The sequence below is a fragment of the Rahnella bruchi genome (assembly GCF_003614975.1).
In the GTDB taxonomy this organism is placed as follows: Bacteria; Pseudomonadota; Gammaproteobacteria; order Enterobacterales; family Enterobacteriaceae; genus Rahnella; species Rahnella bruchi.
On record NZ_QZWI01000002.1, the window covers coordinates 1 to 56,194 of the forward strand.

The window sequence follows — 56,194 nt, forward strand, 5'->3', positions numbered from 1 at the left end:
CGCCCGCCCAGTGCAGCACGGCGTAAAACAGCAACAGGCCGAGCAGGCTCAGCCAGAATATCGGCACGGAATACCCGAGCAGCGAGACCATTCTCGCGACGTTATCCAGCCAGCTTCCCGGTTTCCATACCGCCAGCAGCGCCAGTAAAATACCCAGCGTCCCGCCGAGCAGAATGGCGCAGGTGGCCAGTTCGACGGTTGCCGGGAAGGTGCGCATTAAATCGCTGGCAACCGGCTGCGCGGTAATACGGGATATTCCCATATCGCCGTGCGCCAGGTGATCGAGATATCGTGCGAACTGTATCGGCACTGACTGATCGAGACCTAAATCGCGACGAACCTGCGCATAGGTGGCTTCACTGGCGTGATCGCCTGCCACCTGAAGTGTCGGGTCAATCGGAGCAAGGTGGGAAAGTGTAAAGGTGAACGCCAGCAGGCCGAGCAATGTCAGCGCCAGCGAAATCACGCCGGTCAGCAAACGGCCTGACCAGCGCCAACCCTGCCGGAGGAATCCGGCGGGCGTTGAACTGTCTGTCATTACTTGGTGACCTTGCTGTAGAAGACCATGTCAGGATTGATGCCCTGCACGTAGCCCTTGATGTTGTCACGCACGGCGATGAGGCTTTTGGCCTGTAAGCCGATGACAAACGGTGAGTTTTTCTGTACTTCCAGTTGCAGCTGACGGTAATCCGCCACGCGTTTGGCCTGATCCGGTTCGGCAATCGCCGCCAGCGTCAGTTTATTCAGCGCCGGAATAGACCAGTTAGCGCGCCATGCCAGGGTTTTGCTGCCGTCTTCCGGATTGAAAGCAAACGCGGAAGCATTGGTGTTCGGGTCAAAGTAATCCGGGCCCCATGAAGACATATACGCGTCGTATTCATGCGCCTTAATTTTGGTGGAAATCTGCGAGCTTAAACCCGGATCCAGTTTTACCGTCACGCCGCCCTGCGCGAAGCTGGCCTGCAACGCCTGCGCGATGTCCAGATACGGCGGCTGGTTGGCGGTAGACAGCGTGAAGCTGACGTTAGTCAGTCCGGCTTTCGCCAGAATCGCTTTGGCTTTCTCCGGATCATAGGTGTAAGGCGTGTCGTTTAGCGCGCCCAGATAGCCTTCAGGCAGGAATGCCTGATGCACCTGGAACTGATTTTTCATCAGGTCATGGGCGATATGGTTATAGTCGAACAGATAACGCGCCGCTTCCCAGAAGGCCGGATTCCCCAGCGCCGGAGAGGCTTTGGCGTTGAACTGCATGAAATACAACGAGGCATAAGGCACGGCCAGCGGTTTGACGCCTTTCTTGCCTTCTAGCGCAGCCATCTGATCCGAACCGAGGTTACGCGCCATATCCGCATCGCCCTGCTCAATCAGCAGACGGCGTGCAGCCGGATCCGGTACGTTTTTAATCAGAATGGTTTTCAGCTTCGGCGCGCCTTCCGGAGACGTCGGGTTCGCGGAAAGGATCACCACTTCATGCGGAATATAGTTACGGATCTGATACGGACCGGAACCGGCAGAATGGTTGCTCAGCCACTGATGTCCGAGGTCGTCGGCGGCCGCGTTCGTTTTCACCAGTTTGCTGTCAACAATCGAGGAAACCGGCGCAGACAGCAGGCTCAACACGAAGGACGGGCTGACATCAGCAGTCCAGCTGACTTTCACATGCTGGTCGTCGATTTTGGTCAGGAAAGTATCGACGTTTTTATCTGTCCAGCCCAGCTGGGTCAGAATGAACGAAGGCTCGAGATTCAGTTTCACCACGCGCGACAGCGAGAAGATCACGTCGTCGGCAGTCAGCGGGTTGCCGCTGGCAAAGGTCGCTTTTGGCGACAGCGTGAACGTCAGGCTGCGGTTATCTTTGCCTGCTTCCCAGGAGGTCGCCAGCGTCGGTTTTAAATCAATCGGATTATTAGGATCTGACTGCACCAGACGCTGGTAAATGTTGTTGAAAGCCTGCACCGTCGTCAGTTCAAAACCCTGTGCCGGGTCAAAGCTTGAGGTGTCATCAATGGACTGGGCGATGACCAGCGTGTCCGGCGGCGTGGCAGCCTGGACAGCGAAAGTAGCCGCAATAGCCGTAAACAGGACGGACGGTAATAAAGCTTTCATCAGGACAGACTCTCCAAAGTAGCGAAATTGCTAAAGTTTTGTTGAGTGTAAAGTTTCTTATTAAGAGCAGAAAGTCTGATAAATACTATCGTTATGCTAATTATGAATAACGTTATCTGATTGGTTATTAAAGCCGCAGGACGGGCGCTGGCAGCGAATTGTTACTGTACAAACAGGCGCGTGACCGGGCAAAGCAGCTAGGCACGGGCCGGGTATCATCCGCGCCTGATTCTAAAGGCATACCCTGCAATTTCAGCAGCCAAACCCTGCCTTTTTGGCATACACTTCATTCCTAAATTTCATACTGAGTTATGTGGCGCAGATCACATCTTAATTGTATGATGAATGCATCATTCAACTGGGTGAAACACCATGAGCATTGCAACTTCTCTGGCATTCCAATATATCCGGGCATTTATTCTGATTTATCTGTGTTTATTCGCCGGGAATGCGATTTCATCCCTTCTGCCGCTGACTATTCCCGGCAGCATTATCGGCATGCTGATTTTATTCGGGCTGCTTTCAACGCAAATTTTGCCGTTTAAATGGGTTAAACCCGGCTGCAACGTTCTGATCCGCTATATGGCGCTCCTGTTTGTGCCTATCGGCGTCGGCGTGATGAATTATTACGAGCAGCTGCGCACGCAGTTCGGCCCGCTGGTGGTGTCCTGTCTGGTTAGTACGATCATCGTATTGCTGGTGGTCGCCTATTGTTCTCACTATATCCACGGCGAGCGCGGTGCGGTGGTGGACAACGCGGAGAAAGAAAATGATTGATATTTTGTGGTCGCTGCCGCTGACCCTGCTGGTATTTTTCGCCACGCGTAAACTGGCGGTGAAACTAAAAATGCCGCTGCTGAATCCGTTACTGATGTCGATGGTGGTGATTATCCCGCTGCTGCTGGTGACCAATATTCCTTACGCACGCTATTTCGCCGGCAGTAAAATCCTCAATGATTTACTGCAACCGGCTGTGGTCGCGCTGGCGTTTCCGCTTTACGAACAGCTGCATCAGATCCGCGCCCGCTGGAAATCCATCATCAGCATCTGCTTTATCGGCAGCATCGTGGCGATGACCACCGGCACCGCAATTGCATTATGGATGGGCGCTACGCCACAGATTGCCGCTTCAGTCTTACCGAAATCCGTCACCACGCCGATTGCGATGGCGACCGCCCAGTCGATTAATGGTATTCCGGCCATCAGCGCCGTCTGCGTGATTTTCGTCGGGATCCTTGGCGCGGTTTTCGGTCACACCATTCTGAACATCCTGAAAATCACTACCAAAGCCTCACGCGGACTGGCGATGGGCACCGCATCTCACGCCCTCGGCACCGCCCGCTGCGCCGAAATGGATTATCAGGAAGGCGCCTTCAGCTCGCTGGCGCTAGTCATCTGTGGGATCATCACCTCCCTCCTCGCCCCGTTCCTGTTCCCCGTATTACTCGCCATGTTTGGTCATTAGTCGGGAAAAATAGAAGGCACGGCTTCCTCTAGCTGTTTCGGATTGTATCAAGGCGGCAAGTCTGTGAGTCCCGATGAGCTGACAATAAGTCAGTGATTCGGGCGAGCAGACGCAGCCAACGCAGAGATAATTCGAAGCAGGACGAGGAAAAAGATGTATGTCGCCAAACCTTAGAAAGACGACATACAAAACTGAGAGTACCCGGTTTAAGTACGGTCAGAAAAATGCCTGCCGGCCCGCATTATGCGGACTGGCAGCAGATAACGAAGAGGGTCAAACGGGCGCGCGATGCTGGCGCGCCGGAGGGATTACGAGTTCATCTGGAACAGCGACATACCTTGCATGGAGCTGTAGGTTTTATAGGACGCCTGGAGTGCAACCTGTTGCAGCGTGTAGGTCGAAATCGCCGAGGTCCATTCAGTATCGACCAGATTGCTAAGCTTGGTGGAGTTCGTCACGTCGCGGTTATCACCCAGCGTATCGAGGCTGTCGAGTTCACTCATTTGCGTACCGAGCTCAGAGCGCACTGACAATACGTTGTTCAGTGAGTTGCTCAGGCCACGGTTGGCTTTATCGATCGCGTCGGTGTATTCGGAGTCAGAGGTATAATCCGCTGAAGGCGTTTTAAGAGCAGTCAGCGCGCCGTCGATGGTCTTGAAGATGTCGGCTTCGCCAGTAGAACCGTTTGGCTCTTTCTTCGCATCACCGGTTAAGGAATCAAAAATCTGATTGCCGGTGTGGTTGATAGTCATGGTACGGCTGGCATCAACCTGCTGGGTGATTGCCGTGTCACCACCGGAATACGTCACTGCACCGGTAGTCGGATCCTGCGTATAAGGCGCGGTATCACTCTTATACCCGGCAAAAATATAGCGCCCGTTACCGTCGGTGCTGTTCGCCAGGTTGACCAGTTGTGATTTCAGGCTTTCCAGTTTGGTGGCCAAAGAAGAACGGTCATCATCACTTAACGTCCCGTTTCCCGCCTGAACGATCAGAGTCTGCGCATCCTGTATCGTGGATGTTACGCTGGAAAGAATCGATTCTTCCTGACTCATGTTTTGATTAGCAAAAGTACGCGCTACCGAATACTGACTGTTTTGCGCTGTAGCCTGGCGCACCAGTACGGCCTGAGAGGCAGCCAGCGGATCATCAGAAGGCTTATTTACTTTAGAGCCAGTGGATAGCTGCAAGCCGGTCGCCTGGAAACGGTTCTGACCATCCAGCACCGCATCCATGTTTTGTTGGTAAATTATATTGGTACTAAGGCGCATGGCATCAGTTCCTTATCAGTTCAGAGATCAGCGAAGATTGATGATGGCGTCAAAAATGGTGGATGCCGTCTGCACCACCTGCGCGTTAGCCAGATAATATTGCTGGTAGCGTTGCAGATCGCCGTATTCCTCATCGAGGTTAACGCCGGAAATGGACTGCTGTTGCGTTGTCAGCTGCGTCACGATATTGCTTTGCGCGGTGCTGGTGGTGGTCAGTGTCGCCACCTGGTTACCGACGTTACTCACCAGGCTGGCGTAGGCGCCGGACAGCGTTGACTTACCTTCCACCAGTTTAGCGGTCTGCAAATTCAGTAATTTTTGCGCGTTGGTGTTATCACTCACGCCGCTGTCAGCTGAGCTTGCAGCAGCAATCAGCGAAGAATCTGTGATAGCCACACCCATGCTTCCCGCCACGTTGCTGACGGTTTTGAGGGTAAAGCTGTCGTTGGTCGATGGCGTACCGGAAACAGAAACCGATAATCCGTCAAATTCCATGGTCGGATTACCGCTGCTGTCGGTGCCTGCCGTTGGCGTGATTTTAGCGCCATCGGAAACACGGGTGACATCCCAGCTGGTGCCGTTATAGGCCATGGTGTAATCGCTGGCTTTCACCGCTGTCGTGTCTTTGTACGCCACGCTGACATCGGCGGTGCCGGTGTTTTTGGTGTTACCCACGGTGGTTGCGCCGGTATAAGAGAAGAAATCTGTCCCTGCGTCACCGTTGAGATCAAATCCGGCTTTGTTGGTGCTGTTGAACGCGTCAGAGAACGTCAGTGCCAGTTGCCCGAGCTGGTTAATGGCAGGCTCGAGGTTGTCTTTACGAAACGCCAGCGTGCCGCCGAGAGATCCGGTGGTCAGACGACTTTCCTGAATTTCAGAAACGGTGCCATCAGGCTGAGTCATACCGACGGTCAGTTTGGAAGGATCAGCACTGGAAGCTACCGCCACGACCGTTTTAGAGTTGCCGCCGCTCACCAGTGGCGTGCCGTTAGCAAAGGAGACGTTATAGGTATCGCCATCCTGCTGAGTCACGGTCACACCGGTGATATCGTTGAGCTGGCTGACCAGCTGGTCACGCTGATCGAGCAGTGCGTTAGGTTCCTGACCGGTGCTGCCACGGGTTGCGGTGATCTGGGTATTCAGCTTGGCAATCTGCGCCGCATAAGTGTTGATCTGATCAACGTTTTGCGTAACCTGCTGATTCACCGCGGTGTTCATGTCATTAAGGTATTTCGCTGAGCTGTTGAACTGCGCAGTTAAGCCCTGTGCTTCGCCCAATACCGCCTGACGTGCCGAGCTGTCGCTGGCATTGCTGGTCAGCGTTTGCAGGCCTTTGAAGAAGGTCGACATAGTCGCATCGATACCGGTCGAGCTGTCGCCCAGCAGGTCATCAATCGAGCTTGCCTGATCCAACTGTGTGGATAGCGCACTGCCGGTGGCGCTTGCGCCAAGCAACTGGGTCACGACAAAGGAATTGTATTCACGGTTCACGCCGGTCACGGTCACACCGTTACCGATATACCCGGCGGAGGTGGAGTTACCGTTACTTTGAGTGATGATCGCCGTCTGACGGTTATAGCCCGCCACACTGACGTTAGCGATGTTGTTCCCGGTGGTACTGAGCGCTGCCTGCGCTGCGTTCAGTCCGCTCATTGCGGTATTAATTAAGCTACTGGACATGAGTGACCTTTTGTCTGCCGGTGACCTTTTTTACCACCGTGTAATTAAGGGAACTGAATCGGGGCTTTCCCCTTTTCCCATTCTGATCTGGTTATCGGCCTGTCACGCCAAAACTTGAGGAAAAAAACGAGGATTTGGCTATCTAAAAGATATCTTTCAAATCATGGCTATACGCCTTAACTGCCTGCTCGCCCGCACCTTTAATTTTCTGGATAACGCTCACCAGTTTGTCGGCATAATTCGGGTCGGTGGCATAGCCTGCGCGTTGCAATTCATGCGCGGCTTGTTCAGGGGTATTAGCAGAAGCCACCTGGGCGTAACGCGGGTTGCTGGTCAGCAGTTTGATGTAATCGCTGATCGCTTCCACGTAGGAGCCATAAACGCGGAAACTGGCCTGAACTTTTTTCGCCACGCCGTTGGTGTATTCGGTGGTGGTGATATTGGTGGTCGGGCCGTCCCAGCTGCTGCCCGCTTTAATACCAAACAGGTTGAAGCTGCGCTTGCCATCGGCAGTCGGGATCTCGCGTTGTCCCCAGCCGGATTCCAGTGCGGCCTGCGCCATGATCAGCTGATGTGAAATCCCGCTGTCTTTACTGGCCACCTGCGCCGGAATGCTCAGGTTGGACACGAACTGACCGCTGTCGGCAGGTAAAGGTGCGCCGCCGGTAGTGCGATCCGGTGCGGTCGGAATAACTTTACGCAAATACTGTTCCATCGCCTGCACCGGCATGGTTTTCAGCACTTCGTTATCCAGCGCCATCGGCACCGTACCGGACAGTTCGGACGGCTGTTTAGAGCCGCCGGTCAGCTGTTCTACCATCATATCGGCCATGCCCAACCCTTTGTCGGACATGTCCTGCGCAATTTGCTGATCGTACATCGAGGTATAAAGTTTGGTGGACTGGTTGTCGAGGATCCCCCCCTGCGGCAATGCCTGACGCATACTCTTCAGCATCATCTGGACAAACACGCCTTCAAACTGTTTCGCCACTTCTTTGAGATGCGCCTGCGGATTTTGCGACACATCCCGTTTCAGTTTGTTCAGGGAATTGGCATCGTACGCCGCCCCTTGCGGGTCAAAGGCGCCGGACATCGACAACAGATCGCTCATCAGATAATTTCCAAATCAGCACGCAGGCAGCCGGCTGTTTTCATGGCCTGCAGGATGGACATCAGGTCGATAGGCGTCGCGCCTAACGCGTTCAGGGTACGGACCACGTTGTTCAGGCTGGCGCTGGAGCGCACCTGCTGGATAGAGCCGCCGGACTGACGCACGGAAATATTGGTGTTTGGCGTCACCACGGTCTGACCGCCGCCGAACGGCGTGTTTGGCTGGCTGACATCGTTCTGACGATCTACCACCACAGAGAGGTTGCCCTGCGCAACTGCGCAACTGTCGAGCGTGACGTCACGGTTCATGACCACCGAGCCGGTACGGGAGTTGATGATGACTTTGGCATCCATCGGCCCGACATTGACTTCAATATTCTGAATTTGCGCCAGTATGCGCACCTGCGAAGTGTTGCCGCGCGGCACAATGATCTGAATATTGCGGGAATCCAGTGCTGACGCTGTGCCCATTCCCTGACGGTTGATGGCATCACTGACCTGCTGCGCCAGATTGAAATCTTCGTCGTTAAGTTGCAGGTTGATCACGCCCTCGGTACCAAAAGTGCTTGGCAGTTCACGTTCGATAGTGGCGCCGCCGGTAATACGACCGCCGGAAACCTGGTTGACCGTCACGCTGCTGCCACCGGCTGAAGCGCCCGCACCGCCGACCAGCACGTTACCCTGCGCCAGCGCGTAAACCTGATTATCCACGCCTTTCATCGGCGTCATCAGCAAGGTGCCGCCACGAATACTTTTGGCATTACCCATCGAGGAAACCACCACGTCAATCGCCTGTCCGGCACGCGAGAATGGCGGCATTTTGGCGGTCACCATCACCGCTGCCACGTTTTTCAGCTGCATATTGGTACCAGCCGGAACGGTTATTCCTAACTGGGATAACATGTTGGTGAGAGTCTGTGTGGTGAACGGTGTCTGAGTGGTCTGGTCACCGGTTCCGTCCAGGCCGACGACCAGGCCGTAACCGATCAGGGCGTTATCACGCACACCTTGTACCGTCGTCAGATCACGAATACGGTCGGCGGATGCGGGCAGTACCACCAGGGCGGACATCGCCAGACAGATAACACCGGAAAGTAGTTTTCGCATGATTGCCTCGTTATAACGGCGATAAGTTTAGGAAGAACCGCTGCAACCAGCCCATGTTCTGCGCTTCATTGATGTAGCCGTTACCCACGTATTCGATGCGCGCATCTGCCACCTGCGTGGAGATAACGGCGTTTGCACCGCTGATGGTGCGCGGGTTGACCACACCGGAGAACCGGATGAATTCGGTGCCCTGATTAATTTCGATTTGTTTTTCACCGACAACTTTCAGGTTGCCGTTTGCCAGCACTTCCGCGACCGTCACGGTCAGTGTGCCGCTGAAGGTGTTATTGGCCGCTGCGCCGCCTTTACCACCGAAGGTATTGGCACCGGACATATCCACGTCGGCGCGGGCATTGCCAAACAGCCCTTCCAGATAGCGCGGCGCGGTGGCGGCACCAAAGGTGGTTGACCCGTTACGGCTGGCGTTCGCCGAGGAGCTTTTGCTCGCACTGACGTTTTCCTGTAAGACGATGGTCAGAGTATCCCCGACGTTACGTGGACGGCGGTCTTCAAACAGAGGCTGATAACCATAGTTCATCGGCTGAACGGACTGGAAAATCGAGCCGTTAGGCACCGGCGGTGCGGCGGGCGCAGGGGTTGCTGTGGTGGTTCCGGGTACCAGCGGGGTATGCGGCATATACGCGCAGCCGTTCGCCAGTAACGTGATTAACAGCGGCAGCACCAGCTTGCCTGGTCGGTCTGTATAAGAAGTCATTTCCGACGTTATTTTTTTGCTCACCACAGTTATCGCCTTAAAAAAATCGACCTGGTAGGGATCTGAACCGGTTCAGAACTGACGCCGTCCGGCCCCAATCCTCTTGTTTTTTTGTGGCTGCCCGTTCCGGCGACAGCCACTTTGTTATGACGTACAAAAAACCTACAGCTGCGACAGTTTTTGCAACATTTCGTCCGACGTAGACACGGCTTTACTGTTGATTTCGTAAGCGCGCTGCGTCTGGATCATGTTGACCAGCTCTTCCGCCACGTTGACGTTAGAGGTTTCCACATAACCCTGATACAACAGGCCGGCACCGTTCAGGCCCGGCGTGCTTTCAGTCGGCGCGCCGGAGCTCTGGGTTTCCTGATAAAGGTTTTCACCCATCGATTCCAGGCCGCTGTTGTTGATGAAGGTGCTCAGCGTCAGTTGCCCGACTTGTTGTGCCGCCGTCTGCCCCTGCTGGGTCACGCTGACGATACCGTCACGACCGACCGTCATGCTCAGCGCATTGGCCGGAATGGTGATCGCAGGAATAACCTGATAACCGCTCGACGTCACCAGCTGACCGTTCTGATCCACCTGGAAAGAACCGTCGCGGGTATACGCGGTGGTGCCGTCCGGCAGCTGCACCTGGAAGAAACCCTCGCCTTTGACGGCGATGTCTTTACTGTTGCTGGTCTGCGACAGGTTGCCCTGCGAGAACAAACGTTCAGTAGAAACCGGACGCACACCGGTACCAATCTGCAAACCGGATGGCAGGTTGGTCTGCTCAGAAGATTGCGCACCGGGCTGGCGGACAGTCTGATAAAGCAGGTCTTCGAACACCGCACGCTGGCGTTTAAAACCGTTGGTGCTGACGTTCGCCAAGTTGTTGGCGATGACGTCCATGTTGGTCTGCTGGGCATCCAGACCGGTTTTCGCAATATACAGCGATGGGATCATGTCATTACTCCTCTGCCATCATCAGCTCATTGACAGCAGATTGTTGGCACTCTGTTCATTTTCATCGACGCTGTGGATGACTTTCATCTGCATCTCAAAGCGACGGGCGTTGGCAATCATGTCAACCATGGTCGATACCGGATCCGCGTTACTGCCTTCAAGTGTTCCTGGCATCACGTGGATTGTCGGGTCGGCCTGTAAAGCGGCACCGCGCGCCAGCGCCGTGGCCGGGGTCGGACGGAACATGCCGTCGTCGCCACGGGTCACTTCGCTGTTCGCGGCTTTGACCAGCTTGAGTTTGCCGAGCTGCCCCATGGTATTCGGGTCAGCGCCGGCTTCGAGCACGGCGATGGTGCCGTCCGCAGAAATCGTCAGTTGTGAGTTCGGCGGAACCTCGATCGGGCCGTTATCCCCCATCACCGGATGACCCTGAACGGTCAGCTGGTTAGTCGGTGACACCTGCATGTCGCCGTTACGGGTATAAGCTTCAGTGCCATCAGGCATCTGCACCGCAAGGAAACCGTCCTGCTGTAAAGCCACATCCAGCGGACGGCCAGTGTAGTTAAGTTTGCCTTGCGTCATGTCTGCGCCCGGCGTAGACGCCGTGACCAGCGTACGCGTAGGCAGGCTTTCACCTTCCACCGGCACCGCGCGCATAGCTAAAAGTTGCGAGCGAAAGCCGGGTGTATTGGCATTAGCAAGGTTGCTCGACGTGACCGACTGCTGAAGCAGGGTCTGGCTCGCTGCGCCGCTTGCGGTGTAGATAGCGTGATCCATAGTGCTGCCCTGTTCTCAAAGTAAAAAAGAGCGTCTTAGCGCAGGTTAACCAGCGTGTTCAGGATGGAGTCCTGAGTTTTGATGGTTTGCGCATTCGACTGATAGTTACGCTGAGCAACGATCATGTTCACCAGTTCGGCGCTCAGATCGACGTTGGACGATTCCAGCGCACCACTGGTCATGCTGGCGAAACCACCCGCGCCCGCCACGCCGTTCACGGCCTGACCGGAAGACGAGGTAGCTGTCCACACGTTGTTACCTTCAGATTGCAGACCTTCCGGGTTAGAGAAGGAACTCAGGACAATCTGGCCCAGCAGCTGCGTTTTCTGGTTGGAGTAAGTTCCGGTGATGGTGCCGTCATCGTTGATGGTGTAGCCGGTCATCTGGCCCGCGGCGTAACCATCCTGCGTCAGGGAACCGATGCTGTCGCTGCCGGTGCTTTGCTGGATACTGCCGGTGAAGTTCAGGCCAACAGACTGCGGAGTCACAGTGCCGTTGGTGGAAGTATTCATCACGATTGGCAGTGAACCGTTAGCGTTGACGGTGCCGTCAGCCTGAGTTGCGCTTTGCAGTGCGCCGCTGGTATCAAATTTCAGCGTACCCATTTTGGTGGCGGCAGAACCGGCCACGCTGCTGTCGAGGGAGTACAAATCCCAGGTGTTAGACGCGGTTTTCACGAAGTACACGTTGTTGTCGTGCGCGTTACCCTGTGAGTCATAGGTGGTAATGCTGTTGACGTAGTTGTACGTGGTGTCGTCGTTGGCGTTGAACGTCTTCGCCGTCGGGATAGCCGTGTCGGTGGAGTTCAGGTTAGCGACCATGGTGGCTGCGGTAGTGGCTTTCGCACTCATCATGGTGGTCGGAACGCTCAGCGCGCCAGGCTGCGCACCGGCGGCGATAGTCGGTGGCGTACCTGTTGCCGGATAACCTGTCACGCTCAGACCCTGCGCGTTCACCAGATTGCGGTTAGCATCGAGGGAGAACTGACCGTTACGCGAGTAATAAACCGTGCCGCTGCTGTCGGCCAGACGGAAAAAACCGTTGCCGCTCAGAGCCACATCCAGACCACGGGAGGTGTTAGTCGTGGTGCCATCGTTAAAGTTCTGCGTGACAGCCGCCACTTTAACGCCCATACCTGCCTGAGAACCGGCAAACATATCGGCGAAAGACGCGGTCGCTGTTTTGAAACCCACGGTGGCGGAGTTGGCGATGTTGTTACCGATCACGTCCAGGTCGGTGGATGCCGCGCTGAGACCGCTGACTGCTTGTGAAAAGCTCATGTTAGCTCCATTTACTGTGTGTAGTGTTTTCAGCTCCTCTCCCTGCAAAGGGGGAGAGAGCGGTCTGAGTGTTTCGCTTACAAGATCTGGCGAACTGAATCGACGGAAGCGGTTCCCCGCACCCCGAGATCCAGCGCTGTCGTACCTGATGAACTGGTGGTAACACCATTGACCAGCGCGTAGTTAAGCGGTGTCGCCACCATTTGCTGACCGTTGTTCAGGGCATTGATGCTGAAGGTGTAGCTGCCATCCGGTGCTTTGGTGCCATCGTCCTGCGTACCGTCCCAGGTATAGCTGTGCACACCGGCGGTCTGGCCGCCCAGCGAGATGGTTTTCACCACTTTGCCGGTGGAATCGCTGACGGTGGCCGTGGTGGTATCAGAAGCTGTTTCCAGCTCAAAACCGAATGGCGTGGTGCTGACAGTGCCGTCAGTATCGCTGCCGACCAGAATGGCGCTGCCGGAAACCATGACGCCATGACCAATCAGGGAGCTGGCCTGTACGGAAGAACCGCTGGTGATTTGTCCTGAGATGCTGCCGAGCGTGGTATTGAGTTTTTCAATGCCGCTCACGGTGCTGATTTGTGCCAGCTGGCTGGTCAGCTGACTGTTATCCATCGGATTGGTCGGATCCTGGTTTTTCAGCTGTGCGACTAACAGCGTCAGGAAACTGCTGGATAAATCATCGGCAGAACTGGCGCCTGTCGTGGACGAACCGCCGGAACTGGTGCTGGTGATCGTGGTGTTGTCTGTGGTGTCATTAATCGACGTGGTAATGGCCATGGTTCGCTCCGCTATTGCCCCAGAGTGAGAGTTTTCATCATCAACGACTTGGTGGTGTTAAGCACTTCGACGTTGGCCTGATAACTGCGGGAAGCGGAGATGGTGTTCACCATTTCGCTGACCACATCTACGTTTGGCATCTTCACATAGCCTTTGGCATCCGCCATCGGATTGCCCGGCTGGAAGACCAGACGATCCGGAGACGGATCATCAACGACCTGCGCCACTTTCACGCCGCCCGTTTCCTGACCAGGCGCCGCATCCACCTGAAATACCACCTGCTTCGCTTTGTACGGCTGGCCGTCAGGGCCGGTCACACTGTCGGCGTTGGCCATGTTACTGGCGCTGACGTTCAGGCGCTGAGACTGCGCAGCGAGCGCAGAACCGGCGATATCAAAAATACCGAGCATTGACATGGGTTATTATCCTTGCAGCACCGACATCATCCCTTTGATCTGGCCGCCAAGGACGGTCAAATCGGTCTGATAGCGCACGCTGTTATCCGCAAAGTTTGTACGTTCACGGTCCATATCGACCGTGTTACCGTCGGCTGAAGGCTGGTCAGGGATCCGGTACATCAGATCCATATCAGCAGGCTGGACGTTCGAAGCCGGAATATGACGATCGGAGGTCAAAGATAAAGACATCCCGCTGCCACTCGCGCGCCCCTGCTCCATCACCTTCTGTAACTGACTGGCGAAATCGATATCGCGCGCCTGATACCCAGGGGTGTCGGCGTTGGCAATATTGGCTGAAAGTATTTCTTGCCGCTGGGCACGCAGGTTGAGCGCTTCCTGTTGGAACTGTAGTGCGGCGTTCAATTTGTCGAGCATGCGCCCTCCGCAAAGTGAGATTTTGGAGTCGACAGCATAAATGCGAGTGTCAACTGCCTATCGTCTGAATAAGCGCAAAATCGTCCGCTATTTGTTCCTTTAGGAAATGAAAAGTGCGCGTAGACTTGTCGCCAGTAGTAAGTTGGCACAAAGGTAAATTGCGTATGAACAGGCAGAGAATCCGTCGTTTCGGTATCACACTGGGCTGCATCATTCTGGGTGCAACATCCGGTGAGGCGAGCTATGCACAGTCTTTGCCCGTGAGAAACGAGCAGGTCATAAGCGTGCCTGCTTCGGCGAACAGCGATACACTGTTGTCCTCGCAAATTCAGCAGTTCTTCCGCCAGCAATATGCGCAAAGTGGAATGCAGGTCACGGTGCTGGTCAGCACGCCAGCGGCGCGACAGCCGCAGTGTCTGTCGCCACAATTTATGCTTTCTCCCAATAGCCGTACCTGGGGCAATGTTTCAGTGGCGGTGAACTGTAACGGGCAGAAAAGCTATGTACAGACCAAGGTGCAGGTGAGCGGTACTTACTGGGTCGCGGCGAAAAATGTGCCGTCGGGCGCGCATCTGGCAGAAACGGATTTGCAGCAAAAAACCGGACGTTTAGATTTATTGCCACCGAAGGCGATTCTCGACAGCAAACAGGCGATAAATGGCATCACGCTGCGCAATATCAGCATTGGTCAGCCGTTAACGCTTTCGATGCTGCGCCGTCCCTGGATGGTACATGCGGGACAGGAAGTGCAGGTGCAGGCAACAGGCAGTGGATTTAATGTGTCGAGTGCCGGTAAGGCGATGAATAATGCAGCAGCGAATGACTCGGTGCGGATCAGAATGCCGTCAGGCGTGATTGTGAACGGGATGGTCGGCCCGGACGGCTCTGTGACAGTGGAGATTTAACCCTGTATTGCAACCACTTTTAGACAAAAAGCTGCAATAAAGGCTAAAGTTATTTCACCAGATGTCGATAACAAACGTATCAGAGTCGTCTCACGACGGCATTTTTAGGGTTTTGTGTTAATTAACAGCCCTGAATACCCTAACCGGAGAAAAGATTATGGCTATCGATCGCACGCAAGGTGTTTCACCTTTAACTTCGATCCAGCAGCGCGACCCTTCTGAAGCTTCTGTTCAGACTGCGCGTAAAGAAGGCACCGTTTCTGGCACCACCACCAGCGGTACGGCGGTGACACTGAGTTCAGCGCAAGCGTCTCTGACTCAGTCCAGTGCTCAGGACATCAACACGGCACGTGTCGACGAACTGAAACAGGCTATCCGTGATGGCAAACTGACCATGGATACCGGCAAAATTGCCGATGCTTTGTTGCAGGACACGCAGGATTATCTCAAAGGTCTTTAAACTGAAGGCTTCAGGATTAGAGACGAAAAGTTGGAAGGTAATAAGGCCCGATGAAGAATTTTATCAAGACCATGACTACCTTGGTTGAAACGTTGCAAGCTCTGGATCAAGTGATTAATCACGAACAAACGATACTTTGCTCGGGCCGCGTTAATGGTGCTGCCCTGCAACATATCACCGAGCAGAAAAGCTCACTGTTAGCTACGGTAGACTATCTTGATAAGCAGCGTCGTCAGCATGACGAGCGCCTGAAGCAAAATGCTCCCTATTCCCGTCAGCCGGAAATCGCGGTGATGTGGAAAAATGTGGTGCAGCTGACTACCAGGCTGAGTCAGATCAACCGCCATAACGGGATGTTGCTGGGCAAACAAATTGCCTATAACACCGAGGCGTTGGCTATTCTCAATGCCAGCCAGACGCAGAAATTCTACGGGCCGAACGGGCAGGAAACCGTTTCGGGGCAAACCGTGCGCAAGATTTCTGTGTAAAGTCAGACGGGGGGAAATACTTTCCCCTCAGCATTCCATCTGCTCTTACAGTCCCCACACCGATATCTAGACTAAACCCGCCAGCCGCTCTAATGTCGTCGGATCTTTTTCGACCAGTTTTATCAGCAAAATTGCCTGCCGGTTAGGTTTCGCTCTGCCCTGTTCCCAGTTTTGATAGGTGGTCAGCGCGGTTTGCAGATAATAGGCAAAAACCGCCTGAGAGATATTCAGCGTCTCCCGAATCTCTTTTAGTTCAATAGCGCTCAGCCTGACTTCACGGTCGACCGTTCTTTCTACCGTTTTAAGCGTGCGTTTACCCTGCCCTGCTTCACCCCAGGCATTCAGGCCATCCGCAATCTCAGTAAAAAGATCCCTTTTCATTGTCATTCTTGTTTCGCCTTATGCTGTTTCAACAGCAGTCCCAACATCTTTTTTTGTCCAAATGTCAGGTCATTGACTTCGCTTTTTCCATATACCGTAATGAGGAGAAAATGCGATTTTGCGACCCACCAGTAATAAATGATCCTCGTTCCGCCGCGCTGACCTTTATTTCTCTGACGATCAAGAAACCGAAGTTTACGTAATCCCCCGGTGTGCATAATCACATCCCCACAAGTGGGGAAAAGCAATAATGCATTTTGCAGGATCCGGTATTCATCGTCGGACAGATACGCCGAACGGTTTGCTTCAAAAGCGGGTAATTCAATAAATATAGCTTTCATCCATGCCCCTGAGGTTCCCTATACTGCACTCAAACTATCCCCATGTAAAGGATAGTTATGACTGATGACTGACAACAGGCGCAACAATAGCGGAATGCTAAATGGCTGCTAACCACCAATAACCGGAGGCGGGATACTGCTTCCAAAAGGATTTTGAAAGTTTCAGTCGTTGCAGCAGCCTTCCGCGTCTTCATACAAAATAAAGCCGTCAGGCAGCAGCAATTGCAGGGAGATTGATGCACTGCGCGGAGATCCCGCGCAGTGTGAATGGGAGAGGTTTAACTCAGACCGGGGACATCAAAGCCGGGTGTCACCGACAGCAGCATCCGTACCTGTTTTACCAGTTCGCTCATGCAGTCATCACTCATGCCGTAGTTGTTCAGCTCTTTTTCAAGAGCAAACAAATACTGCGCGTTGGTGCCGAGCGGGCCGCTGGCCTGAGCAATCAGAGGGGCGATAACCTGATAATCAGTATCAGCTTCGTACTGCGGATGTGAGGAGTCCATGATAAACACCAGCGCCGTCACCTTGCGTCCATCGTCGAGTTCTAACTCGCACCAGGTCGGGCGATAGCAGCCGGTCAGCATTTCACGCTTCCATAGCAGTTCGAGTTCTTCGTGAAGCTTGTCTTCCGGCAGACGGAACGCCAGACCGGTAGTCTGACCACCATCACGAAGCGCCAGCATACGGCCCGGTTGCGCGTGGGTTCCACGTCCTGAAGTCAGACGTAAACAGAAAGCACGGTGAAATCCATGCAACGTGGCAGGCCGCGCTTCTTCGGAATCGAAAACCGGATTCCACATCAACGAGCCGTAGCCGAAAATCCAGACCGGGCTGTTATCGGGGCGACGCGCCAGCGTGCAACTCAGTGAGGCGGCACGTTGTTCAGGGGTCAGAAGCATTGATTCGTCAATGCTGCCGAATGCTGTTTTACAATCTGCGTTACGCAGGAAATCTCGAGTTAACATTCATTCCCCCTTCGGTACGACTTACTTTTGAACATGCCATGCTGTTGACGCTGTGTTCTCCGCTATCGTGGTTATGGGCTAACGTGGTAATGAGCTAATCGTGTTATCGGACAAATTTCGCCTTAACTTGAGGCGCGGGTCAGATTCATTCGGAATTTTGTTATAACACTACTTGCTGAAACCTTATTCGTTTCTTTCGTTGCAATCAAGATTGATAGCGATCACAAAACGAAAATAAAATGATTATTTTGTGAACATTGTAAGAATGTTGACATTCAGGAGGGAATTAACACCAAAACAGGCAGGATCAGTACTGCGGGACGTTAAGGCTGACGGGTCGGGACTTCCCAACCCGCCGCGGGGCATCAGGATTTCTTAGGGTGCCATTTGTCGTCATCGCCTTTTTTGTAGCCGTGTTTAACCGCGGCCCACGCCACTTTGTGCGCGGTCTCTTCGCGGGAATCATCGCCCTGGCGATCTTTGGACTTCGCGTATTCATCCCACGCACTGTTAAAGGCTTCTTTATAGATGTCCTGCGCATGTGCCGGAAGGACATGGCGAACAGAGTCAGGCAACGCTGAGCGGTTCTGATAAGGCATAGCTTGCTCCTTTTTCATGACGTTCATGATCGTTACATTCAATGTGTGCGTTACGTGCACACAGACATAAGTCTAGCTGCTAACCTCAGGAGACTCAGCCAGATTATTCCCTATCTCCGCTTTTGAGCCGAAAAGCGCGTGATTTCACCGATTTTTCATGTGGGTATAGGAATGATTTACAAAAATTGACGCATCAGCCTTATAAAAACATTAATAAAAATTAATTCATTGTTTTTATTGATTTTAAATAATTAACAATAAAAATTAAGTTAAGATTAAACTGGAATTTTATGGATTCATGTAGCAAAAAATACATGTCATACCGGTTTTTATTGCTCAGTCATGATAATAATCTGTTAACAGATTATTTTATCTACTATACTTAACGGGTTACAACTTTATGCTGCTATGCATTTTGCTTACAACCGACAGACAGGCGGTTGTGAATTCGTGAGTGTTTATAAGGAGAATAATCATCATGGTGTCTTCACAGGAACATCCAAAAGTAAAAACCCGCCATCAGGAATACTCCCTGATTTTCCCTCTAGCCGCGCTTATCATTCTGGTCCTCTGGGGCAACAGCAGTAATTTTGCCTCGGTCGTCGGCATCAATTTAATCGCGCTGGTCGGTATTCTCGCCAGCGCCTTCAGTGTGGTACGTCATGCCGACGTACTGGCACACCGTCTGGGCGAACCTTACGGCTCACTCATCCTCAGCCTTTCAGTGGTCATCCTCGAAGTCAGTTTGATTTCGGCCCTGATGGCGACAGGCGATGCCGCACCGGCGCTGATGCGTGACACCTTATTCTCGATCATCATGATTGTTACAGCCGGTCTGGTAGGCGTCGCCCTGCTGCTCGGTGGCCGTAAATTTGCTACGCAGTACGTAAATCTCGGCGGCATTAAACAGTATCTGATGGCAATTTTCCCGCTGGCGGTGATCGTCCTCGTGCTACCTGCGGCGCTGCCGGCAGGTAACTTCTCTACGCCACAGGCGTTATTTGTCGCGGTAATTTCGGCGGCGATGTATGGCGTGTTTCTGCTTATCCAGACCAAAACCCACCAGAGCCTGTTTATTTACGAGCATGAAGATGAAGGCGAAGAAGATGGTCACGGAAAACCCTCTTCGAAAAGTAATCTGACGCACACGCTCTGGCTGATTGTCCATCTGGTGCTGGTGATTGCCGTCACCAAATTCAATGCCAACCCGCTGGAAAGTCTGCTGACCGAGCTGAATGCGCCTGCACAGTTCACCGGCTTCCTGGTGGCATTGCTTATCCTTTCACCGGAAGGTCTGGGTGCGCTGAAAGCGGTGCTGAAGAATCAGGTACAACGGGCCATGAACTTGTTCTTCGGTTCCGTGCTGGCAACGATTTCACTGACCGTCCCCGCGGTCACTGTGATTGCCACACTGACCGGTCAGGAACTGATTTTCAGTCTGGATCCGGCTAACATTGTGGTGATGCTGGCAGTAATGATTCTGTGCCAGATATCGTTCTCTACTGGCCGTACCAATGTGCTTAATGGTACTGCGCACCTGGCGTTATTCTGCGCCTATATGATGCTGATTATGCTTTAAGTGTTACGGCGTGGGGTTAAAGTCTGCAATATCTCATTATCAAGATTCTGAAACGCCCCAGGATCTTAAATTCTACGGAAGGATGTTTTTATTTTTGCTCCGCCCCCTGCGAAGGGGGAGGCTGGGAGGGGGTTTTAAGGGCCAGCATCGAGTCAGAGCAAACTCAACCACCTCAATTTGTCTTTAATACCCCACCCCAACCCTCCCCTTCGCAGGGGAGGGAGCTTTTGCGGCTATCACAGTAGCGAGTGTCTGGAAGCTATTCGCAGAGCAAGAACCCGCTTTTTTAAAGTTGAATTTAAGCGCACTCCACCAGCAGGTCAGATTTCCCCTTTCTTCTTTTTGTTCCGGATCACCAGCCAGCTGATCAGCGCCATCACACAGCCGATAAAGATAAACCAGATGCCCAGCATCAGTTGCGGTGCCATTTCACCCGGTGGGGTTTCGGGGCTGCCGACCACCAAACCGTGAATAGTGGCAACAATACCGATAACCAGTAAAATCAGGCTATTGCGAAGTAAACGACGAGCTACGGTCATAGGTTGTCTTGGGGTGGCCATCAGATGCGTCCTTGAGCAATAAAAAAAGATAAGGGCGCATAATAGCGCCCTTCGTTTTTATGTCAAAACCGTCAGTTCACAATCCGTGAAGGTCAATCAGCGACGATTACGAACCAGCTGATAACGACGGGTCAGATATTCCACCGGCGCGCTCCAGATATGCACCAGACGGCAGAACGGGAACAGCAGGAATAACGTCATCCCTAGCACCAGATGCACGCGGAAGATAAATGCCACGCCGTCCAGATGCGCTGCCGCACCGCCACGGAAGGTCACGACCGACTGCGCCCAGCCAACCAGCTTCATCATTTCACTGCCGTCCATATGCTGCGCGGAAAACGGAATAGTGCTCAACCCCAGCGCACACTGCACCACCAGCAGAATGATGATCATGATGTCACCAAAACTGGAGGTCGCACGCACGCGCTCGTTGCTCAGACGACGCCACACCAGCATACCGCCGCCAATCAGGGTCATCACGCCACACGCGCCGCCCGCCCACATCGCCATTTGCTGCTTCACCGGGACCGGCAGGAAGGATTCATACATCCAGTGCGGTGTCAGCATACCGAAGGCATGACCGGCGATAATCCCGAGAATACCCACGTGGAACAGCGGCGAGGCAATGCGCAGCGTTTTTTTCTCCAGCAACTGACTGGAGCCCGCGCGCCAGCTGTACTGACCATAATCGTATCTCAGCCAGCTACCGACCAGAAATACCGTGCCGCACAGATACGGATAGATATTAAAAAAGAAGTTGTTGAGGAAGTCGGTCATTTGCGTGGTTCCCCCGCAGGCGTGTCATCAAGGTTCAGATACTGTGGTGCGACTGCACCGGCAAAGCGTTTCTGGTGCGCGGCTTCTTCACCCGTCGCACAACTTTGCTCACCGAGGAACTTAATTTGTTCCTCTTCCCATACCGCATCCAGCGCGGCAGGCGTGTCATCACGGGCTTCCTGTTTGATGCTTTCGCGTACCGTTGCGGTGGCAATATCACTGCCGGACAGCGCCAGCAGCAAATCAAACAGTTCAGCGTAATGGCTGTCGCGTTCCTGCATGCGGGCGCTGAGCAAGGCCAGGATCGGCGCGATATCGCGCAGCCCTTCACGTGCCTGCATTTCATCACGCGTGGTGAGATATTCCAGATACAGCGGCAGATAATCCGGCAGCTCGCGGCTGTCGATTTCAAGGCCAGCTTCGCGGTATTGCTCCATCAGATCGACCATTGCCTGACCGCGATCACGGGATTCACCATGAACGTGTTCAAACAACAGTAACGACGTAGCACGGCCACGGTCGAACAAACCGGTGTAAGCCGATTGCGTATCCAGCAGATCCTTTTTACAAAAATCCGTAATAAACAGCGCCAGATCCAGACGCTGTTCTGATTTCAGTTCAGCTGACTGCGTGACCGCCTCGAGAAGCTCCATCTTGTGTTCCCGCAGATCTTCAGACGGATAATCCAGCAGCAGGCCGATGATGCGTAAACTGTTCATTAGCCCTTCCTTTCTGTTTTCGCGCCGATGTCGATGGCATCAATGCGTTTGCTGTTGAACAGGTTGAATTTGCTGTCGCTGCCGTGACAACCGTCACCGAAGCTGAAACCGCAGCCTTTGGCTTCCGGGAACGCTTCCCGCGCCTGTTCACGGTGGCTGGAAGGCACCACGAAACGGTCTTCGTAGTTAGCAATCGCCAGATAGCGGTACATTTCTTCCGCCTGCGCCGCAGACAATCCGACCTGTTCCAGCGCGCTGGTGTCCGTTACGCCATCCACCGTTTCAGCACGTTTGAAGTGACGCATCGCCATCATACGTTTGAGCGCACGCAGTACCGGCGTGGTGTCGCCCGCCGTCAGCAGGTTCGCCAGATATTGCACAGGTATGCGCAGGCTCTCAACGTCCGGCAGCACGCCGCTGTGCGGTAAGGCACCGGCGTCGGCAGCAGACTGAATCGGAGACAGCGGTGGCACGTACCAGACCATCGGCAGTGTGCGGTATTCCGGATGCAGCGGCAGTGCCAGCTTCCATTCAATCGCCATTTTGTAAACCGGTGACTGACGCGCAGCGTCCATAACGGAAAGCGGAATGCCGTCTTTTTCAGCCTGTGCGATCACTTGCGGATCATTCGGATCGAGGAAGATGCTCATCTGGCTTTCGTACAAGTCTTTGTCGTTTTCGACCGATGCTGCTTCCGCGATACGGTCGGCGTCATACAACACCACGCCGAGATAACGGATACGACCAACACAAGTTTCGGAACAGACCGTTGGCTGGCCCGCTTCGATACGCGGATAGCAGAAAATACATTTTTCTGATTTGCCGCTTTTCCAGTTGAAGTAGATTTTTTTGTACGGACAACCGGTCAGACACATACGCCAGCCGCGGCATTTGTCTTGGTCGATCAGTACGATGCCGTCTTCACCGCGCTTATAAATCGCGCCGCTCGGACAAGTCGCCACACACGCCGGATTCAGGCAGTGTTCGCACAGACGCGGCAGGTACGCCATAAAGGTGTTTTCGAACTCGCCGTACATTTCTTTCTGCATGTTGGCGAAGTTCTGATCGGCAGAGCGTTTGCTGAACTCAGTGCCCAGATCGTCTTCCCAGTTCGGGCCGCCGACAATTTTCTTCATGCGTTTGCCGGTCAGCAGCGAGCGCGGACGGGCCACCGGCTGATGTTTACCGTCTTTCGCGGTATGCAGATGCTGATAATCAAAATCAAACGGTTCGTAGTAATCATCGATTTCCGGCATGTGCGGGTTGGCGAAGATTTTATGCAGCAGGTTGGCTTTGTTGCCCATACGCGGCTGCAGTTTGCCGTTGATTTTGCGGATCCAGCCGCCCTTCCATTTTTCCTGGTTTTCCCAGTCGTGCGGATAACCCAGGCCCGGTTTGGTTTCCACGTTATTGAACCACGCGTATTCCATCCCTTCGCGGCTAGTCCAGACGTTTTTGCAGGTCACGGAACAGGTGTGGCAGCCAATACATTTGTCGAGATTCAGCACCATGCCGACTTGTGAACGAATTTTCATTTGGCTTTCTCCTGTTGCACGGCGTCCTGCACGTAGTCATTACCTTCATCGTCTAACCAGTCGATGCGGTTCATTTTGCGTACAATCACGAATTCATCGCGGTTAGAACCGACCGTACCGTAGTAGTTGAAACCGTATGCCAGCTGCGCATAGCCACCGATCATATGGGTCGGTTTCGGGCAAACGCGGGTGACGGAGTTGTGGATACCGCCGCGTTGCTGGCTGATTTCCGAGCCCGGAATGTTCACGATGCGTTCCTGCGCGTGGTACATCATGGTCATCCCCGCCGGTACGCGCTGGCTGACCACCGCACGGGCGCTCAGCGAGCCGTTAGCGTTGAAGGCTTCAATCCAGTCGTTATCTTCGATACCCAGTTTTGTCGCATCGTCTTCACTCAGCCAGACAATCGGGCCGCCGCGACCTAAGGTCAGCATCAGCAGGTTGTCGCTGTACGTGGAGTGAATGCCCCATTTCTGGTGCGGCGTCAGGAAGTTCAGCGCCATTTCCGGATTACCGTTCGGTTTCGCATTCAGCAACGGCTGCGCCGCGCGGGTGTCGATTGGCGGACGGTACACCAGCAGGCTTTCACCGAAGGCACGCATCCACGCGTGATCCTGATAAATCTGCTGACGGCCAGACAGCGTGCGCCATGGGATCAGCTCATGCACGTTGGTGTAGCAGGCGTTGTAAGACACATGTTCATCTTCCAGACCAGACCACGTCGGGCTCGAGATGATTTTGCGCGGCTGTGCCTGAATATCGCGGAAGCGGATTTTCTCGTCTTCTTTATTCAGCGCCAGATGCGTATGGTCGCGACCGGTATTAGCACTGAGTGCCGCCCACGCTTTAACCGCCACCTGACCGTTGGTTTCAGGTGCCAGCGTCAGGATGACTTCCGCCGCATCTATCGCGGAGTTGATCATCGGCTGCCCTTTGGCGGTGCCATCTGGTTTGGTGTAATTGAGTTTTTTCAGTAAATCGACTTCGCTGTCGGTATTCCAGCTGATGCCTTTACCGCCGTTACCGAGTTTTTCCAGCAACGGTCCGACAGATGTGAAGCGCTCGTAAGTATTCGGATAATCGCGTTCAACGGTCATCAGATGCGGTGCGGTACGTCCCGGGATCAGGTCACATTCGCCTTTTTTCCAGTCTTCCACGCCAAACGGCTGCGCCAGTTCAGCAGCGGAATCGTGCTGGATAGGCATGGTGACAACGTCAGTTTCCACGCCCAAATGTCCGACACAGACACGGGAGAATTCTTTGGCGATGCCTTTGTAGATTTCCCAGTCGCTTTTCGAATCCCACGCAGGATCAACAGCCGCAGACAGCGGGTGAATAAACGGATGCATGTCCGATGTATTCATGTCGTCTTTTTCGTACCAGGTCGCGGTCGGCAGAACGATGTCGGAATACAGACAGGTGCTGGACATACGGAAATCAAGCGTCACCACCAGATCCAGTTTGCCTTCGCCGCCCTGCGCCTGCCATTCAACTTCTTCCGGCATCACGCCGCCCTGAATGCCGAGGTCATCTCCCTGAATACCGTGTTCAGTACCCAGCAGATATTTCAGCATGTACTCATGGCCTTTACCGGAAGAACCCAGCAGGTTGGAGCGCCAGACGAACAGGTTACGCGGGAAGTTCTGCGGATTATCCGGCTGTTCAGCGGCAAACCGCACGCTGCCCTCTTTAAGCGCTGCGACGGTGAAATCTGCCGGAGATAAACCGGCGGCTTTCGCCTGTTGTGCAATGTGCAGCGGGTTGACGCTCAGCTGTGGCGCAGACGGCAACCAGCCCATACGCTCGGCGCGCACGTTGAAGTCAATCATGCTGCCGGTGAATTTAGACTTATCCGCCAGCGGGGACAGCAGTTCCTGCGGCGCGACGGTTTCGTAACGCCACTGGCTGGAATGGTTGTAGAAGAACGAGGTGCTGTTCATCTGGCGTGGCGGACGTTGCCAGTCGAGGCCAAATGCCAGCGGTTGCCAGCCGGTTTGCGGACGCAGTTTTTCCTGCCCGACGTAGTGTGCCCAGCCACCACCGCTCTGACCTACGCAACCGCAGAAGATCAGCATGTTGATCAGACCACGGTAGTTCATGTCGAGGTGATACCAGTGGTTCATCCCGGCACCGACGATAATCATCGAACGGCCATGGGTTTTGTTGGCGTTATCGGCAAACTCATGCGCGATACGTTCAATGTTTTGCTGAGAAACGCCGGTGATTTTCTCGGCCCATGCTGGCGTATAGGCTTTGATTTCGTCATAGCTTTGCGCGCAGTTTTCATCGTTCAGACCGCGTTCAATGCCGTAGTTCGCCAGCGTCAGGTCATACACGCTGGCGACCAGACCGGTGCTGCCATCCGCCAGTTGCAGGCGTTTGACCGGCAGTTTGTGCATCAGGATTTCATCCAGCGCCACGCTGTTGAAATGCTCACTGACTGCGCCGCCGAAGTACGGATAACCGACGTTGACGACTTCATCGTGGTCGTCGAGCAGGCTCAGCTTCAGGCTGACATCTTTATGGTCTTTCCCTTCGCGGGATTCCAGATTCCACTGGCCTTTTTCGCCCCAGCGGTAACCAATCGAGCCCAGCGGAGACACCAGTTCGCCGGTATTTTCATCAAAGGCGATAGTTTTCCACTGCGGGTTATTTTCCTGACCGAGGTTATCCACCAGGTCAGAGGCACGCAGCATACGGCCTGCGGCGTAAGAGCCGTCTTCGCGCGGCTCGAGCATCACCAGCATTGGCATGTCGGTGTAACGACGCACATAGTCGGTGAAGTACTGGCTCGGATTATCGATATGGAAGGATTTGAGGATCACATGGCCCATTGCCAGCGCCAGTGCGCTGTCGGTGCCTTGTTTCGGTGCCAGCCACTGGTCGCAAATCTTGGCGATTTCAGCGTAGTCCGGCGTAATGGCAACGGTTTTGGTGCCTTTGTAGCGCACTTCGGTAAAGAAGTGGGCGTCCGGCGTACGGGTCTGCGGAACGTTAGAACCCCAGGCGATAATATAAGACGAGTTATACCAGTCAGCCGATTCCGGCACGTCGGTCTGCTCGCCCCAGGTCTGCGGAGAAGCCGGTGGTAAATCGCAATACCAGTCGTAGAAGCTCAGACACACACCGCCGATCAGCGACAGATAACGTGCGCCGGATGCGTAAGACACCATCGACATCGCCGGAATTGGCGAGAAGCCGATAATGCGGTCCGGGCCGAAAGTCTTGGCGGTATAGACGTTGGACGCCGCAATCAGCTCATTCACTTCCTGCCAGCTGGAACGCACAAAACCACCACGGCCGCGTGCGGCTTTATATTCTTTGGCTTTTTCCGGCTGGTTGATGATCGAGCCCCAGGCATCGACCGGATCGCTGTGTTTCAGTTTGGCTTCACGCCATAACTGGATCAGCTTCTTGCGCATCAGCGGATATTTCAGGCGGTTTGCACTGTAGAGATACCAGGAATAGCTGGCGCCACGCGGACAGCCACGCGGTTCGTGGTTTGGCAAGTCCGGACGGGTGCGCGGATAGTCAGTCTGCTGGGTTTCCCAGGTGACCAGACCGTTTTTAACGTAAATCTTCCAGCTGCATGAACCGGTGCAGTTCACACCGTGAGTGGATCGCACCACTTTGTCGTGCTGCCAGCGGCTACGGTAGCCGTCTTCCCAGTCACGATTGGTATCCAGCGTCTGGCCGTGGCCGTCAGCAAAAGGTTCAGCTAGCTGTTTGAAATAGCGAAACCGGTCAAGAAACTTGCTCATCCGGGACTCTCCTGTGCAAAGGCCTGTGGCGCTTTGTCATTATGTGAATGGCGGGGAATACAATTACATTGCTCAAGTTGGCCTCAGGGTATGCATCCCACACGCGCGTCTACTTGATTGCGATCAACGCCTTTGCGTCATGTATTTATTTACATAACGACAGATACCCCCAAAGAGGTATAAATTAAGATGCAATTAACTTAATGATTTGTAAGAGTTAATTTAAGAAACAGGCTGTAAAGTCAGGAGTGCAGCCATCAGAAGGAAAATTGGGGGTAATGCCTTTTTTGAATATTACAAAATTGTGAAATTAGCAGTCAGGATATTATATTTCCGCCGATGTCTGGCGTAATGGTGTCACCTGTTTTCGCCACCAGAAATCCTTAATGCAGACAGAAAAACCCGCCGTTCTCAATTTCAACGATGAAGTCACCGGAATGATTTACGGCTTCGTTTTTCGGCCCGTCCGCCCGCCTGGATTGCCCCTTCCGTGTTGCAGGAAGAAATCACCTCACGCCAGATGGAGCAAAGTAACCGCACGCTGTATGTGCTAACGATAATCACCGTACTGGCGCTACCAATCAATATTGTGGCGGGATTTTTTGGCATGAATGTTGGCGGGATCCCGCTCGCCAGCAATCACCACGGTTTTATTCTGCTGGTGGTGATCGTTGGCGCGTTTACCCTGATGGCGGGCTGGTATGCGTTTAAACGTCGGGATGACGGTTAAAAGGTGCTACAGGAAATCTTTGGCTTTACTGAGCAGCGCCGCTTTGGTAATCACCCCCATAAGGCGGCGCGATTCGGCGTTTTCCAGCACCGGCAGACGCTCAAGCGGTGAGTTGCTGAACATCGCCCACGCCTGCTCGTAACTGGCCTGCTGGAAAATCGTCGTGAACTCCTGCTCGATATACGAATCCATCGGACTGTCGGATTTCACGCTGCCATCAATCAGCCCGGCGGCCACCACGTTAGTCGGCACCACACCGAGAAAACGCTCTTCACGATCCACCACATACACATAGCGCGTGCGCTGTTTCAGCCCTTCACTGACTACTTCAGATAATGAGGCATCAACGTACATTTTCGAGCAGGGTGAAATCAGTGCGGCCACGGTGCTGTATTCAAACTCATTTTTCGCCGCAAACCGCGCGTTATGCCGCGTCAGCACCGGATACGTACCGCCGACTTTGAGGCGTGATGCCACGACATAAGAAATCGCCGTCGCCAGCATCAGCGGGAACAGCAGCGAACTGTTGAGGGTCATTTCGAACGCCATCATGATCGACATCAGTGGCGCGTGACTGGTCGCCGCCAGCAGTGCACTCATGCCGATGGCGGCGTAAAGCCCGACCGGACCGGGATCAAAACCCAGCCATTGCAGGAAAGTACACACCAGCGCCCCGCCCGCTGCGCCAATCAGCAGCGAGGGTGTAAACAGTCCCCCCACCGCGCCGGAACCAATGGTGATCGCTGTGGCGACAATTTTCAGCACCAGCAGCACCAGAAGGGACGTCTGTAAATCACCGTTGTTAAGAATTAAGTCAATGACTTCAAAACCGTTGCCAAGCACCAGCGGCGACATCATCGCGATCAGCCCAACGCCCAGCCCGCCCAGTCCCAGACGCAGCGCCGGATGCGAAATCGGAGTCATCCAGTGACGGACTTTATCTATAGATGAAATGAACAGCGGCCCGAGGATCCCCGTCGCTACGCCGATAATCAGTACGGTGAAAATAGCACCAAGAGACGGGCTGAAAGACACCGAAGAATACAGATACAGCGGCGCGTAATCGGTCAGTGAACGCACGGTCAGTACCGCAACCGACGCCGAGATAAACAGCGGGATCAGCCGCTGAACGGCAGTCACGCCAAACGCGATTTCCGCCACAAACAGCGCACCGGCAAAAGGCGCGTGATAGACCGCTGCCAGCCCGCCCGCAGCGGCCATCGCGATAATATCCGACTGGTGAACGCCTTTAAAACGAGAAAAACGCCCGAGCAGACTGCCGCTCAGCGCGGAAAGCTGCACCATCGCTCCTTCCCGTCCGATAGACCCCCCGCTGGCGATACTGGCCAGCGACGACAATCCGCGCAGCACGGTACTCATCACCGGAATGCCCGGCAACCGCTGATCGATAACATCAAGATAATCCGGCATCTTGCCGTGCTTGTTTTCATAACGCAGCGCCAGGATCAGGATAAAACCGGCAATGACGCCACCTGCTGTGGTGATCAGCGGCCAGATAATTTTCGGATATTCGTTGAACGCTTTGGTGATATCGCTGCCATCCGTGAACATCAGACCGTTGACACCCGAAATTGCTCCGCGAAAAGCAATCGTCACCAGCGCGGCAACAATCCCGGCGGGAATGGCAATCAGCAGGTTAATCAGATCGCTCTTTTGCAGGGATTCGGGATTAAGGGCTTTCAGCGTCATAAGATCTCATCATGGAAACAAGGGGCGCGGGTAAGAGTATCAATTTACAACAAAACTGTGAAAAATTCGGCAATCCGTCACGAATATCTGACGAAATCAAATAACAGGCGTTCCCGACTGTGATATTTATTATCCGGGACATATTTTATATTTGTCAGTGTCATCTACATTTATTGTATGTATTCCGTTAAAAGAAGAGCGCACCATGCGCCAGAAAGAAATTTGCGGGTCCGTTGGTTTGCTTCTTTGTCTGGCGTGTTTTTCTGCGCACGCGCAAACATCCACTCCCTCCGCCTCGAAAACGGTTGTTCTGCACACACTGACGCCTGCTGAGTCTGCCTTTCTTTTGCCCGCAAAAAACCAAATCACCGCCACATCCGGTGGCACCGAAATATTTTCAGGTCAGTTTTCCGCAGATGACAGTCTGGGGATCGGCTTCATGGCCAGTGATGCCAACGCGCACAGCAATGGCGTTTATGCGACCTGGTACCAGAATGCCAAAACGCAGAACGGCGTATACGCCGGCAGCTGGCTGCAATACAGCCGGATGAGTGCCAGCATCGGGGGCGAACCGCCGTCATCTGATAATGATGACATTCACGGTTTCAGCGGTTCACTGGAATCGGGTTACCGGCAGCCGGTCTGGCACGGTGAAGATGGCGATGTGTTTATCACCCCGCAGGCCCAGCTCGTCCTGAACGGACTGAGCTCAGACGTGCATACCGAAAGCAACGGTACACACGTCAGTTCCGGTAGTGATAACAATCTTCTCAGCCGTCTGGGTGTAAAAGTCTCGCGGGACGGCGTCGCCAGCGATGACAGCGCCAGCGGGAACTTATTTACCACTTACGTTGAGGCAAACTGGCTGTATAACACCGATCCTGCCAGCATCAGTTTTGACAACGAAAAAGTCAGAGAAGCCGGAACCACAAATATCGGGGAAGTGAAGCTGGGGATGGAAGGCAAGCTGAATCCTAATCTGAATGTCTGGACAAACGTCGGGCAGCAGATTGGCGGCGAAGGATACAGCGATTTATCGGCGGTGTTCGGGGTAAATTATCAGTTCTGATAAACCCTCCTCGTCGCAGAGGAGGGAGCACGATTTAGTGCGCTAAAAACTTCTCGAGGAACTGTTTGGTACGGGCGTGTTGCGGATTCGAGAACAGCTCTTTCGCTGGCCCCTGCTCTACGATCCGCCCCTGATCCATAAAGATCGCCCTATCCGCCACATCGCGTGCAAAGCTCATTTCATGTGTCACAATCACCATTGTGCGGTGCTCGAGCGCCAGCGCGCGGATGGTGTTCAGGACTTCGCCGACCAGCTCAGGATCCAGTGCTGAAGTCGGTTCATCGAACAAAATCACTTCCGGATTCATCGCCAGCGCGCGGGCGATAGCCACACGCTGCTGCTGACCGCCGGAAAGGCGTCGCGGATAGGCATTTTCTTTGCCGTTTAATCCGACCTTCTCCAGTAACTGACGTGCGTTGGCGATGGCCTTTTCTCTCGGCTCGCCCTTCACAATCACCGGCCCTTCGATGATGTTTTCCAGCACGGAACGGTGCGGAAACAGGTTGAAGTTCTGGAAGACAAAACCCACCTGTTTGCGCAATTCGCGCACTTTATCTTTTTGCTTACTGATGGGCTTACTGGCATCAATTTCGATATTACCGACCTTGATGGTGCCGCCGTCCGGTTCTTCCAGCAGATTAATACTGCGCAGCAACGTGGTCTTACCCGAACCGCTCGGCCCGATAATCGCCACCACTTCACCGGCATTCACCTGCAAATCAATACCGTGTAACACCGTCTGCTTGTTGAATTTTTTTGTCAGTTGCTTTACGTCGATAGTGCTCATGAAGGCTCCTGATCCTGACGGTTAACGCGGTCTTCCAGACGGTTTTGCAGGAAGGATAATACGGTCGCCAGCACCCAGTAGATGATGGATGCAGCGAGATACATAGTGAACACTTCCAGCGTGCGCGAGGTGACCAGCTGCGCCTGACGGAACAGTTCCGGCACCTGAATGGTGGCCGCGAGCGAGGTGTCTTTCACCAGACCGATAAAGCTGTTGCCGAGCGGCGGAAGTGCCGTGCGCGCGGCCTGCGGTAAAATCACGCGGCGCAGCGTCTGCCACGGGTTCATCCCAATACTCGCCGCCGCTTCCCACTGCCCTTTTTCAATGGACGAAATCGCCGCACGCAGGGTTTCAGAGGTATAGGCCGCGGTGTTTAAAGACAGGCCAATCATCGCTGCCGGAATAGGATCCAGCTCAATGCCAAACTGTGGCAGGCCGTAGTAAATCATGAACAGCTGAGCAATCAGAGGCGTGCCACGGAAAACGGACACATAGAAACGTGATATCCATGACAGCGGCCAGAAATGCGAAAGGCGCATCAGCGCCAGTATGAAGCCCAGGATTAACCCGAAGACCATTCCGCCCAGACTGAGCTGAAGGGTAAACAGGGTACCTTTCAATAAAAATGGTGCTGAATCCAGCACCAGTTGAATACTTTCTTGCATCTAAGACCTTTAGATTTTCTGGATCTTTGAGATATTCACATATGCTCTAAATAAATGAACTTGCATCAAGGCAGCAAGTGCGCGAGTCCCGATGAGCTTACACAGGTAAGTGATTCGGGCGAGCAAGCGCAGCTAACGCCGAGGCAAGTTCAGTTATGACGAGCATTATTTTGTGACGTCAGCACCAAACCACTTTTCAGAGATTTTTGCTAATGAGCCATCTTTCTGCATTTCAGCGATCGCGGTGTTAATCGCGGCCAGCAGCTCAGGGTTGTCCTTACGCACTGCCACACCAGATTCCTGACGGGAGAACGGTGCGCCTGCCACAGCCAGGGTATCGCCGGTTTTCTTTACCAGATCCAGCGCAGCCAGACGGTCAACCAGAATCGCATTGATACGGCCTACACGCAGATCCTGATATTTGGTCGGGTCATCATCATAGGTACGGACATCAACACCCGGCACGTTTGCACGCAGCCACTGTTCGTAGTTGGTACCCAGACCCACGCCGACTTTTTTGCCTTTCAGATCTTCAGGTTTGGTAATAGAACTTTCAGCGCCCTTCTTCACCAGCGCCTGAATACCGGACACGGTGTATGGCGTAGAGAAATCATATTTCTTCTCGCGCTCAGGGGAAATGGTCACCTGATTGATCACCACGTCGATACGCTTGGATTCCAGCGAAGCCAGCATACCGTCCCATTTGGTCGGTTGCAGTTTCGCTTTCACGCCCATGTGCTGTGCCAGCGCATCGGCGAATTCTACTTCAAAACCGGTCAGTTTACCGTCTTCACCCTGGAAACTGAACGGAGGATAAGTGCCTTCAAGACCGACGATCAACGTGCCGCGATCTTTGACTTTCTTCAGTAAACCTTCATCCGCAAAGCTGTTGCTGATAAGCCCTGTTGATAATGTCACGGCCACTGCCCCGAGGACTAAACGACGACGTAACGCTGAAAAACCCATATTCACCTCAATTATTGTTCATTATAAAAAGTTATATGCCTTTCTGATTTGCGCACAGTAGCACCGGTGGCATCAGTTATCAGGAATATAATTCTATAATCTTAGCTCAAAAAAGCATAAGCGCATTTTAGGCGATTAAACCTGCGGATGATAAGCAAACAGTGCCGGTGCGCCGCCGGTATGAATGAACAGGATCGGGCCTTCTTCCGGGAACAAACCGCGTTCAATGCCGTCGAGTAATCCGGCCATCGCCTTGCCGGTATACACCGGATCCAGCAGCATGGCTTCCTGCTCCGCCAGCAGTTTTACCGCCGCCATACCCGCCTCATTGGGCTCGCCGTAACGCGGTGCAAAATACTCATCCCACAGGATCACAGGGGGCAATATCTTATCAAACTGGAGTTCTGTTGCCACTTCGCGGGCAATGGACTCGACTTTAGGGCGCTGCGCATCCGCTGAACGTGACACCGTCACACCAATTAATTGTGTATCCGGCATCAGATGATGCAAGGCCACCGCCAGCCCGGCGTGCGTACCGGCGCTGCCGGAAGCCACCACCACCGCACTGAAATCAACAAAATTCGCCGAAGACTGTTCGGCGATTTCCAGCGCGCATTGTACATAACCCAGTGCGCCCAGCGCGTTCGAACCACCGATCGGCACAACGTATGGACGAAAACCCTGCGCTTCCAGACGTTCCGCCTGTTCTGCCAGCTGCGCCATCGGGTCATGCAGCGCGTCGCACATCACTACTTCCACATTAAATAAATCGAGCAGCAGGCGGTTACCGTTGGTCAGATAATTGGCTTCGGTGGTGCCGATTGGGTTTTCCAGCAACGCCACGCATTTCAGTCCCAGCTTGGCGGCAACGGCCGCAGTCTGACGCACATGGTTCGACTGAATAGCACCGGCGGTCACCAGCGTATCCGCACCTTCTGCCAGCGCGGCTGCCGCCAGATATTCCAGCTTACGCAGTTTGTTGCCGCCCAGCGCCAGCGGCGTGATGTCGTCGCGCTTGATATAGATGTCGCGTCCGGTGAATTCCGAGAGACGATGAAGTTTCTCAAGCGGTGTCGGGCTGCATAAGAGTTCGAGACGATCAAAGGCTTCCAGCCGGGTTTTAAGCAATGAAATTTTAGCAGGCACAATGTTCCCCTGACGCACAGACGTGTCGCCGTGCGAAGTCGTTATAGTCGAAGTTGGGTAGAATCTGGAGAATGGTAATAATGTCAGTATATGAAGAATTTATACTTTGCGCTGACGGGGATGCAAGACAAAAAAACAGGCCCCCGCAGGAGCCTGTTTGTGTGTTGCGTTATGCTGATTTCTGCCAGGCCAGATACTGGTCGTATTTGCGCAGGGCAATACGGTAGTTATCGTGGCCTGCCACCGGCAAATCACTGATGATCCGCTGATGGATACTGTCCCCGGAAACTTTATCCAGAGGATAGTTATTGGCAGAGAGGATTTCATCCAGACGGCGGAGGCGGACAACGTACTCGCGCACCGTGCTGTGATTCATCTCAGTCTGTTCAAACAGATATTGCTTAAACGCCATAATGTCGAAATAAGACGAATGGCTGTTACAGCTTATCTCACTGCAAAAACGACACAGAGCGGTCAGTTCCTGCGACAGGTTGTGCCACACGTCATCATCAATAGGCTGATCCATCTTGGCGATGGCCTCTTTATTGATGATTTGCCCGCGAAACACCAGAGCCATCCTGTCGAGTTCTTTTGCGCACTGTGAACAGTGAGTCTGACTGTGTTTAAAATCTTTAAGATAACGGCTTAAAGGCCTTGTTTTGATTCCCGCTGGCATAAATTTATTCCTGATAAGGGATATAAAATGTATAACCGGCCAGGAAAAAGCGGATCAGTGGTCGTTTGCCAGACGTGCGCGCAAGCGCTTAATCGCCTGACTGTGGAGCTGGCTTACCCGGGATTCCCCGACATCCAGCACCGCCCCGATCTCTTTTAAATTCAACTCTTCCTGGTAGTAAAGCGTAAGTACCATCTTTTCCCGTTCTGGTAACGCATCGATAGCTTCCATCACCCGGTGGCGCAAATTGCCCTCCAAAAGATGATGTAACGGGTTGGCCTCTTCGTGCCCTTCCATCAATGCCTCGGCAGTATCGCCGTGCTCTTCACGCCATTCGTCATAAGAAAACAACTGGCTGCTGTTCGTATCCATTAATATCTGCCGGTATTCCTCAATAGGAATATCCAGCACCTGCGCCACCTCTCCTTCACTCGGTGGTCGCCCTAATTTTTGTTCTGCGCTATGCATCGCATGGGACACTTCACGCGCGTTACGTCTGACGCTGCGCGGTACCCAGTCGCGGCTGCGCAACTCATCAAGCATCGCACCGCGGATACGCTGGACGGCATACGTAGTAAACGCCGTTCCCTGCATCGCATCAAAACGCTCAACCGCATTTAACAGGCCGATCCCTCCCGCTTGCAGTAGATCATCAAGCTCTACGCTGGCGGGAAGCCGCACCTGCAAACGCAGGGCTTCATGGCGCACTAGCGGAACATAGCGCTGCCACAAAGAATTTTTGTCTATCACGCCGTCGGCGGTATACAGATCGCTCACTGTCGTAACCTGGCAAATTGAGGGTCAGTATCATTGTGCCAGTGCTAATCGCTGTTCAATCGGCTGAATAAGGCCTTAAAAGCGCGGTTATTTTGATTATGTCTCGCTCATTCTGTTTCTGACCGGCGGACAACGACGCGTAAAGGACTGTATAAAAATCAATCACAACATAAAGATTATCCTAAATTATACCAGCGAATGGTTTTCATTTAACCCGGAGAATCGTAAATTTTGGTTAAAAAAAACCCCGCCGGAGCGGGGTTTAAGCTGTTTATGACCGAACTGCGTAATTTGTCTGCAAAGACAATTATTGCAGCAGGGACAATACAGACTGAGGAACCTGGTTAGCTTTAGCCAATACTGAGTTACCAGCCTGCTGCAGGATCTGTGCTTTAGACATTGCTGAAACTTCTGTCGCGTAGTCAGCATCCTGAATACGGCTCTGTGCAGAAGACAGGTTAGTGGTGGTGTTGCTCAGGTTAGTGATGGCAGAATCGAAACGGTTCTGAATCGCACCCAGTGAAGAACGGAAGTCATCAACCTGGCCGATTGCAGCATCAATAGCAGCCAGCGGATCAGTCGTAGAAGTTTTGATTGAAGACAGAGTGTCTGTTTTCAGGTTAGCGCCATTCAGATCGCTTGCCAGGTAAGTCTTAGCATTCTCACCTGTACCAACAGTAACCACTTTGCTCAGGCCATCAGTACCGCCCAGAAGAACGTTCGCAGTCTTGCTGGTAGTACCATCAGCATCAGTGTAAGTCGCAGTATCAACGGTCACTTTGCCATTGGTAACAGTCGCTGAATACAGCTTGTTATCAGTGCCTTTTACAGCGTAAGCAGTATCACCAGATGCGTTGGTAACCTGATACAGTTTAGCACCAGAAATTGCGGTAACAGATGCATCAGTCATGTCGATAGCTTTGTTAACAGTGCTGGTAGTCTGTGCAACATCATCTGTTTTAACTGAAGTCTGGTCAGCAACCTGTGTACCCAGTGTTACTGCACCTGACGTGTTATCGATACTTACTGAGTAGTATCCATTTTTAGTTGCATCGGTTGCGCCAGTAACTTTAGCGAAATAGCTACCGTCGGTACTTTTAACAATAGTTGCAGCGGCAGCGGCAGGTGTAGTATCTAACGCTTTAACAGCGGTATCGAATGCAGTTTTATCCGCAGCAACACCGTTCAGGGTAACTGTTGTAGGCACGGTAGTGAGTGCCTTACCAGTAGAAACGTTAGCCGTTTGCACGTTCAGACCGTTCAGACCCAGAGTGGTGGAGTCGATTTTCTGCAGGTCGATGTCGATGGTTTCGCCGTCGTTTGCGCCAACCTGGATAGACATGGTCTGATTTGAAGCCAGTACTTTCACACCGTTGAACTGAGTCTGACCAGAAACACGGTCGATTTCGTCCAGACGGGAAGTGATTTCGTCCTGGATTGATGCCAGGTCAGAATCGGAGTTGGTGCCGTTAGCGGCCTGAACAGACAGCTCACGGATACGTTGCAAGTTGTTGTTGATTTCGCTCAGTGAGCCTTCAGTGGTCTGCGCAACGGAGATACCGTCGTTGGCGTTACGTGAAGCCTGAGTCAGACCGTTGATGTTAGAAGTGAAGCGGTTAGCAATCGCCTGACCAGCAGCGTCGTCTTTTGCGCTGTTGATACGCAGACCGGAGGATAGGCGCTCGATAGCGGTGCTCAGCGCGGACTGGGATTTGTTCATGTTGTTCTGAGTCATCAGAGACAGCGTGTTGGTATTGATAACTTGAGCCATGAGTGTATTCCTTCAAATCTGGTTAAGGGTTCGGGCTTATTGCCCACGGCGTTCATCACCGTCCAAACTTGTATCGGCGCTACACTGACAACCTTTAGAATTATTTCTCAAAAAACTTCGATTTCTTACTTTGAGAATTACCCTTCCTTATACCGTCTATTCACGCCATTACTTTTTGTTGCATTCCATTAAACTTTTTCTCCGTCGTGCCGATAGGGCTTAAAGACTCTTATACAAACCGTAAAGGATACATATGGCCACTATATCTTCATTAGGTATCGGCTCAGGGCTGGACCTGACGACTTTGCTTGATAATCTGACCACTGCAGAGAAAGCACGTCTGACGCCAATCAGCACCGCTCAAAGCAGTTACAGCGCCAAACTGACTGCCTATGGAACCTTACAAAGTTCTTTACAGTCTTTCGCGGATGCGACTTCAGCATTGAACAGCGCGTCTGTCTATCAGGCAACGACAGCCACCTCAAACAATACTACTGCTTTTACGGCAACCACAGCAGCGGGTGTTGCCGCTGGTAAATATGCGATTAACGTTACTCAGCTGGCGCAAGCGCAGGTACTGGTCTCTGGTACGGCGAAAGATACGAGTACAGCTTTAGGCGGAACGACATCTACCGGTACCCGTAGTCTTACCATTACGAAAGGTGATGGTACGCCAGTATCCATCTCACTGACTGATGACCAGACGTCATTAGCCGGTATGCGTGATGCGATTAACGGCGCCGATGCCGGTGTTACGGCCAGCGTGTTGAAAGTTTCCGATGGCAGTTATCAGCTGATTGTTTCCTCAGATGACACCGGTACTGACTCGCAGATAACGCTGAGCGTGACAGGTGATGACACGCTAAATTCATTCATTGGTTATGACTCATCGAACAATACCGGTGGCATGACGCAAAACGTTGAAGCGAAGAATGCGCAGCTTAGCGTTAACGGCATCGCCATTGAGCGTCAAAGCAACGAAGTCACTGATGCCCCGGAAGGCATTACGTTAAATCTGCTGGCGACCACTGACACCGCAGCAACGCTGACTGTGAAAAAAGACACCAGCGATGCCAGCACGAAAATCCAGGCATTTGTCACTGCGTATAATGCCCTGCAATCCACCTTTACCAGCCTGACGAAGTTTACCGCGGTTGATAATAATGCGGATACTCAGGACACCAGTAACGGCGCCCTGCTGGGTGACAGCGCGCTGCGCACCATCCAGACACAACTGAAATCAGCTATTTCTTCAGCATTCAATTCCAATGGTATCAGCTCACTTTCCAGCCTCGGTATCACGACCGATCCGAGCACCGGCAATCTGAAAGTTGATACGACTAAGCTAGATGATGTTCTGGCAAATAATACCAGTGATGTCAAAACCATGCTGCTTGGTGACGGCTCTACCTCCGGTGTTATCACTAAGTTAAACAACCTGAACGTGTCATTCCTTGATACTGACAGCGGTACAATTGCCAATGCGAAAACAGCGGTTAACACCACTCTGAAAAGCCTGACGACTCAGTACAACGCAGTCAATGACAGCATTACAGCCACGATTGCGCGTTATAAAACTCAGTTTACTGCACTCGATGTGACGATGGCTTCGCTGAACAGTACCAGTACGTATCTGACTCAGCAGTTCGCGACCACCAGCACTTCAAGTTCATTAGGACAATAATTATGTATAACGCTAAAGGAACTCAGGCCTACGCTCAGATAGGCCTTGAAAGTGGCGTCATGAGCGCCACGCCCTACCAGCTGGTCACGATGTTATTTGACGGGGCGCGCAGCGCCCTGATCCGCGCTCGCATCTTTATTCAGCAGGGCAGCATTGCCGAAAAAGGCAAATCGCTGTCTATGGCTATCAATATTATCGACAGCGGTTTAAAAGCCGGATTAAGTCGTGAGAAAGGCGATCCTGAATTAGTGGATAACCTGGAAGCGCTTTATTCCTATATGGTCCGTCGTTTATTACATGCCAATTTACACAACGATCAAGAGGCCATCACGGAAGTGTTGGCCTTGCTTGAAAACATCGCCGATGCCTGGCGGCAAATCGGCCCAAACTATCACCCGTCGCAGGACCAATATAATGGATCAACATCAGTATCTGGTTAATGAATATCAACTGATCCTGTCTTTAAGCGAGCAGATGTTGCGGCTGGCGAATGAAGAGAAGTGGGATGAGCTGGTTGAGCTCGAAGTGGGTTACGTTAAAGCAGTAGAGGCAACGACTAAGTTGCCGATGTCAGAACAGACGTCGATCATGGTTCAGAATGATATCCGTCGTTATTTGCGTATCATTCTGGATAATGAAAATACCCTTAAAACGTTATTACAGGCACGGATGAATAAACTCACCGAGCTGATTGGACAGTCAACACGACAACAACAAGTGAATACGACTTACGGAAAAATCGATCTCCGTTCGATTGCTTATGGCGGTCGCCAATAATTATTAATACTAAAAAATGTAAAGTTAAGTTCGTTTTATTTTTTCAATATTTCTTGTGCGAAAAGTTTTCAGAGGCAGGGAGCGCCTGGTTGCCAGGGCTGGCACTCTCTGGTCTTCTTTAGTAAAACACGTTCCATCCGGTAGCCTGTTTGTATCAGCATAAGCGGGACATTTTTATCAGGCAGCAAGCATTACATTGCTGTCGTCTTTTTCGGGCATCATCAACATGGTTCGTAAAATAAAAGTAACACCAGGAATAGGAACTATTTCACTGCTTATTCAGCACAGTGAACTTTTTATTCATGATGTTTATATTAATAAGCCACAGTTGATCCTAGTTCAGAATGGCAGTCTTTCAATAAACTCTCTGCAACAACAGGTTACGCTACAGTCCGGCGAAATGCTGGTTCTTAACAGCGGGCAAACGCTGAGTCTGACACATCATCTTTCCGATAACGGCCCGTTCAGCTGCGCCATTATGGCGTGGGATCATCAGCTACTGACCGATGCGGGACTGCACGCCACCGGTTTTAGTCCGCCGCTTATCACGGTCGAAAACTTACAGGTTATTCCGCATATCCCCGGCGCCTTCAAACAAAGCTTCACCGATACCCACAGCGCCATTCTCTGGCACCACGGCCTGCCTGCAGCCATTACCCGCCACCGCATGATCGAACAATTATTGTGGTTATCACAACTCGGCGTGCGCTATTCCCTGCGACACCCTGAAACTGTTACGGAACAGGTTCGCGAACTGCTAATCAATAATCTGCATAAATCATTTACGGCGGCAGAAGTGGCCGAAAATCTGATGATGAATGAGGTGATGCTGCGAAGGCGTCTGGCGGCGGAAAATTGTGTACTGAGAAATCTGATGATCGACGTGCGCATGACCCATGCCTTGCGGTTGTTGCAGTGCACCGATCTGGCGATTTCACATATTGCCCATCAGGTCGGCTATGAAAGCGGCTCCCGTTTTGCAGAACGTTTTCGCAAACGTTTTGGCTTCGCCCCTACCGCCATTCGCGGGCATTTGCGCCCTCTTTCGGCGCAGACGCCAGGCACAGTAGAAGAGTTATAACAATTCGCACTAAAGCACCACACAACAAAACTTTGAGTAACATCACACAATAATTGATTACCAGATGTTAACGGAATATCATACCCGCCGTTATTTTTAATCATTTTCAGGGGTTGGTTGTGCACGTTTGGTGGGAAGTAATTAAGACGATTTACTGGGGCGGTCTGGGCATTGCGGTGTTGTTTACCCTTCTGGTGAGCCGCGACACGATTAAAATAAGATTGTTAACCTCCGGCATTATCGGGTTCACCTGGCCCATGAGCCTGCCCGTGGTGATGTTGTTCTCTCTCTTTTGAGCCATCTGCGTAAGACTGATGCCAAAAGAAAACCCGGCCTGACCTGAAGGGGTCAAAACCGGGTTCTGATTAAAACGCTTTTATTCAGGAGCCTGACTCGTTATTTACGCGTCTGAACCCAGAAGCCGTGGATCAAGCCCGGCAGATAACCACACAGTGTCAGAATAATGTTCAGCAGAAACGCACCGCCAAAACCATTACCTATCAGCACGCCCAGCGGCGGCACCAGAATGGTGATTAACACTCTCCAAAATCCCATACTTATCTCCCTTTGGTTATCATTGACTTAATGATAGACCATCGCCCTGTAGACCGAACATCAGATGAAACCTAATTGATCAGCTCGAGCATAATTTCGACGTCACGACGGGCCTTTTCCAGCAAATGAACATCCCCGTCACGGTACTCAGCATCTGTGACCTGATGAATCTGGCGCATCTGCCATCTCACCTGAATTTTTTGTTCTTCGGTCATACTGCGGCACATCACGATGATAAAATTTCGCAGCATCATCTGTTGCATGGCAGTTTCTTCGGCGTGTTTGTTGACCGTCATGACCAAATCTATAACATGTTTTTCTGCCATCGCAGGATCCTGCCGGGGTAAGTGAATCAGTCTGGCCAGACTAGCATGAGGACATTCTCGCTAAAGGCTGAGCTGATAAGGTTTAACCCGCTATTTCTGCGTGTAGATTTTGAACGGACAAATGACGATGTTATCTATTGATCACGTTTTTCAGCGCCTGTCGGCCTCTCCTTTCCGCCAGCGCTTCCATCTTGGCTCAAAAGAATATTTGTATTGCCAGAATAAAGGGCCAGAAGATGTCAGCCAACATGCTGCTGATTTCGTTGCCAGCCGGCTTGCGCCTGCCGAACCGCAAAATGATGGAAAACAGACACCTATGCGCGGCCATCCAGTCTTTATCGCGCAACACGCGACGGGAACCTGCTGCCGCGGATGTCTGGAAAAGTGGCATAACATCCCCGCGCATACCAAAATGTCAAAAATCCAGCAAGATTATACGGTTACGATAATCATGCACTGGCTGAATATCGAAATGCAGCGTCCGACACCGGCTGCTAAGCAGCGAAAACCTAAGCAAAAAAAGCCTGCAAGCGGCGATGAATCACAACAACTTAATTTGTTGTAAGAGGAATGTCACACTCACAGAAAAATAAAAAGTGACTTTTATCACAAATTCTTTGCTTTTACGCGCCAGTACCCCGTTCTGCTCTATAATTTTAAAGAATTTAAAAAAGTGTCACGGGTAGCCTAAAGCGCACCCTTTTGCAGTGCTTCTTATGCGGTCTTTGAGATGGTCTTTTCCAGGTGAAACGAGTTTGTAACTTGTTGTCAGGATAATTGCCCACATTGGGAAAAGGAGCATGCATGTCTGAATATCATTACTTGTTAGTTGGAGGAAGTCGCAACGGACAACGGCATGTCGATAAATGCCATCAGTTTTCGTTGTGCTTCTGGGAAGATGCATCAAAGCACGCAGAGCGCGAATTTTACGGTAAACAAAATGAGCGCTACAAAGTGAATCCGGAAAAAGGGGCAGACGGGAACTGGTATCTCGTTGGCTATTGCGGAGATTGTTCGAAAATCAAGGCAGATGAACTGAGTAACCAGGCGCTGACCAAGCACGTTAAGCCCCTGATGTAACAAGCCGTACTTTATGATGAAGTCATTAAACCCCGCCCGGTTCGCGGGGTTTTTGCTTTTATGTCCGGCCACATTTTTGCGCGCAAAGGATTACCGGCTCAGGCCGCCATCCCCTGAATGTTTCTGGCGAAGAAAGCGACGTGCCCCCCTAGCGTAAAGTGGGCTTCATGATGCCCCAGCCGACCCAATGGCGCGATATGCAGAATTTCGCCTTCAAACTCGCCGTCCTGAATGCTGGTGATCATCACATCAAGCTGATAACTGGCCGGATGAACGCCCACCGGAAATGTGAGTAACTTTACCCGGTCGCCAACCTGAAACCGTGTCAGTAAGGGCAACGGCGCCTGTTCAAACAGATCCTGATCCATATGTGACTCCTTGTTTTCCAGTGAGATTAATTAAAGGATAGAATATGTCACCGCGTCCTGCCGGATACCGGCGTGAAGCACTTCTCTCTTTCAGCATTTATCGTGCTCAAAAACATCATAAGGATTGGCCGTGAAAAAATTAACGCCACAGCAATGCATCATCCTGACCGGTTTTACCGGCATTCTGCATGGCGAATTTGAGTGGTTTCACGAGGATTTAGAAAAGCGTCTGGGCCGCGAAGTTCAGACCTCTGAACTGGGTTTTCCAGAATTTATGCAAGAGTGCCGTGGCCTCTATGAAGAAGATTTTAACAACCTGATGCCTGATTAATTTGATTAAGAAGAAAGGCCGGACAATTTTACCTGTCCGGCCTTGGTGATTTTCAGCTTAATGCGTTGAAGTCTACGGTTTTATAATTCCGCGAATGAAGTTTTCATTCACCCGAATCACGTTCCCCGTTTCCACATTAATGACCTGATATTGCACCGGCGTAACCTCATCCAGCACTGCGATAACTTCAAACAAACCTGGTGTAAAAGTAAGCGTGACAAAAACGCCAACAGGATAGACAGCCATAATTTTATCCTTACTATCAATTTCTTATATTTTACTTCTTCGCACCCTGAGTGATCATGCGGCTTCTATTAATCACATAGAGTTATTTCATTGTATACATTAATCACATCGGATAAATGTTACTGAAATGAATTAGGTATAACGTATAAAGACAAGATGCTGCTTGAAAATCAGACAACTCTGACAGACGATTCAGAAACAACACGAAAACTTACAAACTTCCGGAGTTTGCAGGGTTTTCAGGCCACAGTTCCCCGCTTTACTCCCTTGTTTTTGGAGTAATTTCGGTTAAGAATACTTGTCCAATTTGTTGCAATGAGAGCCACGCTGTGAGTGCCCAGATTTTCGAAACCGATGCCACCCACCCGCATTTGACCCGGCTTATTGCAGAGCTGGACGCGTATCAATACCCGCTTTATCCGCCGGAATCCTTTCAGGGGATTAACATTACTGAGCTCGATGACGGTGAGATTACCTGCTTCATGGCGAGGGTGGATGACGACTGGGCCGGTTGCGCCTGTTTGTACATTACCCGCCAGGGGCTGGCTGAGATGAAGCGGGTGTACGTTAATCCTTTGTTTCGCGGGCAAGGTATCGCATCACTTCTGATCGCCGCAATGGAAAAGAAATTGAAAGCGCTGGGACATCGGGAGCTGTTTTTGGAAACAGGAGTGTTTCAGGAAAAGGCTATTACCCTGTATGAGAAACTTGGGTATTCGCGCACTCAGGCGTTCGGGGATTATCAGCAGGCACCGGATCCGCTCAGTGTTTATATGATGAAAGCGGTGGCATAAAACGTCACAGGCGGGAAACAAATATCTCCATAACGCTGCCTTCTGACAGTGTTATGGAGACGCGAAAAGCCATTACATCAGTACGTTGCTTTTCGTTGCAGTGAGATCATTGGAAGGAATAACCCACTTTTTGAAGGTGATAACAAAGTATTCCTTGCCCTTGGTGATTTTCGCACCCCGGTCACCGCATTCCAGCGCGAGTTTAAAAAACTCATCACTGTTTATATTAAAAGCCAGTTCGACTTTTTTCACTATACCGGAATTAAGCAGGTCTTCGGCTTCGTGCAATGATTTGGCCTGAATGACTGACATAAATACCTCGTGAGAACGGATTGGGTTTGTGTTTGCCCCAACAGGTTATTTCACTTTTGTTTCGTAATTATGACAGTCTCGTGAAACTTCAGAATTTTGCCTATTCATTGCACGAAAAATGTTCATTCCGTGCAATGAATCACATCAGCTGAGACGGAAATGTTTGTCCGGCATTGGCGTATCCGGCAACTGCGTCTGGTTATTCATCTCACGCAAGTTAATCTCGATATTGGTACACATCGCATCCATCGGCAGATGATTGTTGGCATAACCAAAAGGCATCTCCAGCTCTTCCGCCAGCGTGTCCAGAGACAGGAACGTATAGGAAATAAAGCCTGACACCAGCAACGTCATGTAATGCAGATCTACCACCAGCGCGAACGGCAGCAGGCTACAGAACAAATAAACCGTGCGGTGCAGCAGCAGGCCATAAGCAAACGGGATAGGCATACTGACGATCCGTTCGCACCCTCCAACCACCTGAGAGAGCTGTAACAGCGTGGTATCCATGTGCGCATACACCACGTCTGACAGTTCTCCGGTACGGCGGCGTTCGGCCAGCCATTGCGACAGACGCAGCTGCACCATGTTGGTTTGTGCGCGACGCGAAAGAATGTCTTCCGCATCATCACCCAGTAAACGCTCGAGATCCGGGCGCGGATCGCTGTGACGCAGCTGATGTTTTAGGCTGTAACAAAATGCGAGTAAAAGTGCAGTCACACGCTGCGCCTCACCCGGACATATGGCCATCACCTGACTTTGCAATGTGCGGCAGGCAATCAGCAGTCCGCCCCACAACTGCCGGGCTTCGATATAACGTGAATAAGCCACACTGTTTCGAAAGCCGAGGAATATAGCGATGGAAACCCCGAGCAGGCTGAAAGGCGCCAGCGTGAGCTTAACGCCCAACGTCTCGTACCAGGGCAGGCTGAGGATTGCAGCCAGTGACATCAGCAGATTAAGACTCAGACGGAACAAAATACTGGGCAGGACTGAACCATGCCAGGCGAACAAACGCAAGAACCAGTGACGGGGAGGACGGATTATCATTTTGTGCAGGTGCTTTATGCAGGTGAAGCGATTTTTTTGCGATTCTTGCAAATAAACCTGCACATGCAAAGGACAATTTTGTGACATCGGTAACATTTTTTTCTTGAAAGTGCTTACAACCTATTACATTGTAATAATAACGTAACTAAACAATTTGCAACAATTCTTCACAGCGCCTCAAGTTTTGCTCTGGTATTGTCGATAATACAGATAAGTGATTATTCCGAAACGAAGGACTTCCACGTTTGGCTGTAATATTTTAACGATAGACTATGATCAGCTGATGGGAACTCACAGTAAAATTCGACATACAAGAAAGGAAATGAGCTTTGATATATCTGATTATCATCATAGCTGTTGTCGTTTTCATGGTATGGTACGTCTTGAAAGCGGCAGTAAAAGATATCGATAACGATTATTGATAGTTCAGCTTTTAAACCTCGCTTTGCTATCCATGCAACGTGATTGACAGCATTCATTTCTGCTCTACGGTTTTCCATTGAGGCTTCCCATAACCCCTTCCGGACTTGTAAGTTTCCCACACACATTCTCTGTGCATCTGAAAAATTTTGTCATCCTTTAAATCTGCATTAACAATGTTTTACATCTATTTGAAAAACTAACTTGTGGCATACTGACATAATCCCTTAACAAATGTCGAACCCACAGAATGACTTATACAATATTAGCTTTACTGATTATATTTACGATTACATCACCAAAATTCATAGTAACAAAAACAATGGTGACTATAGTCACACTTCTGGCCTTTGCCTTTTGGTACATATCAAATATGTTCACAGGCAACGGTGTTAATGATGCTGTGTTTTACCACTTACAAAACAGTTCAGAAGGTGTTTCAGTAGATGACCTAATCCCAAAAATTAAAGTTGCTTCCTTTTTTATAGCAATAATTTTATTTCTTATTATCTATTGCACTCTGATTAAACTGAAAAAAATAAAATCATTACATCTACCAATATCATCCTTCCTGTACTTAATGGTGTTTATTTCCGTTATATTCTCATCATTTTCAATCAACATTTTCAATGCCACGAAAGAATCCTTTTTCAGTAAAGGCAATGCAGCCGCAGTTAAAAGTGAATATCTTATTCCAGATAAAAATCTGGATAAGAAATATAACTATGTTTTTATCTATGCTGAAAGCTTAGAGAGAACATTCCGTAATTTAGAGGGTGAGAACTACCTGCCGCACCTCAGTGCTCTGGCTGACAATTATGCAGACTTCACCAATATAATACAGCCTGCCAACCGGGGTTTTGGTTGGACAATGGCCGGCATGGTGAATACTCAGTGCGGTATACCATTAGTCATGGCTCAAGGGAATACTGGGGGTAACTTATCAGAGTTTCTTAATAATGCTAACTGTGTAGCAACATGGTTAACTAACCAGGGATATAACACAGAATTTCTTAGAGGCAGTGATAAGGAGTTTGCCGGCGGTGATAAATTCTTTTCGCAGCATGGCTGGAGCAGACAAGATGATCTGAATTATTTTGTCAAAAACGGTCTGGCATCACCTGATCAGATAAGTAGTTGGGGCGTTCACGATGACGTTCTTCTCAATCATGCCTGGATGGAGTTTAGTCGTCTGACAAAATCCCAGCAACCCTTCCTATTATCATTCCTGACTGTAAACACACACTCACCGGATGGTTTATTCCTTTCTGAATGCAAGGATAAAGTTGGGATTAAGACAGACTATGCGATGTTATCTGCAGTTCAGTGTTCCGACTATTTACTTAATGATTTTATAAAAAAAATCATAAACAGCCCATCTTTTGATAACACAATTATTGTTCTCGTATCCGATCATCTTATGATGGAAAATGATGCGAGCGCGTTACTCGATAAACATAAAGACCTGAGAAGAAATAATTTCATCATTATTAAAAAGGGACTTAATCCCGTCAAAAACAATACTGCCGGCACCTTAATGGACGTATGGCCAACAGTACTCGACATTTCTGGATCAGAAAATAAATATCTTGGATTTGGCAGAAGCCTTAATAACAACGAAGAAAACAAGTATATAGCTGATTATAAATCAGGGAAAAATGCAGACTACTTAGCTTTTGCATCAGAATTATGGGGTGTAACATCTCTTAAAGATAAGATATTTCAATCAGGTGATAAACTTCAGATAGGGTCGCAAAAATTTTCGCTCCCTATTTATTCGCCGGTAAGTGAGAGCAAACTCAATTTTTTATGGTTTGAAGCCTTCGCAAAAAATATCTTTAAAATCACCTCAGATAACCATTCCTTTTTCTATGCAAACATCTGCAAAAACATCGGAATAAATGAGAATGCCATATGTGGATACGTTGTTTCGCCTGACACAATCACAAAACTAAGAATCACCCCGCAGGGCGTAGTCTCAAGTAAACAGTCGAACTACCAGTCTGTATTTTTTAAACAGAATATTGAAGGGGTTTCGTCAGCGCCTTTCTTTATGGAAAGCGGCTTCTCCGCTTCCGGCACTAACAATAGTCTGCCAAGCGGAATCAATTTTCTCTCTCCGCAGAACTCATCTTTTAAAATCGAACTGAATTACCAAACTTGTACTGGCGCAGTAGTTGATGATAATGCGGTGCAAAATCTTGTTAGGAAAAATAAAATCTCAATAATTGCATCAAGTGACTCTATTATTTGTAGCGGTGAAAATGGCTATATAAGTCTTAATGGCATATTTAAAAGCGATGTATTTTCATCAGTACAGTTTAGACAGCAAATTATCGGAGTGGTTAAAGATGGCAAAAGCGAATTTATTAAAGGCTTACCAGGCATTCCTTTAGATGCTTTTATTGATACAGACAAAGGTAATCTGATAAGCGTATGTAAAGCGTTTAATGATTGCTGATACAGAGTCTTAACTTAACGGTAATGGCCAACAAAAAGTTGGCCATTACCAACATGAGTAAATTTTGGATCATGAAAAATCATTATTCAAAAAACTGATTTGAAATAAATACGGCCCCATGACGCATAATGGTCTGTTGTTCCATCCCTACCCTGCCATAAGAAGAATCAGAGCATTTACTTAAAATTACCAGTTATCACACCTACACCGACATATTCATCACGTCCTGATACGCCGCCACCAGTTTGTTTCTCACCTGAACACCCAGTTGCAGTGAAATCGATGATTTTTGCAGATCGACCATCACATCGTTCAGGCTGACGCCGGGAACGCCCATCTCCAGCTTTTCAGATTCCAGTTTCGCGTTGTTCTGCGTTTCGCTGATTTTGCCTAATGCCGCTTTTAATTCGCTGGCGAAACCGGCTTCTGATGCGGTATCGGTCTGCGGCGCAGCGCCTGCCTGGATCGCAGTGGCCTGCATCTGCTGTAAAACGCTCTCAATGCCTTGAATTGACATGTTTTCTCCGTCTGTAGGGGTGTCACGGTACAAATGGCCTATTTCATGGAATGACACCCTATCACATCAGTTTTTTCCTAAACGCGGTAATTGAACCTAAAAACCATGGCTTATCGGGCCATTAACTTTGCCTTGAGGGGCAAATAATGGCTCACCTAGAAAATAGGCCTGCCTTTATGGAGGACTGAAAAATGTCACGCTTCAACGATTGCGCCACCTGGGAGTCTGTTTTGTTAAGAGACAACATGAACACCACCATCCAACAGCTAAATAGGGATCTTGTATGAGTTCCGCAATAGCCGGCGCAGAAACCCCTCGAAGCGGTTTTACTGCGTTGCTTAATCGCCTGCGCGCCAACCCAAAAATTCCTATTGCCATCGCTGCTGCGGCCGCCGTGGCTATTGTTGTTGTCATGATGCTGTGGGCCAAGCAGCCTACTTATAAGGTGTTGTTTAGCAACCTCGGTGATCAGGATGGCGGCGCCATCGTCACTCAGCTGACTCAAATGAATATCCCTTATCAGTTCTCTGATAATGGCGGCGCGCTGCTTATTCCCGCCGATAAAGTGTATGAAACACGTCTGAAACTGGCTGCGGCCGGTTTGCCAAAAGGTGGCGCAGTCGGTTTTGAACTGATGGATCAGGAAAAATTTGGCATCAGCCAGTTCAGCGAGCAGATCAACTATCAGCGCGCGCTGGAAGGTGAACTCTCCCGCACTATCGAAACACTCGGACCGGTTTCCAGCGTACGTGTGCATTTAGCCATTCCTAAGCCTTCCCTGTTTGTCCGCGAACAAAAAAATCCTTCTGCTTCCGTAACCCTGAACCTGCAACCGGGTCGCGCGCTGGATGACGGTCAGATCAACGCCATCGTATATATGGTATCGAGCAGCGTTTCAGGATTGCCACCGGCTAACGTCACTGTCGTGGATCAGAGCGGTCATCTGCTCACGCAGTCCGATAACAATGGCCGTGACCTTAACGCTTCCCAGCTGAAATACGCCAACGAAGTGGAAGGTCGTCTGCAACGCCGTATCGAGTCCATCCTGCAACCGGTGGTCGGTAACGGTAACGTTCACGCACAAATTACCGCGCAAATTGATTACGCCAGCCGCGAACAGACGGATGAGAATTACCAGCCGAATGGTTCTGCGGATAAAGCGGCAGTGCGTTCACGTCAGTTAAGCACCAGTGATCAGATTGGCGCGTCTGCCGTCGGTGGCGTACCGGGTGCGCTGAGCAACCAGCCAGCACCGGCAGCCACTGCGCCGGTAACTAACCCGCCTGCGGCCAACAATGCTAACGGGGCACAGAATCAGGCCGGTAATAACGCGCAGAACACTGCCAGCAATACCAGTTCATCAGGCCCGTCTAACCGCCGTCGTGATGAAACCACTAACTATGAAGTGGATCGCACAATTACGCACACCCAGCACAGCGCCGGTGCCGTTCAGCGCCTGTCTGCTGCTGTAGTCGTCAACTATCAGGTCGGTGCGGACGGTAAAGCCAAGCCACTGACTGACGATCAGCTGAAGAAAATTGATGATCTGGTCCGTGAAGCGATGGGCTTCTCTCAGGAACGCGGCGATACGCTGAACGTGGTGAATACACCGTTCAACGAAGCGGCAGACGACACCGGCGAATTGCCGTTCTGGAAACAACAGTCGTTCTTCGATCAAATGCTCAACGCCGGTCGCTGGTTGCTGGTGCTGATTGTTGCCTGGCTGCTGTGGCGCAAGATGGTTCGTCCGATGCTGCGCAAACAGCAGGCAGAAAAAGATGCAGCCGCCGCTGCGGCGCTGGCCGCTTCCATGCCGCAGCCTGAGGGCAGCAAACCGGTCAAACTCAGCAACGACGAGCTGGAGAAACGTAAACGTTCACAGCAGCGCGTCAGCGTCGAAGTGCAGACTCAACGTGTTCAGGAGCTGGCCGATAAGGACCCTCGTATCGTCGCCCTGGTTATCCGCCAATGGATGAGTACCGAACAACCATGACTATGACCGGAACCGAAAAAAGCGCCATTTTGATGATCACGCTGGGCGAAGACCGCGCGGTGGAGGTGTTCAAACACCTCTCCCCTCGCGAAGTGCAGCAAATCAGTGGCGCGATGGCCAACATCCATCAGATTTCTAACAAGCAGCTGGCGGAAGTTCTTAACGAGTTTGAAGACGAATCCGAGCAGTACGCGGCGCTGAGTGTAAACACCAGCGAATACCTGCGTGCGGTTCTGACCAAAGCGCTCGGCGAGGAACGTGCATCGAGCCTGCTGGAAGACATTCTGGAATCTCGCGAAACCACCAGCGGCATGGAGACACTGAACTTCATGGAACCGCTGATGGCGGCCGATCTTATCCGCGACGAGCATCCGCAGATTATCGCCACCATCCTGGTTCACCTCAAACGGGGTCAGGCGGCAGATATTCTGGCGCTGTTCGACGAGCGTCTGCGCAACGACGTCATGCTGCGTATCGCCACTTTCGGCGGTGTCCAGCCAGCGGCGCTGGCGGAACTGACCGAAGTGCTGAACAACCTGCTCGACGGTCAGAATCTCAAACGGTCGAAGATGGGAGGTATTCGTACTGCGGCGGAAATTATCAACCTGATGAAAACACAGCAGGAAGAGGCCGTTATCGAAGCAGTTCGTGGTTACGACGGCGAACTGGCACAGAAAATTATCGACGAGATGTTCCTGTTCGAAAACCTGGTGGATGTGGACGATCGCAGTATCCAGCGCCTGTTGCAGGAAGTCGAAGGCGAATCGTTACTGGTGGCATTGAAAGGTGCGGAACAGCCGCTGCGCGACAAGTTCCTGCGCAACATGTCCCAGCGTGCGGCCGATATCCTGCGCGACGACCTGGCGAACCGTGGGCCGATGCGTATGTCTCTGGTCGAGAACGAACAGAAAGCCATCCTGCAAACGGTTCGCCGTCTGGCAGAGTCCGGCGAAATGATGGTTGGCGGCGGCGAGGATTCCTATGTCTGATAACCCGATGTCCGACAAACCTGCACCGGAAAAGAAAACCGCTGAAGAGCGAAATGCCGAACGTATTAATGCATTGCCATGGAAGCCATGGAGACCGGGTGACCTCGCAGTGCCGGTTTTCAGCAAACCCGACGAACCTTTGCTGGCTGACAGCGAAGAGGTTCCGGACGACGGTCAGCCAGGGGTTCAGGTCGATCAGAATGAATTGCTGAATCTGCAACGCCGCGCCGAACAACAGGGTTTCCAGCAGGGTCTGGAAGCCGGGCAAAAACAGGGCTACGCCGCCGGTTTCCAGCAGGGTCAGGAAGCCGGACAGCAGCAGGGTTTGCAGGAAGGCCAGCAACAGCAGGCCGTTCTGACCGAGCACTGGCAGCATATGGTGTCGGATTTCCAGCAAACGCTGGATGCCCTGGACAGCGTGATCGCCTCGCGCCTGATGCAAATGGCGCTGACCGCCGCGAAACAAATCATCGGCCAGGCACCGATTTGTGACGGTTCTGCCCTGCTCAATCAGATTCAGCAGCTGATCCAGCAGGAGCCGATGTTTAAAGGGAAACCACAGCTACGCGTCAACCCGGTGGATTTCGAGCGCGTCGAGCAACAGCTTGGTGCGAGCCTGAGCATGAACGGCTGGCGTTTGCTGGCCGACAGCCAGATCCACAGCGGTGGCTGTAAAGTCAGCGCGGAAGATGGCGACATGGATGCCTCACTGGCGACCCGCTGGCATGAACTCTGCCGCCTTGCGGCACCGGGAGATCTCTGATGACCGCCCGCCTGAGCCGCCTGCTGAAAACGCTCGATGACGCGGAAAAACGCATGGCCCGCACGCCGTCGGTTCGCCGCTATGGACGCCTGACGCGGGCAACCGGTCTGGTACTGGAAGCCACCGGCCTGCAGTTACCGCTGGGCGCGACCTGTCTGATTGAGCGCCACGACGGGCCAAAGGTGCAGGAAGTCGAAAGTGAAGTGGTCGGTTTTAACGGTCAGAGTCTGTTCCTGATGCCACTGGAAGAAGTGGAAGGGATTTTGCCGGGTGCGCGGGTTTATGCCCGTATCGCCGCGGATGGTCAGAGCGCTGGGAAACAACTGCCGCTGGGTACGCAGCTGCTTGGTCGTGTGCTCGACGGCAGTGCCAAACCGCTCGATGGTTTACCGCCGCCGGACACCGGTTATCGCGCCGCGCTGATTACGCCACCGTTCAACCCGCTGCAACGTACACCGATCACCGATGTGCTGGATGTCGGTGTTCGCGCCATTAACGCCCTGCTCACCGTCGGTCGCGGCCAGCGTATGGGACTGTTCGCCGGGTCCGGTGTCGGGAAATCCGTCCTGCTCGGCATGATGGCGCGTTACACCAAAGCCGACGTGATCGTGGTCGGGCTGATTGGTGAACGTGGCCGCGAAGTAAAAGATTTTATCGAAAATATTCTGGGTGACGAAGGTCGCGCCCGTTCGGTGGTTATCGCCGCACCGGCTGACGTATCGCCACTTCTGCGTATGCAGGGCGCGGCTTATGCCACGCGTATCGCCGAAGATTTCCGCGACCGCGGTCAGCATGTGTTGTTGATCATGGATTCCCTGACCCGTTATGCGATGGCGCAACGTGAAATCGCGCTGGCCATCGGTGAACCTCCGGCCACCAAAGGCTATCCGCCTTCCGTATTTGCCAAACTGCCTGCGCTGGTCGAACGCGCCGGTAACGGCATCAGCGGGGGGGGGTCGATCACGGCATTTTATACCGTTCTGACCGAAGGCGATGATCAGCAGGATCCGATTGCCGACTCCGCCCGCGCCATTCTCGATGGCCACGTGGTGTTATCACGCCGTCTGGCGGAATCCGGCCATTATCCGGCGATCGATATCGAAGCCTCAATCAGCCGTGCGATGACTTCGCTGATTGATGACGCCCAGTACGGGCGCGTACGTAATTTCAAACAACTGTTGTCCAGCTACCAGCGCAACCGTGATTTGGTCAGCGTCGGCGCTTACGCCGCAGGGAGCGATCCAATGCTCGATCGCGCTATCAGGCTGTATCCGCAAATGGAGAACTTCCTCCAGCAGGACATCATGGAACGCAGTACCTACGAAGACGCCTGTCTGGAACTGAATATGTTGTTCCCAGGCTAACTTTTTAACCGATAAAGGTAAATCAGATGGAAAACGCATCACCATTGATCACCCTTTGTTCTCTGGCGCAAAAAGCGCTGGATCAGGCCACCAGTCATCTGGGGCAAATCAGGCAGTCACATCATCAGGCTGAAGAACAGCTCACCATGCTGCTCAATTATCAGCGTGAGTACCGCGAAAAGCTCAATACCACGATGAGCGGCGGGATTGCGGCGAATACCTGGCAGAACTATCAGCAGTTTATCGGCACGCTGGAAGTGGCGATTGACCAGCACCGCAAACAATTACAGCAGTGGGATCAGCGGCTCAACGCCGCCGTAAACCAGTGGCAGGACAAGCAGCAACGGCTCAATGCCTACCAGACGTTGCAATCCCGCGCCAGTGAGCAGCAACGCTCTCTGGAAAACAAGCTCGATCAGAAGCAGAACGATGAGTTCGCCCAGCGCAGCGCACACAGGAAGCAACAATCATGAATCTGAATATTTTGCCTGCTGCCGTGACCACGGCAAAGACCACCGCGAGCGCGGCGTCCGGCAGTTCCTCATCGGTAACTGCTTCCGGCGCTGACACCTCAGTTATCAGTGATACGACAGCCACTTCTCCTGCCGGTTTCGCCAGCCAGCTGGAAGCCCGGCTCGGCTCGAAACTCGATCCGAAACTGACCAGCACGTTAGCCAAACTCGGCCAGCAGATTTCAGCTAAAGGCGAAACGGTTGATAAAGCCACGCTGACTCAGGCGCTGACCACCGGCGAAAACGACGGCAGCCTGATGCTTGATGAAAGCGATTTGAGCAAAATGATTGCTGCGATTCAGGTTTTGCCAAACGGCAGTCTGAAAGGCACTGATGCGTCGGCAATAAAAAACGCCGGACTGAGCGATAAAGATAAAGACAGCCAGAAAGACGATGCCAATACCCTGCCGTTGCAGGCGCTTTTCGCACAGCTAGCGGCGCAGCAGCAACCGGCACAACAGGTGCAAACCGCCAGCGCCGTGGCAACGCAAACCACCAGTGATGACGCCACCAGTGCTGACAAGAAAAGCTCGCTGCTTTCCGGCCTGACGGCATCTTCTTTACTGACCGGTGACGGCAAAACTGCCGTGACGGATACCGATCCGAAAGCCGCCACTGCCGCGAACACGACTGCCGCGTCATCGCAACATGTCGCCAGTAAAGCAGCAACCACAAATACGCCTGATTTCAGCAGTGCGCTGGCTTCGATGAGCGCCGCCACCGGTAATGCGGCGGCATTACAGCAGACAGACAACAGCGCGCCGGATAACAGCATGCAGGCGCTGAACCAGCTGAACACCGCGGCGGTTGCCGTTTCTTCTGCGCCGGTTTCCACCACACCGACGACTACCACCGCCGTTACCGCACCGTCTACCCCGCTGCTGAATGCGCAGCTCGGTACGCCGGAATGGCAGCAGCAGCTCGGTCAGCAGGTGATGATGTTTAACCGTCAGGGACAACAAACCGCCGAACTTCGTCTGCATCCTGAAGATTTAGGTTCAATCCAGATCAGCATGAAGATTGAGAACAATCAGGCACAGCTGCACTTTGTCTCCGGCCACAGCGGCGTGCGTTCAGCGATTGAAGCCGCATTACCTGATCTGAAAACCGCGCTGGCCGACAACGGCATC

60 protein-coding genes and 1 pseudogene (1 of these 61 cut by a window edge) are annotated in these 56,194 nt (G+C 52.0%); 24 read left to right on the forward strand and 37 right to left on the reverse strand.

The window, feature by feature from the left end; all coding sequences use genetic code 11:
* Window positions 1-538: ABC transporter permease family protein (locus tag D5398_RS05400; RefSeq protein WP_162940721.1), on the reverse strand; the 538-nt coding region annotated here is incomplete at its 3' end.
* Window positions 538-2,106 (reverse strand): ABC transporter substrate-binding protein, encoded by a 1,569-nt coding sequence (locus D5398_RS05405; protein WP_120506699.1) that lies wholly within the window; start codon window positions 2,104-2,106, stop codon window positions 538-540. The genes D5398_RS05400 and D5398_RS05405, both read right to left, overlap by 1 nt.
* A 372-nt stretch (window positions 2,107-2,478) precedes the next feature.
* Between D5398_RS05405 and D5398_RS05410 the strand changes: the two genes are divergently transcribed.
* A complete protein-coding gene (locus tag D5398_RS05410; protein WP_120506700.1) occupies window positions 2,479-2,883 on the forward strand; it encodes a CidA/LrgA family protein in 405 nt (134 codons plus the stop codon).
* A complete protein-coding gene (locus D5398_RS05415) occupies window positions 2,876-3,571 on the forward strand; it encodes a CidB/LrgB family autolysis modulator (protein WP_120506701.1) in 696 nt (231 codons plus the stop codon). The genes D5398_RS05410 and D5398_RS05415 overlap by 8 nt, the downstream gene beginning before the upstream one ends.
* A gap of 308 nt (window positions 3,572-3,879) precedes the next feature.
* Here the strand turns inward: D5398_RS05415 and flgL are convergent, their stop codons facing one another.
* From flgL to flgB, 11 genes are all read right to left on the reverse strand, one after another.
* Entirely contained in the window at window positions 3,880-4,842 is a 963-nt protein-coding gene (gene flgL / locus D5398_RS05420) for a flagellar hook-associated protein FlgL (RefSeq protein ID WP_120506702.1), read from the reverse strand.
* A gap of 27 nt (window positions 4,843-4,869) precedes the next feature.
* Window positions 4,870-6,522: a flagellar hook-associated protein FlgK gene (gene flgK / locus D5398_RS05425; protein ID WP_120506703.1), complete on the reverse strand. Its 1,653-nt coding sequence runs from the start codon at window positions 6,520-6,522 to the stop codon at window positions 4,870-4,872.
* Window positions 6,523-6,664: 142 nt separating this feature from the next.
* Window positions 6,665-7,633: a flagellar assembly peptidoglycan hydrolase FlgJ gene (flgJ, locus tag D5398_RS05430; protein ID WP_120506704.1), complete on the reverse strand. Its 969-nt coding sequence runs from the start codon at window positions 7,631-7,633 to the stop codon at window positions 6,665-6,667.
* Entirely contained in the window at window positions 7,633-8,739 is a 1,107-nt protein-coding gene (locus tag D5398_RS05435; RefSeq protein ID WP_120506705.1) for a flagellar basal body P-ring protein FlgI, read from the reverse strand. The genes flgJ and D5398_RS05435 overlap by 1 nt, the downstream gene beginning before the upstream one ends.
* Before the next feature lie 10 nt (window positions 8,740-8,749).
* The gene (locus D5398_RS05440; protein ID WP_120506997.1) at window positions 8,750-9,454 is read right to left on the reverse strand and encodes a flagellar basal body L-ring protein FlgH; all 705 of its coding nucleotides are present in this window, start codon (window positions 9,452-9,454) and stop codon (window positions 8,750-8,752) included.
* Window positions 9,455-9,616: 162 nt separating this feature from the next.
* Complete coding sequence (gene flgG, locus D5398_RS05445; protein ID WP_120134135.1) at window positions 9,617-10,399, reverse strand: flagellar basal-body rod protein FlgG; 783 nt, start codon at window positions 10,397-10,399, stop codon at window positions 9,617-9,619.
* Between the two features lie 21 nt (window positions 10,400-10,420).
* Entirely contained in the window at window positions 10,421-11,176 is a 756-nt protein-coding gene (locus D5398_RS05450; protein WP_120134136.1) for a flagellar basal body rod protein FlgF, read from the reverse strand.
* A 35-nt stretch (window positions 11,177-11,211) separates the two neighbouring features.
* Window positions 11,212-12,456: a flagellar hook protein FlgE gene (gene flgE / locus D5398_RS05455; protein ID WP_120506706.1), complete on the reverse strand. Its 1,245-nt coding sequence runs from the start codon at window positions 12,454-12,456 to the stop codon at window positions 11,212-11,214.
* Between the two features lie 77 nt (window positions 12,457-12,533).
* Window positions 12,534-13,238, reverse strand: a complete 705-nt coding sequence (gene flgD / locus D5398_RS05460; protein WP_120506707.1) for a flagellar hook assembly protein FlgD — start codon at window positions 13,236-13,238, stop codon at window positions 12,534-12,536.
* 11 nt (window positions 13,239-13,249) lie between these two features.
* Window positions 13,250-13,654, reverse strand: a complete 405-nt coding sequence (gene flgC / locus D5398_RS05465; RefSeq protein ID WP_112289801.1) for a flagellar basal body rod protein FlgC — start codon at window positions 13,652-13,654, stop codon at window positions 13,250-13,252.
* Window positions 13,655-13,660: 6 nt separating this feature from the next.
* Entirely contained in the window at window positions 13,661-14,071 is a 411-nt protein-coding gene (gene flgB / locus D5398_RS05470; RefSeq protein ID WP_120506708.1) for a flagellar basal body rod protein FlgB, read from the reverse strand.
* Between the two features lie 164 nt (window positions 14,072-14,235).
* On the opposite strand from flgB, the gene flgA reads away from it, so the two are divergent.
* The 3 genes from flgA (at window position 14,236) to D5398_RS05485 (ending at window position 15,924) form a co-directional block, all read left to right on the forward strand.
* On the forward strand, window positions 14,236-14,976 hold the full coding sequence (flgA, locus tag D5398_RS05475; RefSeq protein WP_162940723.1) for a flagellar basal body P-ring formation chaperone FlgA: 741 nt from the start codon (window positions 14,236-14,238) through the stop codon (window positions 14,974-14,976).
* A 157-nt stretch (window positions 14,977-15,133) separates the two neighbouring features.
* Complete coding sequence (flgM, locus tag D5398_RS05480; protein WP_112289796.1) at window positions 15,134-15,436, forward strand: flagellar biosynthesis anti-sigma factor FlgM; 303 nt, start codon at window positions 15,134-15,136, stop codon at window positions 15,434-15,436.
* 50 nt (window positions 15,437-15,486) lie between these two features.
* Entirely contained in the window at window positions 15,487-15,924 is a 438-nt protein-coding gene (locus tag D5398_RS05485) for a flagella synthesis protein FlgN (RefSeq protein ID WP_120506710.1), read from the forward strand.
* Between the two features lie 66 nt (window positions 15,925-15,990).
* Here D5398_RS05485 and D5398_RS05490 read toward each other — a convergent pair whose 3' ends face one another.
* The 4 genes from D5398_RS05490 to chaB all read right to left on the reverse strand — a co-directional run bounded on the left by D5398_RS05490 (window position 15,991) and on the right by chaB (window position 18,213).
* Complete coding sequence (locus D5398_RS05490; protein WP_415838565.1) at window positions 15,991-16,305, reverse strand: helix-turn-helix domain-containing protein; 315 nt, start codon at window positions 16,303-16,305, stop codon at window positions 15,991-15,993.
* 2 nt (window positions 16,306-16,307) lie between these two features.
* Window positions 16,308-16,646: a toxin gene (locus tag D5398_RS05495; protein ID WP_120506712.1), complete on the reverse strand. Its 339-nt coding sequence runs from the start codon at window positions 16,644-16,646 to the stop codon at window positions 16,308-16,310.
* 278 nt (window positions 16,647-16,924) lie between these two features.
* Entirely contained in the window at window positions 16,925-17,614 is a 690-nt protein-coding gene (locus tag D5398_RS05500; RefSeq protein ID WP_120506713.1) for a gamma-glutamylcyclotransferase, read from the reverse strand.
* A gap of 365 nt (window positions 17,615-17,979) precedes the next feature.
* A complete protein-coding gene (gene chaB, locus D5398_RS05505) occupies window positions 17,980-18,213 on the reverse strand; it encodes a putative cation transport regulator ChaB (RefSeq protein WP_120506714.1) in 234 nt (77 codons plus the stop codon).
* Between the two features lie 478 nt (window positions 18,214-18,691).
* On the opposite strand from chaB, the gene chaA reads away from it, so the two are divergent.
* A complete protein-coding gene (chaA, locus tag D5398_RS05510) occupies window positions 18,692-19,792 on the forward strand; it encodes a sodium-potassium/proton antiporter ChaA (protein WP_120506715.1) in 1,101 nt (366 codons plus the stop codon).
* 320 nt (window positions 19,793-20,112) lie between these two features.
* Here the strand turns inward: chaA and D5398_RS05515 are convergent, their stop codons facing one another.
* The 5 genes from D5398_RS05515 to D5398_RS05535 all read right to left on the reverse strand — a co-directional run bounded on the left by D5398_RS05515 (window position 20,113) and on the right by D5398_RS05535 (window position 27,144).
* Window positions 20,113-20,352, reverse strand: coding sequence for a hypothetical protein (locus D5398_RS05515; RefSeq protein WP_112291735.1), 240 nt, complete (start codon window positions 20,350-20,352; stop codon window positions 20,113-20,115).
* A 96-nt stretch (window positions 20,353-20,448) separates the two neighbouring features.
* Window positions 20,449-21,129: a respiratory nitrate reductase subunit gamma gene (narI, locus tag D5398_RS05520; RefSeq protein WP_095922190.1), complete on the reverse strand. Its 681-nt coding sequence runs from the start codon at window positions 21,127-21,129 to the stop codon at window positions 20,449-20,451.
* The gene (gene narJ / locus D5398_RS05525) at window positions 21,126-21,848 is read right to left on the reverse strand and encodes a nitrate reductase molybdenum cofactor assembly chaperone (RefSeq protein WP_120506716.1); all 723 of its coding nucleotides are present in this window, start codon (window positions 21,846-21,848) and stop codon (window positions 21,126-21,128) included. The genes narI and narJ overlap by 4 nt, the downstream gene beginning before the upstream one ends.
* Window positions 21,848-23,383, reverse strand: a complete 1,536-nt coding sequence (gene narH, locus D5398_RS05530; protein ID WP_120506717.1) for a nitrate reductase subunit beta — start codon at window positions 23,381-23,383, stop codon at window positions 21,848-21,850. Before narH ends, narJ begins: the two co-directional genes overlap by 1 nt.
* Window positions 23,380-27,144: a nitrate reductase subunit alpha gene (locus tag D5398_RS05535; RefSeq protein WP_120506718.1), complete on the reverse strand. Its 3,765-nt coding sequence runs from the start codon at window positions 27,142-27,144 to the stop codon at window positions 23,380-23,382. The genes narH and D5398_RS05535 overlap by 4 nt, the downstream gene beginning before the upstream one ends.
* Before the next feature lie 487 nt (window positions 27,145-27,631).
* Here D5398_RS05535 and D5398_RS05540 point away from each other — a divergent pair.
* Window positions 27,632-27,874: pseudogene (locus D5398_RS05540) on the forward strand (CorA family divalent cation transporter); the annotation flags it as partial.
* A 6-nt stretch (window positions 27,875-27,880) separates the two neighbouring features.
* Here the strand turns inward: D5398_RS05540 and D5398_RS05545 are convergent.
* Window positions 27,881-29,584: a chloride channel protein gene (locus D5398_RS05545; RefSeq protein WP_120506719.1), complete on the reverse strand. Its 1,704-nt coding sequence runs from the start codon at window positions 29,582-29,584 to the stop codon at window positions 27,881-27,883.
* Between the two features lie 205 nt (window positions 29,585-29,789).
* On the opposite strand from D5398_RS05545, the gene D5398_RS05550 reads away from it, so the two are divergent.
* Window positions 29,790-30,653 (forward strand): autotransporter outer membrane beta-barrel domain-containing protein, encoded by an 864-nt coding sequence (locus D5398_RS05550; protein WP_120506720.1) that lies wholly within the window; start codon window positions 29,790-29,792, stop codon window positions 30,651-30,653.
* A 34-nt stretch (window positions 30,654-30,687) separates the two neighbouring features.
* On the opposite strand, the gene tcyN is transcribed toward D5398_RS05550, so the two are convergent.
* The 7 genes from tcyN to D5398_RS05585 all read right to left on the reverse strand — a co-directional run bounded on the left by tcyN (window position 30,688) and on the right by D5398_RS05585 (window position 37,441).
* On the reverse strand, window positions 30,688-31,440 hold the full coding sequence (gene tcyN, locus D5398_RS05555) for an L-cystine ABC transporter ATP-binding protein TcyN (RefSeq protein ID WP_120506721.1): 753 nt from the start codon (window positions 31,438-31,440) through the stop codon (window positions 30,688-30,690).
* Window positions 31,437-32,105, reverse strand: a complete 669-nt coding sequence (gene tcyL, locus D5398_RS05560; RefSeq protein ID WP_120506722.1) for a cystine ABC transporter permease — start codon at window positions 32,103-32,105, stop codon at window positions 31,437-31,439. The genes tcyN and tcyL overlap by 4 nt, the downstream gene beginning before the upstream one ends.
* A gap of 165 nt (window positions 32,106-32,270) precedes the next feature.
* Window positions 32,271-33,071: a cystine ABC transporter substrate-binding protein gene (gene tcyJ, locus D5398_RS05565; protein WP_120506723.1), complete on the reverse strand. Its 801-nt coding sequence runs from the start codon at window positions 33,069-33,071 to the stop codon at window positions 32,271-32,273.
* 135 nt (window positions 33,072-33,206) lie between these two features.
* Window positions 33,207-34,217, reverse strand: a complete 1,011-nt coding sequence (locus tag D5398_RS05570; protein WP_120506724.1) for a D-cysteine desulfhydrase — start codon at window positions 34,215-34,217, stop codon at window positions 33,207-33,209.
* Window positions 34,218-34,386: 169 nt separating this feature from the next.
* Window positions 34,387-34,893, reverse strand: a complete 507-nt coding sequence (gene fliZ, locus D5398_RS05575; protein WP_120506725.1) for a flagella biosynthesis regulatory protein FliZ — start codon at window positions 34,891-34,893, stop codon at window positions 34,387-34,389.
* Between the two features lie 54 nt (window positions 34,894-34,947).
* A complete protein-coding gene (locus D5398_RS05580; protein ID WP_120506726.1) occupies window positions 34,948-35,670 on the reverse strand; it encodes an RNA polymerase sigma factor FliA in 723 nt (240 codons plus the stop codon).
* A gap of 307 nt (window positions 35,671-35,977) precedes the next feature.
* Window positions 35,978-37,441, reverse strand: coding sequence for a flagellin N-terminal helical domain-containing protein (locus D5398_RS05585; RefSeq protein ID WP_120506727.1), 1,464 nt, complete (start codon window positions 37,439-37,441; stop codon window positions 35,978-35,980).
* Window positions 37,442-37,694: 253 nt separating this feature from the next.
* On the opposite strand from D5398_RS05585, the gene fliD reads away from it, so the two are divergent.
* From fliD to D5398_RS05610, 5 genes are all read left to right on the forward strand, one after another.
* Window positions 37,695-39,125 carry a flagellar filament capping protein FliD gene (fliD, locus tag D5398_RS05590; RefSeq protein WP_120506728.1) on the forward strand — a complete coding sequence of 477 codons (1,431 nt, stop codon included), beginning with the start codon at window positions 37,695-37,697 and terminating at the stop codon, window positions 39,123-39,125.
* Between the two features lie 2 nt (window positions 39,126-39,127).
* Window positions 39,128-39,565 carry a flagellar export chaperone FliS gene (fliS, locus tag D5398_RS05595; protein ID WP_120506729.1) on the forward strand — a complete coding sequence of 146 codons (438 nt, stop codon included), beginning with the start codon at window positions 39,128-39,130 and terminating at the stop codon, window positions 39,563-39,565.
* The gene (gene fliT / locus D5398_RS05600) at window positions 39,540-39,902 is read left to right on the forward strand and encodes a flagella biosynthesis regulatory protein FliT (protein ID WP_120506730.1); all 363 of its coding nucleotides are present in this window, start codon (window positions 39,540-39,542) and stop codon (window positions 39,900-39,902) included. Before fliS ends, fliT begins: the two co-directional genes overlap by 26 nt.
* A 328-nt stretch (window positions 39,903-40,230) precedes the next feature.
* A complete protein-coding gene (locus D5398_RS05605) occupies window positions 40,231-40,983 on the forward strand; it encodes a helix-turn-helix transcriptional regulator (protein WP_244216715.1) in 753 nt (250 codons plus the stop codon).
* A 119-nt stretch (window positions 40,984-41,102) separates the two neighbouring features.
* A complete protein-coding gene (locus tag D5398_RS05610; protein ID WP_112291764.1) occupies window positions 41,103-41,279 on the forward strand; it encodes a GhoT/OrtT family toxin in 177 nt (58 codons plus the stop codon).
* A gap of 100 nt (window positions 41,280-41,379) precedes the next feature.
* Here D5398_RS05610 and D5398_RS05615 read toward each other — a convergent pair whose 3' ends face one another.
* Window positions 41,380-41,538: a YqaE/Pmp3 family membrane protein gene (locus D5398_RS05615; protein WP_015690040.1), complete on the reverse strand. Its 159-nt coding sequence runs from the start codon at window positions 41,536-41,538 to the stop codon at window positions 41,380-41,382.
* 71 nt (window positions 41,539-41,609) lie between these two features.
* Window positions 41,610-41,864, reverse strand: coding sequence for a hypothetical protein (locus D5398_RS05620; RefSeq protein WP_120506731.1), 255 nt, complete (start codon window positions 41,862-41,864; stop codon window positions 41,610-41,612).
* Window positions 41,865-41,991: 127 nt separating this feature from the next.
* Between D5398_RS05620 and D5398_RS05625 the strand changes: the two genes are divergently transcribed.
* Together D5398_RS05625 and D5398_RS05630 are read left to right on the forward strand one after the other, a co-directional pair.
* Window positions 41,992-42,429 (forward strand): DUF4186 domain-containing protein, encoded by a 438-nt coding sequence (locus D5398_RS05625; RefSeq protein ID WP_120506732.1) that lies wholly within the window; start codon window positions 41,992-41,994, stop codon window positions 42,427-42,429.
* A 239-nt stretch (window positions 42,430-42,668) separates the two neighbouring features.
* Entirely contained in the window at window positions 42,669-42,944 is a 276-nt protein-coding gene (locus D5398_RS05630) for a hypothetical protein (RefSeq protein WP_120506733.1), read from the forward strand.
* A gap of 98 nt (window positions 42,945-43,042) precedes the next feature.
* On the opposite strand, the gene D5398_RS05635 is transcribed toward D5398_RS05630, so the two are convergent.
* Window positions 43,043-43,312, reverse strand: coding sequence for a hypothetical protein (locus tag D5398_RS05635; RefSeq protein ID WP_120506734.1), 270 nt, complete (start codon window positions 43,310-43,312; stop codon window positions 43,043-43,045).
* A gap of 130 nt (window positions 43,313-43,442) precedes the next feature.
* On the opposite strand from D5398_RS05635, the gene D5398_RS05640 reads away from it, so the two are divergent.
* Window positions 43,443-43,643 (forward strand): DUF7736 domain-containing protein, encoded by a 201-nt coding sequence (locus D5398_RS05640; RefSeq protein WP_120131017.1) that lies wholly within the window; start codon window positions 43,443-43,445, stop codon window positions 43,641-43,643.
* Window positions 43,644-43,715: 72 nt separating this feature from the next.
* Here the strand turns inward: D5398_RS05640 and D5398_RS25425 are convergent, their stop codons facing one another.
* Window positions 43,716-43,889: a hypothetical protein gene (locus tag D5398_RS25425; protein WP_162940724.1), complete on the reverse strand. Its 174-nt coding sequence runs from the start codon at window positions 43,887-43,889 to the stop codon at window positions 43,716-43,718.
* A gap of 329 nt (window positions 43,890-44,218) precedes the next feature.
* Here D5398_RS25425 and D5398_RS05645 point away from each other — a divergent pair, with 329 nt between their 5' ends.
* Window positions 44,219-44,683: a GNAT family N-acetyltransferase gene (locus D5398_RS05645; protein ID WP_120506735.1), complete on the forward strand. Its 465-nt coding sequence runs from the start codon at window positions 44,219-44,221 to the stop codon at window positions 44,681-44,683.
* Window positions 44,684-44,755: 72 nt separating this feature from the next.
* Here the strand turns inward: D5398_RS05645 and D5398_RS05650 are convergent, their stop codons facing one another.
* Window positions 44,756-44,995 carry a hypothetical protein gene (locus D5398_RS05650; protein WP_120131015.1) on the reverse strand — a complete coding sequence of 80 codons (240 nt, stop codon included), beginning with the start codon at window positions 44,993-44,995 and terminating at the stop codon, window positions 44,756-44,758.
* Window positions 44,996-45,139: 144 nt separating this feature from the next.
* Complete coding sequence (locus D5398_RS05655) at window positions 45,140-46,045, reverse strand: bestrophin family protein (RefSeq protein ID WP_120506999.1); 906 nt, start codon at window positions 46,043-46,045, stop codon at window positions 45,140-45,142.
* Between the two features lie 670 nt (window positions 46,046-46,715).
* Between D5398_RS05655 and D5398_RS05665 the strand changes: the two genes are divergently transcribed.
* Window positions 46,716-48,926, forward strand: a complete 2,211-nt coding sequence (locus D5398_RS05665) for a phosphoglycerol transferase I (protein WP_120506737.1) — start codon at window positions 46,716-46,718, stop codon at window positions 48,924-48,926.
* Between the two features lie 202 nt (window positions 48,927-49,128).
* Here the strand turns inward: D5398_RS05665 and fliE are convergent, their stop codons facing one another.
* Window positions 49,129-49,443, reverse strand: a complete 315-nt coding sequence (gene fliE / locus D5398_RS05670; protein WP_120163032.1) for a flagellar hook-basal body complex protein FliE — start codon at window positions 49,441-49,443, stop codon at window positions 49,129-49,131.
* Window positions 49,444-49,726: 283 nt separating this feature from the next.
* On the opposite strand from fliE, the gene fliF reads away from it, so the two are divergent.
* The 6 genes in view from fliF to D5398_RS05700 are tightly spaced (at most 26 nt apart) and all read left to right on the forward strand, a layout consistent with a single transcriptional unit that may run on beyond the window.
* The gene (fliF, locus tag D5398_RS05675; protein WP_120506738.1) at window positions 49,727-51,436 is read left to right on the forward strand and encodes a flagellar basal-body MS-ring/collar protein FliF; all 1,710 of its coding nucleotides are present in this window, start codon (window positions 49,727-49,729) and stop codon (window positions 51,434-51,436) included.
* Entirely contained in the window at window positions 51,433-52,425 is a 993-nt protein-coding gene (fliG, locus tag D5398_RS05680) for a flagellar motor switch protein FliG (protein ID WP_112291784.1), read from the forward strand. Before fliF ends, fliG begins: the two co-directional genes overlap by 4 nt.
* Before the next feature lie 7 nt (window positions 52,426-52,432).
* Window positions 52,433-53,188 (forward strand): flagellar assembly protein FliH, encoded by a 756-nt coding sequence (gene fliH, locus D5398_RS05685; protein WP_162940728.1) that lies wholly within the window; start codon window positions 52,433-52,435, stop codon window positions 53,186-53,188.
* On the forward strand, window positions 53,188-54,552 hold the full coding sequence (fliI, locus tag D5398_RS05690; protein WP_120506740.1) for a flagellar protein export ATPase FliI: 1,365 nt from the start codon (window positions 53,188-53,190) through the stop codon (window positions 54,550-54,552). Before fliH ends, fliI begins: the two co-directional genes overlap by 1 nt.
* A gap of 26 nt (window positions 54,553-54,578) precedes the next feature.
* Window positions 54,579-55,025, forward strand: coding sequence for a flagellar export protein FliJ (gene fliJ / locus D5398_RS05695; RefSeq protein ID WP_120506741.1), 447 nt, complete (start codon window positions 54,579-54,581; stop codon window positions 55,023-55,025).
* Window positions 55,022-56,194, forward strand: the 5' portion of a protein-coding gene (locus tag D5398_RS05700; RefSeq protein ID WP_120506742.1) for a flagellar hook-length control protein FliK. Its footprint extends 210 nt past the window's final position; only the first 1,173 of its 1,383 coding nucleotides appear in the window; it begins with the start codon at window positions 55,022-55,024; its stop codon lies beyond the right edge, outside the window. The genes fliJ and D5398_RS05700 overlap by 4 nt, the downstream gene beginning before the upstream one ends.

What these genes read in the sequence shown, in the direction of transcription:
- D5398_RS05405 (WP_120506699.1), bottom strand. Translation starts at nt 2,106, where the DNA reads ATGAAAGCTTTATTACCGTCCGTCCTGTTTACGGCTATTGCGGCTACT.
- D5398_RS05410 (WP_120506700.1), top strand. Translation starts at nt 2,479, where the DNA reads ATGAGCATTGCAACTTCTCTGGCATTCCAATATATCCGGGCATTTATT.
- D5398_RS05415 (WP_120506701.1), top strand. Translation starts at nt 2,876, where the DNA reads ATGATTGATATTTTGTGGTCGCTGCCGCTGACCCTGCTGGTATTTTTC.
- flgL (WP_120506702.1), bottom strand. Translation starts at nt 4,842, where the DNA reads ATGCGCCTTAGTACCAATATAATTTACCAACAAAACATGGATGCGGTG.
- flgK (WP_120506703.1), bottom strand. Translation starts at nt 6,522, where the DNA reads ATGTCCAGTAGCTTAATTAATACCGCAATGAGCGGACTGAACGCAGCG.
- flgJ (WP_120506704.1), bottom strand. Translation starts at nt 7,633, where the DNA reads ATGAGCGATCTGTTGTCGATGTCCGGCGCCTTTGACCCGCAAGGGGCG.
- D5398_RS05435 (WP_120506705.1), bottom strand. Translation starts at nt 8,739, where the DNA reads ATGCGAAAACTACTTTCCGGTGTTATCTGTCTGGCGATGTCCGCCCTG.
- D5398_RS05440 (WP_120506997.1), bottom strand. Translation starts at nt 9,454, where the DNA reads ATGACTTCTTATACAGACCGACCAGGCAAGCTGGTGCTGCCGCTGTTA.
- flgG (WP_120134135.1), bottom strand. Translation starts at nt 10,399, where the DNA reads ATGATCCCATCGCTGTATATTGCGAAAACCGGTCTGGATGCCCAGCAG.
- D5398_RS05450 (WP_120134136.1), bottom strand. Translation starts at nt 11,176, where the DNA reads ATGGATCACGCTATCTACACCGCAAGCGGCGCAGCGAGCCAGACCCTG.
- flgE (WP_120506706.1), bottom strand. Translation starts at nt 12,456, where the DNA reads ATGAGCTTTTCACAAGCAGTCAGCGGTCTCAGCGCGGCATCCACCGAC.
- flgD (WP_120506707.1), bottom strand. Translation starts at nt 13,238, where the DNA reads ATGGCCATTACCACGTCGATTAATGACACCACAGACAACACCACGATC.
- flgC (WP_112289801.1), bottom strand. Translation starts at nt 13,654, where the DNA reads ATGTCAATGCTCGGTATTTTTGATATCGCCGGTTCTGCGCTCGCTGCG.
- flgB (WP_120506708.1), bottom strand. Translation starts at nt 14,071, where the DNA reads ATGCTCGACAAATTGAACGCCGCACTACAGTTCCAACAGGAAGCGCTC.
- flgA (WP_162940723.1), top strand. Translation starts at nt 14,236, where the DNA reads ATGAACAGGCAGAGAATCCGTCGTTTCGGTATCACACTGGGCTGCATC.
- flgM (WP_112289796.1), top strand. Translation starts at nt 15,134, where the DNA reads ATGGCTATCGATCGCACGCAAGGTGTTTCACCTTTAACTTCGATCCAG.
- D5398_RS05485 (WP_120506710.1), top strand. Translation starts at nt 15,487, where the DNA reads ATGAAGAATTTTATCAAGACCATGACTACCTTGGTTGAAACGTTGCAA.
- D5398_RS05490 (WP_415838565.1), bottom strand. Translation starts at nt 16,305, where the DNA reads ATGAAAAGGGATCTTTTTACTGAGATTGCGGATGGCCTGAATGCCTGG.
- D5398_RS05495 (WP_120506712.1), bottom strand. Translation starts at nt 16,646, where the DNA reads ATGAAAGCTATATTTATTGAATTACCCGCTTTTGAAGCAAACCGTTCG.
- D5398_RS05500 (WP_120506713.1), bottom strand. Translation starts at nt 17,614, where the DNA reads ATGTTAACTCGAGATTTCCTGCGTAACGCAGATTGTAAAACAGCATTC.
- chaB (WP_120506714.1), bottom strand. Translation starts at nt 18,213, where the DNA reads ATGCCTTATCAGAACCGCTCAGCGTTGCCTGACTCTGTTCGCCATGTC.
- chaA (WP_120506715.1), top strand. Translation starts at nt 18,692, where the DNA reads ATGGTGTCTTCACAGGAACATCCAAAAGTAAAAACCCGCCATCAGGAA.
- D5398_RS05515 (WP_112291735.1), bottom strand. Translation starts at nt 20,352, where the DNA reads ATGGCCACCCCAAGACAACCTATGACCGTAGCTCGTCGTTTACTTCGC.
- narI (WP_095922190.1), bottom strand. Translation starts at nt 21,129, where the DNA reads ATGACCGACTTCCTCAACAACTTCTTTTTTAATATCTATCCGTATCTG.
- narJ (WP_120506716.1), bottom strand. Translation starts at nt 21,848, where the DNA reads ATGAACAGTTTACGCATCATCGGCCTGCTGCTGGATTATCCGTCTGAA.
- narH (WP_120506717.1), bottom strand. Translation starts at nt 23,383, where the DNA reads ATGAAAATTCGTTCACAAGTCGGCATGGTGCTGAATCTCGACAAATGT.
- D5398_RS05535 (WP_120506718.1), bottom strand. Translation starts at nt 27,144, where the DNA reads ATGAGCAAGTTTCTTGACCGGTTTCGCTATTTCAAACAGCTAGCTGAA.
- D5398_RS05545 (WP_120506719.1), bottom strand. Translation starts at nt 29,584, where the DNA reads ATGACGCTGAAAGCCCTTAATCCCGAATCCCTGCAAAAGAGCGATCTG.
- D5398_RS05550 (WP_120506720.1), top strand. Translation starts at nt 29,790, where the DNA reads ATGCGCCAGAAAGAAATTTGCGGGTCCGTTGGTTTGCTTCTTTGTCTG.
- tcyN (WP_120506721.1), bottom strand. Translation starts at nt 31,440, where the DNA reads ATGAGCACTATCGACGTAAAGCAACTGACAAAAAAATTCAACAAGCAG.
- tcyL (WP_120506722.1), bottom strand. Translation starts at nt 32,105, where the DNA reads ATGCAAGAAAGTATTCAACTGGTGCTGGATTCAGCACCATTTTTATTG.
- tcyJ (WP_120506723.1), bottom strand. Translation starts at nt 33,071, where the DNA reads ATGGGTTTTTCAGCGTTACGTCGTCGTTTAGTCCTCGGGGCAGTGGCC.
- fliZ (WP_120506725.1), bottom strand. Translation starts at nt 34,893, where the DNA reads ATGCCAGCGGGAATCAAAACAAGGCCTTTAAGCCGTTATCTTAAAGAT.
- D5398_RS05585 (WP_120506727.1), bottom strand. Translation starts at nt 37,441, where the DNA reads ATGGCTCAAGTTATCAATACCAACACGCTGTCTCTGATGACTCAGAAC.
- fliD (WP_120506728.1), top strand. Translation starts at nt 37,695, where the DNA reads ATGGCCACTATATCTTCATTAGGTATCGGCTCAGGGCTGGACCTGACG.
- fliS (WP_120506729.1), top strand. Translation starts at nt 39,128, where the DNA reads ATGTATAACGCTAAAGGAACTCAGGCCTACGCTCAGATAGGCCTTGAA.
- fliT (WP_120506730.1), top strand. Translation starts at nt 39,540, where the DNA reads ATGGATCAACATCAGTATCTGGTTAATGAATATCAACTGATCCTGTCT.
- D5398_RS05615 (WP_015690040.1), bottom strand. Translation starts at nt 41,538, where the DNA reads ATGGGATTTTGGAGAGTGTTAATCACCATTCTGGTGCCGCCGCTGGGC.
- D5398_RS05620 (WP_120506731.1), bottom strand. Translation starts at nt 41,864, where the DNA reads ATGGCAGAAAAACATGTTATAGATTTGGTCATGACGGTCAACAAACAC.
- D5398_RS05625 (WP_120506732.1), top strand. Translation starts at nt 41,992, where the DNA reads ATGTTATCTATTGATCACGTTTTTCAGCGCCTGTCGGCCTCTCCTTTC.
- D5398_RS05630 (WP_120506733.1), top strand. Translation starts at nt 42,669, where the DNA reads ATGTCTGAATATCATTACTTGTTAGTTGGAGGAAGTCGCAACGGACAA.
- D5398_RS05635 (WP_120506734.1), bottom strand. Translation starts at nt 43,312, where the DNA reads ATGGATCAGGATCTGTTTGAACAGGCGCCGTTGCCCTTACTGACACGG.
- D5398_RS25425 (WP_162940724.1), bottom strand. Translation starts at nt 43,889, where the DNA reads ATGGCTGTCTATCCTGTTGGCGTTTTTGTCACGCTTACTTTTACACCA.
- D5398_RS05650 (WP_120131015.1), bottom strand. Translation starts at nt 44,995, where the DNA reads ATGTCAGTCATTCAGGCCAAATCATTGCACGAAGCCGAAGACCTGCTT.
- D5398_RS05655 (WP_120506999.1), bottom strand. Translation starts at nt 46,045, where the DNA reads ATGATAATCCGTCCTCCCCGTCACTGGTTCTTGCGTTTGTTCGCCTGG.
- D5398_RS05665 (WP_120506737.1), top strand. Translation starts at nt 46,716, where the DNA reads ATGACTTATACAATATTAGCTTTACTGATTATATTTACGATTACATCA.
- fliE (WP_120163032.1), bottom strand. Translation starts at nt 49,443, where the DNA reads ATGTCAATTCAAGGCATTGAGAGCGTTTTACAGCAGATGCAGGCCACT.
- fliF (WP_120506738.1), top strand. Translation starts at nt 49,727, where the DNA reads ATGAGTTCCGCAATAGCCGGCGCAGAAACCCCTCGAAGCGGTTTTACT.
- fliG (WP_112291784.1), top strand. Translation starts at nt 51,433, where the DNA reads ATGACTATGACCGGAACCGAAAAAAGCGCCATTTTGATGATCACGCTG.
- fliH (WP_162940728.1), top strand. Translation starts at nt 52,433, where the DNA reads ATGTCCGACAAACCTGCACCGGAAAAGAAAACCGCTGAAGAGCGAAAT.
- fliI (WP_120506740.1), top strand. Translation starts at nt 53,188, where the DNA reads ATGACCGCCCGCCTGAGCCGCCTGCTGAAAACGCTCGATGACGCGGAA.
- fliJ (WP_120506741.1), top strand. Translation starts at nt 54,579, where the DNA reads ATGGAAAACGCATCACCATTGATCACCCTTTGTTCTCTGGCGCAAAAA.